General features: G+C 41.6%; 45 protein-coding genes and 1 pseudogene (1 of these 46 running past the window's edge). 30 read left to right on the top strand and 16 right to left on the bottom strand.

The genetic code is table 11. From position 1 onward, the window contains the following. Positions 1–177 precede the first annotated feature (177 nt). The 4 genes from Q8M62_RS03285 (at position 178) to Q8M62_RS03300 (ending at position 6,062) form a co-directional block, all read left to right on the top strand. Positions 178–1,563 (top strand): SIR2 family protein, encoded by a 1,386-nt coding sequence (locus Q8M62_RS03285; RefSeq protein ID WP_304899653.1) that lies wholly within the window; start codon positions 178–180, stop codon positions 1,561–1,563. Between the two features lie 234 nt (positions 1,564–1,797). After that, complete coding sequence (locus Q8M62_RS03290) at positions 1,798–3,000, top strand: DNA cytosine methyltransferase (protein WP_304899564.1); 1,203 nt, start codon at positions 1,798–1,800, stop codon at positions 2,998–3,000. Position 3,001: 1 nt separating this feature from the next. After that, positions 3,002–5,674 carry an ATP-binding protein gene (locus tag Q8M62_RS03295; protein WP_304899565.1) on the top strand — a complete coding sequence of 891 codons (2,673 nt, stop codon included), beginning with the start codon at positions 3,002–3,004 and terminating at the stop codon, positions 5,672–5,674. Position 5,675: 1 nt separating this feature from the next. Next, the gene (locus Q8M62_RS03300) at positions 5,676–6,062 is read left to right on the top strand and encodes a hypothetical protein (protein WP_304899566.1); all 387 of its coding nucleotides are present in this window, start codon (positions 5,676–5,678) and stop codon (positions 6,060–6,062) included. A gap of 205 nt (positions 6,063–6,267) precedes the next feature. Here the strand turns inward: Q8M62_RS03300 and Q8M62_RS03305 are convergent, their stop codons facing one another. Beyond that, positions 6,268–6,606 carry a helix-turn-helix transcriptional regulator gene (locus Q8M62_RS03305; RefSeq protein WP_304899567.1) on the bottom strand — a complete coding sequence of 113 codons (339 nt, stop codon included), beginning with the start codon at positions 6,604–6,606 and terminating at the stop codon, positions 6,268–6,270. Continuing rightward, positions 6,603–7,001, bottom strand: coding sequence for a helix-turn-helix domain-containing protein (locus Q8M62_RS03310; protein WP_304899568.1), 399 nt, complete (start codon positions 6,999–7,001; stop codon positions 6,603–6,605). Before Q8M62_RS03310 ends, Q8M62_RS03305 begins: the two co-directional genes overlap by 4 nt. A 176-nt stretch (positions 7,002–7,177) precedes the next feature. On the opposite strand from Q8M62_RS03310, the gene Q8M62_RS03315 reads away from it, so the two are divergent. From Q8M62_RS03315 to Q8M62_RS03330, 4 genes are all read left to right on the top strand, one after another. Further along, positions 7,178–7,363 (top strand): hypothetical protein, encoded by a 186-nt coding sequence (locus tag Q8M62_RS03315; RefSeq protein ID WP_304899569.1) that lies wholly within the window; start codon positions 7,178–7,180, stop codon positions 7,361–7,363. A 767-nt stretch (positions 7,364–8,130) separates the two neighbouring features. Continuing rightward, positions 8,131–10,164 carry a TlpA disulfide reductase family protein gene (locus Q8M62_RS03320; protein WP_304899570.1) on the top strand — a complete coding sequence of 678 codons (2,034 nt, stop codon included), beginning with the start codon at positions 8,131–8,133 and terminating at the stop codon, positions 10,162–10,164. Positions 10,165–10,166: 2 nt separating this feature from the next. Further along, positions 10,167–13,361 carry a SusC/RagA family TonB-linked outer membrane protein gene (locus Q8M62_RS03325; RefSeq protein WP_304899571.1) on the top strand — a complete coding sequence of 1,065 codons (3,195 nt, stop codon included), beginning with the start codon at positions 10,167–10,169 and terminating at the stop codon, positions 13,359–13,361. 130 nt (positions 13,362–13,491) lie between these two features. Next, positions 13,492–14,814, top strand: coding sequence for a RagB/SusD family nutrient uptake outer membrane protein (locus Q8M62_RS03330; protein WP_304899572.1), 1,323 nt, complete (start codon positions 13,492–13,494; stop codon positions 14,812–14,814). A 43-nt stretch (positions 14,815–14,857) separates the two neighbouring features. Here Q8M62_RS03330 and Q8M62_RS03335 read toward each other — a convergent pair whose 3' ends face one another. Continuing rightward, the gene (locus tag Q8M62_RS03335) at positions 14,858–15,139 is read right to left on the bottom strand and encodes a hypothetical protein (protein WP_304899573.1); all 282 of its coding nucleotides are present in this window, start codon (positions 15,137–15,139) and stop codon (positions 14,858–14,860) included. 450 nt (positions 15,140–15,589) lie between these two features. On the opposite strand from Q8M62_RS03335, the gene Q8M62_RS03340 reads away from it, so the two are divergent. After that, on the top strand, positions 15,590–16,189 hold the full coding sequence (locus tag Q8M62_RS03340; protein ID WP_304899574.1) for a hypothetical protein: 600 nt from the start codon (positions 15,590–15,592) through the stop codon (positions 16,187–16,189). 966 nt (positions 16,190–17,155) lie between these two features. After that, positions 17,156–17,821, top strand: coding sequence for a DUF6266 family protein (locus Q8M62_RS03345; protein WP_304899575.1), 666 nt, complete (start codon positions 17,156–17,158; stop codon positions 17,819–17,821). 2 nt (positions 17,822–17,823) lie between these two features. On the opposite strand, the gene Q8M62_RS03350 is transcribed toward Q8M62_RS03345, so the two are convergent. From Q8M62_RS03350 to smc, 3 genes and pseudogenes are all read right to left on the bottom strand, one after another. Continuing rightward, positions 17,824–18,465, bottom strand: coding sequence for an ORF6N domain-containing protein (locus Q8M62_RS03350; RefSeq protein ID WP_304899576.1), 642 nt, complete (start codon positions 18,463–18,465; stop codon positions 17,824–17,826). Between the two features lie 73 nt (positions 18,466–18,538). After that, positions 18,539–19,360, bottom strand: a pseudogene (locus Q8M62_RS03355) (KilA-N domain-containing protein). Between the two features lie 131 nt (positions 19,361–19,491). Further along, the gene (gene smc / locus Q8M62_RS03360; protein ID WP_304899577.1) at positions 19,492–23,031 is read right to left on the bottom strand and encodes a chromosome segregation protein SMC; all 3,540 of its coding nucleotides are present in this window, start codon (positions 23,029–23,031) and stop codon (positions 19,492–19,494) included. A 400-nt stretch (positions 23,032–23,431) separates the two neighbouring features. On the opposite strand from smc, the gene Q8M62_RS03365 reads away from it, so the two are divergent. The 5 genes from Q8M62_RS03365 to Q8M62_RS03385 all read left to right on the top strand — a co-directional run bounded on the left by Q8M62_RS03365 (position 23,432) and on the right by Q8M62_RS03385 (position 26,919). Further along, a complete protein-coding gene (locus Q8M62_RS03365) occupies positions 23,432–23,986 on the top strand; it encodes a transposase (protein WP_304899578.1) in 555 nt (184 codons plus the stop codon). A gap of 280 nt (positions 23,987–24,266) precedes the next feature. Then, positions 24,267–24,812 (top strand): hypothetical protein, encoded by a 546-nt coding sequence (locus tag Q8M62_RS03370; RefSeq protein ID WP_304899579.1) that lies wholly within the window; start codon positions 24,267–24,269, stop codon positions 24,810–24,812. Positions 24,813–24,898: 86 nt separating this feature from the next. Then, the gene (locus Q8M62_RS03375; RefSeq protein ID WP_304899580.1) at positions 24,899–25,396 is read left to right on the top strand and encodes a ubiquinol-cytochrome c reductase iron-sulfur subunit; all 498 of its coding nucleotides are present in this window, start codon (positions 24,899–24,901) and stop codon (positions 25,394–25,396) included. Between the two features lie 108 nt (positions 25,397–25,504). After that, positions 25,505–26,047 (top strand): YceI family protein, encoded by a 543-nt coding sequence (locus tag Q8M62_RS03380; RefSeq protein WP_304899581.1) that lies wholly within the window; start codon positions 25,505–25,507, stop codon positions 26,045–26,047. Further along, complete coding sequence (locus Q8M62_RS03385; RefSeq protein ID WP_304899582.1) at positions 26,044–26,919, top strand: DUF5777 family beta-barrel protein; 876 nt, start codon at positions 26,044–26,046, stop codon at positions 26,917–26,919. The genes Q8M62_RS03380 and Q8M62_RS03385 overlap by 4 nt, the downstream gene beginning before the upstream one ends. Here the strand turns inward: Q8M62_RS03385 and Q8M62_RS03390 are convergent, their stop codons facing one another. From Q8M62_RS03390 to Q8M62_RS03400, 3 genes are all read right to left on the bottom strand, one after another. After that, a complete protein-coding gene (locus Q8M62_RS03390) occupies positions 26,920–28,497 on the bottom strand; it encodes a glycosyltransferase family 39 protein (protein WP_304899583.1) in 1,578 nt (525 codons plus the stop codon). Between the two features lie 248 nt (positions 28,498–28,745). After that, positions 28,746–29,261, bottom strand: a complete 516-nt coding sequence (locus Q8M62_RS03395; RefSeq protein ID WP_304899584.1) for a DUF2911 domain-containing protein — start codon at positions 29,259–29,261, stop codon at positions 28,746–28,748. A 78-nt stretch (positions 29,262–29,339) separates the two neighbouring features. Continuing rightward, positions 29,340–30,488, bottom strand: coding sequence for a Gfo/Idh/MocA family protein (locus tag Q8M62_RS03400; protein ID WP_304899585.1), 1,149 nt, complete (start codon positions 30,486–30,488; stop codon positions 29,340–29,342). A gap of 243 nt (positions 30,489–30,731) precedes the next feature. Between Q8M62_RS03400 and Q8M62_RS03405 the strand changes: the two genes are divergently transcribed. The 4 genes from Q8M62_RS03405 (at position 30,732) to Q8M62_RS03420 (ending at position 34,801) form a co-directional block, all read left to right on the top strand. Continuing rightward, on the top strand, positions 30,732–31,610 hold the full coding sequence (locus Q8M62_RS03405; protein ID WP_304899586.1) for a DUF3667 domain-containing protein: 879 nt from the start codon (positions 30,732–30,734) through the stop codon (positions 31,608–31,610). Between the two features lies 1 nt (position 31,611). Then, positions 31,612–32,025: a DoxX family protein gene (locus Q8M62_RS03410; RefSeq protein ID WP_304899587.1), complete on the top strand. Its 414-nt coding sequence runs from the start codon at positions 31,612–31,614 to the stop codon at positions 32,023–32,025. Positions 32,026–32,174: 149 nt separating this feature from the next. After that, a complete protein-coding gene (locus tag Q8M62_RS03415; protein ID WP_304899588.1) occupies positions 32,175–32,633 on the top strand; it encodes a (2Fe-2S)-binding protein in 459 nt (152 codons plus the stop codon). 2 nt (positions 32,634–32,635) lie between these two features. Further along, positions 32,636–34,801: a xanthine dehydrogenase family protein molybdopterin-binding subunit gene (locus Q8M62_RS03420; protein WP_304899589.1), complete on the top strand. Its 2,166-nt coding sequence runs from the start codon at positions 32,636–32,638 to the stop codon at positions 34,799–34,801. A 253-nt stretch (positions 34,802–35,054) separates the two neighbouring features. Here the strand turns inward: Q8M62_RS03420 and Q8M62_RS03425 are convergent, their stop codons facing one another. Beyond that, entirely contained in the window at positions 35,055–37,082 is a 2,028-nt protein-coding gene (locus Q8M62_RS03425; RefSeq protein WP_304899590.1) for a glutamine--tRNA ligase/YqeY domain fusion protein, read from the bottom strand. A 205-nt stretch (positions 37,083–37,287) separates the two neighbouring features. After that, positions 37,288–37,635, bottom strand: a complete 348-nt coding sequence (locus Q8M62_RS03430; RefSeq protein ID WP_304899591.1) for a hypothetical protein — start codon at positions 37,633–37,635, stop codon at positions 37,288–37,290. Positions 37,636–37,710: 75 nt separating this feature from the next. Here Q8M62_RS03430 and Q8M62_RS03435 point away from each other — a divergent pair, with 75 nt between their 5' ends. Next, on the top strand, positions 37,711–38,856 hold the full coding sequence (locus Q8M62_RS03435) for a cysteine desulfurase family protein (RefSeq protein ID WP_304899592.1): 1,146 nt from the start codon (positions 37,711–37,713) through the stop codon (positions 38,854–38,856). 74 nt (positions 38,857–38,930) lie between these two features. Then, a complete protein-coding gene (locus tag Q8M62_RS03440; RefSeq protein WP_304899593.1) occupies positions 38,931–39,542 on the top strand; it encodes a Uma2 family endonuclease in 612 nt (203 codons plus the stop codon). Between the two features lie 52 nt (positions 39,543–39,594). On the opposite strand, the gene Q8M62_RS03445 is transcribed toward Q8M62_RS03440, so the two are convergent. The 5 genes from Q8M62_RS03445 to Q8M62_RS03465 form a co-directional block, all read right to left on the bottom strand. Then, entirely contained in the window at positions 39,595–40,176 is a 582-nt protein-coding gene (locus Q8M62_RS03445; RefSeq protein WP_304899594.1) for a nucleotidyltransferase family protein, read from the bottom strand. A gap of 1 nt (position 40,177) precedes the next feature. Further along, positions 40,178–41,293, bottom strand: a complete 1,116-nt coding sequence (locus Q8M62_RS03450) for an XdhC family protein (RefSeq protein ID WP_304899595.1) — start codon at positions 41,291–41,293, stop codon at positions 40,178–40,180. Beyond that, positions 41,294–42,568, bottom strand: coding sequence for a sterol desaturase family protein (locus Q8M62_RS03455; protein ID WP_304899596.1), 1,275 nt, complete (start codon positions 42,566–42,568; stop codon positions 41,294–41,296). It abuts the gene before it with no gap. A 107-nt stretch (positions 42,569–42,675) separates the two neighbouring features. Next, the gene (locus tag Q8M62_RS03460; RefSeq protein ID WP_304899597.1) at positions 42,676–43,344 is read right to left on the bottom strand and encodes a response regulator transcription factor; all 669 of its coding nucleotides are present in this window, start codon (positions 43,342–43,344) and stop codon (positions 42,676–42,678) included. 38 nt (positions 43,345–43,382) lie between these two features. After that, entirely contained in the window at positions 43,383–45,275 is a 1,893-nt protein-coding gene (locus tag Q8M62_RS03465; protein WP_304899598.1) for an ATP-binding protein, read from the bottom strand. A gap of 194 nt (positions 45,276–45,469) precedes the next feature. Between Q8M62_RS03465 and Q8M62_RS03470 the strand changes: the two genes are divergently transcribed. The 9 genes from Q8M62_RS03470 to Q8M62_RS03510 form a co-directional block, all read left to right on the top strand. Beyond that, positions 45,470–48,898, top strand: coding sequence for a hypothetical protein (locus Q8M62_RS03470; protein WP_304899599.1), 3,429 nt, complete (start codon positions 45,470–45,472; stop codon positions 48,896–48,898). Between the two features lie 102 nt (positions 48,899–49,000). Beyond that, entirely contained in the window at positions 49,001–49,474 is a 474-nt protein-coding gene (locus Q8M62_RS03475) for a hypothetical protein (protein ID WP_304899600.1), read from the top strand. Between the two features lie 10 nt (positions 49,475–49,484). Then, entirely contained in the window at positions 49,485–50,225 is a 741-nt protein-coding gene (locus Q8M62_RS03480) for a glucosamine-6-phosphate deaminase (protein ID WP_304899601.1), read from the top strand. A gap of 286 nt (positions 50,226–50,511) precedes the next feature. Next, positions 50,512–51,840, top strand: coding sequence for a sugar MFS transporter (locus Q8M62_RS03485; protein ID WP_304899602.1), 1,329 nt, complete (start codon positions 50,512–50,514; stop codon positions 51,838–51,840). Next, on the top strand, positions 51,822–52,982 hold the full coding sequence (locus tag Q8M62_RS03490) for an N-acetylglucosamine-6-phosphate deacetylase (protein WP_305668014.1): 1,161 nt from the start codon (positions 51,822–51,824) through the stop codon (positions 52,980–52,982). Before Q8M62_RS03485 ends, Q8M62_RS03490 begins: the two co-directional genes overlap by 19 nt. A 30-nt stretch (positions 52,983–53,012) precedes the next feature. Then, positions 53,013–54,350 (top strand): Gfo/Idh/MocA family protein, encoded by a 1,338-nt coding sequence (locus Q8M62_RS03495; protein WP_304899604.1) that lies wholly within the window; start codon positions 53,013–53,015, stop codon positions 54,348–54,350. 4 nt (positions 54,351–54,354) lie between these two features. Further along, positions 54,355–55,473: an acyltransferase family protein gene (locus Q8M62_RS03500; protein ID WP_304899605.1), complete on the top strand. Its 1,119-nt coding sequence runs from the start codon at positions 54,355–54,357 to the stop codon at positions 55,471–55,473. Positions 55,474–55,900: 427 nt separating this feature from the next. After that, entirely contained in the window at positions 55,901–56,917 is a 1,017-nt protein-coding gene (locus Q8M62_RS03505; protein WP_304899606.1) for a Gfo/Idh/MocA family protein, read from the top strand. A gap of 48 nt (positions 56,918–56,965) precedes the next feature. Then, positions 56,966–57,671: the beginning of a M1 family metallopeptidase gene (locus tag Q8M62_RS03510; protein WP_304899607.1), read on the top strand. 923 nt of this gene lie beyond the right edge of the window; the window shows 706 of its 1,629 coding nt (coding positions 1–706); its start codon is at positions 56,966–56,968; the stop codon falls past the right edge of the window.

Genomic DNA, 57,671 nt, shown 5'->3' on the forward strand with positions numbered 1-57,671 from the left:
GCGAAAAAAGCGAAAAATTAACCAAGCCAACCTTTAACTTCGCCTTCCAGAATTCCACTTTTCTGACCCAAAAATCCAAGTAACTCTAGGGGGTCAATTTCCAGCGGCGACAGGGGGTCAATTTAATCGGCGTATGCATTAGGAGTTCCTAATTCCCATCACGTCTTGTATGGGAAGTTGTTAAAGAAGGGAGTCCTTAATTCAATTTGTACTACCAATTTTGACCTTTTGATTGAAAAAGCCTTGGTCAGTGAAGGTTTTGAGAAGGGAGTAGATTTCGAAAAATATCATACCGAACAAGATTTCAGAAATTTTTATTGGGCGATTGAAAAGCCAAAGCTCATCAAACTGCATGGCTGCGTTACTGATAGGGAGGAAATAGGAATAACTCTGGATATCGTTGCAGGGTCTGATTCTTCCATGCATCGAAATCAATTGGTGAAGGAGTTTTTTAGCAAAAAGTTTAATGATGTGGTCATTGTAATTGGCTACAGTTGTTCTGACATATTTGATATATCGCCTCAGATTGAAGCAGTAGCCCAAGACAAGAGCGAAATTATTTTTGTTGAACATAAAAACGGAAAGCTAGATCCCATCATCAAAGAACTGAGTAAGTGCGGCGATGATTTTCCTTTTAAATTTCACCCTGGCTTCAAGGTGACTATCGATGCAAATCATTTTTGTAACCTTTTATGGAATACTGTTTTAGAGGAGGATTATCAAGTTATCCAAGGCAAAACTAACTGGGAAAAAATTGTAGAGTCCTGGATAGAAAACTCTGTTTTTGAAAATGGTCATATTGTCAAATACATATTGCCAGCAAGATTGTTCTTCGATATAAGCCAATATGAGATATCCCTTCAATATTGCGAACTTGGAAAACAAGGGGCACAAGAAACCGGAAATTTTAAAGCCTTTTACAGTGAGATGGGGAATGCAGGAATGGCTTTAAATGCATTAGGCCGATTAGATGAAGCATTGGAATATCTGAAAAACTCTATTGTAGGCTGTCGAATGGTTTCAAATCAAAAAGGAGTCATTGCTCAATCCCAAGTGCTGGGACATATCTTCAGGAACCGTTTGGAATATGATTTAGCCCTTCAAAGGTTTCAGGACGCATTATTGGCTGCTGAACAGATCAAAGATCAATTCAGTATTTGTACCTCAATTGGCAATTTATGTTCAGTGTACAACCATATAGGACACACGGCTGAGTCTGAAATGTTGATTAATAAAGGAATTAAAATTGCGAGAAGGATCGGAAACAAGCAATCGGAATGTGCGATGCTTTGTCACTTGGGAATCGCCAACTTTAAAAAGGGAAATTCCTCTGCTTCCCTGGAGTTGATAAAGGCAAGTTTGCTACTGGCTCAAACTATCGGTGATGAAAGATGTGAGGCTATGGCCCACCTTAATCTTTCGAATGTTGAAACAAACAGTGGCAATAAAATCAATGGAATAAATCATGCCCGTTTGGCGCTTGATATAGCAGTGAGGTTAAGATTATTGCAGGAGGAAAAAAAAGCAAGATTTTTATTAATGATGTACGATTTACTTGGTTAACAGTAGGATATCTGAAACTAGAAACACGAAAAGCTGGATATTAATTATCACCTAACTTTACTTTTTTTGAAAATTTTGAAAATCACTAATTTTGCTGCATTTTGTGCTTAGTTCAGGCAAGCTTTGTTGGAAAAAATCTATTACTTACGACGCTTTTTTTGAAGCCTGACACAAATTGACAGTAAAAATTCATAGTTCCGAATTCACTTCAAATGAATTTGGGTTGTTTTATATATGGAGAAAAAACCTACCTACATCGATCTTTTTGCTGGATGCGGCGGCCTTTCTTTGGGTCTGCACAAAGCCGGCTGGAAAGGTGTTTTTGCTATTGAGAAAAGTCCAGATGCTTTCGCTACGCTGGAACACAATTTAATAAAGAAGAAAAAGCACTTCGATTGGCCGGGGTGGTTAGATCCAACCAACCATGATATTAATGAAGTTCTCGAAAACAAGTCAGAGGAATTAATTGGGCTAAGAGGAAAAATTGACCTTGTGGCTGGTGGTCCTCCATGCCAGGGATTTTCTATGGCGGGTAGAAGAGTAGAAAATGATTCTAGAAATGACCTCATCAATTCCTATGTGAATTTTATAGACTATGTGAGACCAAAGCTGATATTTTTCGAGAACGTAAGGGGGTTTACTCTTGGGTTTAAAAATAATGATACGAAAGGAAGAGCATATTCTTCCTACGTGGTAGAAAAGCTTGAGAATTTGAATTATACGGTGAAGGGAAGACTTATAGACTTTTCTAATTATGGAATCCCGCAAAAAAGAACTCGATTCATCCTTGTTGGAATTCAAAACGAATTTCTTGCTGAAAACCCGACGATCAATAAGAATACGTTCTTTGAGCAAATTGATCAGAACAAAGACGAGTTTTTGAAAAGAAACAACCTGATTATCAATCCTACCCTTGAGCATGCGATCTCTGATCTTTTGCAGACTAATGGGGAAATAGCCTCAGAAACAAATAACTTCAAGCAGGGAATGTACGGAGAGGTTGAATCTGAATATCAAAAATATGCCCGAAGATACAAACATCTCAATAGCCCCGTTGACAGTCATAGATTTGCAAAGCATACTCCAGCCATTCAGGGTAGATTTGAAATAGCTTTGCAAGAGAAGCTTACTAGCGCTGAATACCGGGAGAGATTTCAATTGAAGAAGAGCAGTACAAAAATTTTGCAAGCTGCTAAACCCACTCCTACAATTACTACGCTTCCTGACGACTATGTTCATTATTGTGAGCCCAGAATAATGACCGTTCGAGAATATGCTAGAATTCAATCTTTTCCAGACAGTTATGAGTTTAAAGGGAAATATACCACAGGCGGTAAAAGAAGAACGCAGGAGGTTCCTAGGTATTCTCAGATTGGAAACGCTATTCCCCCTTTATTTGGTGAGCAAGCAGGCATTGTACTTAAAGAATTAATTTAAAATGGGGGACATAAAAGATTTAAAAGAGAATTCACGTTTGGGGGGAGATAATAAGAATAATAATGAACTGTTTTTTAAAACTAATGTACAACTCAAAAGTATTATTGGAAAAGACCTTATCAATGATGATAATATTGCCATATTAGAATTAGTTAAAAACTCTTTCGATGCAGATGCTAAACAAGTTAAAGTAAAATATTATAATCTTAAGGAAAATGATGATAAAAACACTGATTATTTCTCCATAAAAACATCAAGATTATTAATTCAGGACGATGGTGTAGGAATGGATATCAAAGATATTCGTGATAAATGGCTGAATATTGCGTATTCTGAAAAAAAGATAAATAGAACTCAACATAACCGAAGAATGGCAGGTGCCAAAGGGGTTGGGAGATTTTCATGTGATCGGCTTGGAGAATATTTAAATTTATATTCCAAAACTAAAAGTGATCCCAATTATATCAAGCTTTCTATAGATTGGAAAAAATTTGAGATTGAGGATGAAGATACAGAGATTCAATCTATACCCCTGCACCATGAAATATTAACTCCTAGAGAATTTCAAGAATTAGGTTTTATAGATTTTAAACATGGTGTTTTGCTTGAAATAATAAAATTAAGAAGTAAGTGGGCTTATACAATACTAGACAAAAAAGGGAAGCTTTTAACTTGGGATGTTTCAAAATTTGTTGAGTTAAAAAAATATTTGGAAAAGCTTATAAACCCTAATCAAGCTTTCGAAAGCAATGATTTTGGTATATGGATAGATGCTCCTGAATTTGAAAAAGAAAATGGAGAATTAGAAAAGCATGAGAAATTCATTGGAATAGTAGAAAATAGAATCTTTGAAGAACTTGATTTTAAGACAACATCCATAGAAGTACAAACCACTAAAGGTGGAAGTGAAACCCTAACAACACTTAAAGATAAGGGTGAGGTGGTTTTTTGGATAAGGGAAAAAAACAATTATTTTCCTTACGTAAAAAATGCAAAAGCAACTATTTACTATCTTAGTACATACGCTAAATCTTTCTTTACTAAACAAACTGGCATAAGGTCAGTAGATTATGGTTCCATTTTTTTATTTATAAATGGTTTTCGAATTCCTCCATATGGAGATGATGAAAATGATTGGCTAGGAATAGACCATAGAAAAGCGCAAGGACATAGCCGAAATATTGGTCTGAGAGAAATTGTTGGTCAAATAGAAATTTTGGACGAATCGAATGATTTTCAAATCATTTCAAGCAGAGAAGGAATTGTTAAAAATGATAATTTTAAGCAATTAGTTCAGTCTTCAAAAAATAATAGCTTTTTCTTCAAGGCATTTCGAAGGTTAGAAAGATATGTAGTAGAAGGTTTAAATTGGGACAGCTCAATATACGATAACAAAGATGGCGAAGAGAGCAATACTTTAAAGGAAATTGAATCAAAAATAATTTCAGGAGCAATTTCTGAAGAAGAACTAATTTTCAGGGAGGATGAAAGAACAAAAAATAATCGAATTTATACGACAATCCATTCTATAATATCTGCAAAAGCAATAGATGTAATTGAACTTTATATTAATGAAAATCTCATAACTCAAAAAATTGAAGAGGAAAGAGAAACTTCTGAAAGAGAATTTAAACAGCTTATTGAAGATTTCAGTAATAAAAAAATTGATGCTGATACACTTAATAAAATATTACAAAAAAAAGCTTCAGAGAATGAGGAGCTTGAAAGGCAATTAAAGGAGTTTTCTAAATTCACCACGAATGATGCCACCTCAAAGGCTATATTGGAACTTCAGAATTATCAAAGCACAATAGAGGAGCAGACAGAACTTATTAAAGACTTGCAATTTCAATTACAGGAATTAGTGCGGCAAAAAGAATCTGCAGAAGTAGAAAAGGAAAAAGCACAATCAGAAGTAGAGGAAGTAAGAAAAGAACTTGTAGAGACAAAATCACAAAATTTGTTTTTAAAATCTGTTAAATCTCAAGACTTTAATGATGTTGTTAATTTGATGCATCATATTGGCATATCAACAGGAACTATTCAAAATTTCATAAAAGGAGCTATTTTTAAATTGGATAATAATTTGGCATTTGAAACTGGTGAGTTGAAAAACGTATTTAGTAAATTAAATTATGAATTGAATAAAATATATTCAATATCGAAATTTGCAACAAAAGCTAATTTTAAAGTTGAGGCAAAGGATTCTGTATTGGATTTAGTGTCTTTTATAGAGCAATATTTTATTAATATTATAAAGCCTTTTTTGCCTAAAAAGATTGCATTGATAGTTTATGAACATGATGTGAGAGAATTCATAACTGTTTTTAAACCAATTGAATTGATAATTATTTTGGATAATTTGATTAATAACGCAAAAAAAAGTATTTCAGAAAGAGAGAAAACCAAATCTGAGTTTTATAATCCAAAAATAGAAATTTCGTTCTTTCAAGTCGTTGATTCGGAAATAAAGTTGTCAATTAAAGATAATGGGATAGGTATTTCTAAAAATAATGTTGACAAAATATTTGAATATGGATTTACAACTACTGAAGGATCTGGATTAGGTTTAACACATGTAAAGGAACTGATTGAGAAAATGCATGGAGATATATATGTTAATAACAATTACGCTGATGGAGCAGAATTTATTCTTACATTTTTAAAAAAATAATATGAAGCAATTTGTAATTTTAATTTATGAAGATGATGCAACTTATGTTGAATCATTAATGTACAGTTTAGACGGAAAGATCAAACTTAAAGGTAAGAAACTAGTAGTTCATCATAAAGAAAACGGTGATTCTCTTGATCAGGATCTCAATGTTTATTCTCCAAATCTTATAATGGTTGACCATGACTTGGGGGCAACTACTGGAGATGACTTAATTCAAATTATTGATTCTATGCCAGAACATAATTCTGTGTCAATATATTATTATTCAGGTGGCGAAACTTTAGATGATTTAGAGGAAAAAGCGAGAAGGCATAAATGTAATATTCGTTGTTTTACTAAAGAAGGTGATAATCTTGATATTGCAATACTTGGATTAGTTGAATGAATTTTGTAATTTCTGTTACCTACTTTTGATATCAATATTTGGTAAAAATCAGATTTTAATTTAAAAAAATAACGATGAATTAAATGGAAATATGATTAAAAAGAGAGAGTTTTAGCTAAACTTTGTCCTTTTCTCTTTTTTGGGTACTCCAGAAAAGGGTTGTAGCATTCTATTTTAAATATTGATACATAGTTTTCCAAAGTCTTTATTTTAACTTTTGTATTTCTTTCTTTAACTCATCATTTTCAATCATTAATTTTTCTATTAGTTCTTTGAATCCGTAATTGTTATTATAGGTTGTAATCGGACCACTATGAGAATTTGGTCCATGATTATAATTAGTTACAGATAATCCTTTTAAGAAGAACAATGCAGGATCAACTTTATAAAAAGATGCTAATTTTCCTGCTTGTTCAGTTGTTACCAACTGCTCGCCATTTTCCATTTTTAAATATTCCTCAACAGAGATATCCAATTCTGCAGCTAGATGTTCTGGTGCATAGTTGTGGCTAATTCTAAAAGATCCTATAACTGTTAAACTCATTTTACTTTGGTTAATTCTTGAATGATTGTAGTTAATTTTTCTATTTGATTTTCCAGATTAGAAATGGTTTGGTTCTTTTCTTGGAGCATTTTTTCATAGACTGATTTTAAGAAATCTGTTTCACTGCTGTTATTATTATAAGTTTTAAAATTTCCACCGTGACTATTTGGACCTGTATTGTAATTAATCACTGGCAACTCCTCTGATAGAAAATAATCTGGCTTTACATGGTAAAGGTCTGCCAGCTGGTTGATTCTTTCTACGGTTAGCTTTGACTTGCCTGATTCAATACTTGAGTAGGTTTTTTGGTTGATGTTTAGAACATTGGCGACGTATTCCTGAGAATATTCCTTTGATTCCCTCAAGATCCGCATGATTTTTTGTGGTTTTTCCATATAAGGCGTTTTTTGAGTGGATTACTTCTTTTTCAACTAGGATACTTCGATTTAAGGCTTTTTAGCTCTTTAAATTTTAGAATATTTGCTCGTAAGGATTCTTAGTTCAATATAGCCAAGTTTTGACTTAGTCGAATACAGAAATCCAAAATTCTGCAAGAAAATATTGACACCTAATGTCCGAAAATCTATTGTTCACAGCGCAGTTTACTACCCATGGTTTAATCGCCAATGGCTTAATAAGCTGTTTAAGAGCTGATTTTCTGGACGGCATAAGCTTTCTCAGTTCCTTGTTTTCCAAATTTATGGGAATTGTTGGATATGATCATATCTATCCGCTCAAACCCAAAAACCCGATTTAAAACTTAACACACTTTTTCTCCCAGATTGCTCCCGCACGTGCGGGACTACCACTATTGATCCGGGAGTGACGAAACGATCCCGATGTACACGGGAGTTCTCCCAGACCTATTAAGATTGCTGCCGAATGGCATGGTGGAAATGATTCATTTCTTTAATGTATCAAGGATTCGTCATTGCGAGAAGGTCATTTTATGACTAAAAGACCTAATTAAGAACAAAAACCGACGAAGCAATCTCCTATTTAAGACTGCTTTGCTTCGTACCTCCGCTCGCAGTGACGTAGCCATAGTATCAAGATGGTTTACGACCAAAATCCAATATTTCACCATCATGAAAGCACTAGTCAACATTTACATTTCCGAAGGAGTCCAGGTCTCCTTCAAGCAGATTCAAAAGAACGTGATTAAAAACCCTACCTGATTATTTCCTTTTTTTCCGATCAAGAGGATGCGCAGCCTTGAGCAGATCGGTTACCATACACTCAGGTCAGCAAGCTCTGAATAGCTGGTCGCGCTGACAATTCAATCTATTTCTTAACCTGAAGCTGACAATTCGTGATAACGAGGTCGGGTGGGAGACTTGTGCGCCGTGGCGTAGGTTTGTCTGATTAGAGGCAAGAAGCTAGAAATAGCCAATTGTTACTTGCATTGCCTCAATCTCTACCTGAATCCCGCTATGGTCCATGGTCTATTTGCTATGGATTCACAGCCGTGGACCGTCGACCGTCGACCAAAGAATCCTCCAGCTTCATTAACCACTTCAAAGCATGAACAAACTACTACTCACATGCTTCCTGGCATTGCTATGCCTTGTCGGGAGGTACCTCGTAGCACAGAGCAAAGTTGTGCGATCACCCGGGGCTGAACTTCTTCATAGGTCAGACAGCCCCAATCGGGGAGGAGCAATCCTTCCCGATACTTTCCTCAATTATTCGAGTGGGGCAGAAATCTCCAGTTCACCACTCCACAGCAGTGGACCGCGGTCGGTGAGCCTGTCGAATCCGTGGACCGTCGACGGTGGACCTGATTTTCAGACTGATTCGTCGCTCTTAGGAGCTCCTCGCAGTGACGGCCCCGGATTGCGTCATTGCGAGAAGGTTTCTTTAGGTTCAAATGACCTTCTAAGCGTCAAAAACCGCCGAAGCAATCTCTTTAAAGGGAGTGGTGTTTCTACTCTTGAGACTGCTTCGTCGCTCTTAGGAGCTCCTCGCAATGACGACAACAGAAACTTGACTGCCGTACCAGATGCGACACCACAACTTGCACTTGAGCTAAGTGGAGAAGAATCATCCGAAATCCGAAATCCCAAATCCGAAATCGAGGGATTGCTGTATCTGGAAATCACAGCTGCGGATTTGCCCGACACGCTTTGGGTTACTATCTGGGAGCACCTCCTGAGTGAAGCCTCTGCAGTGACTCCGGGAAATACCCTTCCCATGATCAGAGAAATTGGAACATACTTCGAAGGCAGTGCCGGCACAGCGGTATTTTCTGTCGAATTGCCCGATGAAATAAAAACAGGCTATATCTCCATTGCCTTAAATAAAACGACCCTTGCCGGGCAGTGGAGTTTTACTGCGGGAGATCGGGTTCGGATCAGATTTGACCTAAAAAGTGGAAAGGCGCTTTTCGGTGGCCCCAAAGCAGCATATTACAGGACGCAATACCTGCTGGACCAGGCTTTTCAGGAAGAGAAGTTTAATACAGATCCCATTCTGATTGCCAATAGGAGTGAAGGGCTCTTCGCTGATTCTGCTTCCAATACGGCATACCAAAAAGCTACAACTAAAGCAGCGGATATCCATGTCAGGATGAAGGTACTCGTTCCCAAAGAAAACGGCTGGTCTCACCTACAGGAATACCTAAGCAAACCCATTGATCTCCATCCTGCCTACATCATTCTGAAAAATGCTTCTACTGGGTTGACTGATTCGGAACGGGAAAAGCTGAATTCCCGGATCAGGGGTGAAATCCTAAGCACCGCCGCTAAAAGAGCTGAACGCATTGCCGATCAACTCGCGTCAGATAAAGAAAAAGGAAAAGCCTTTCTGGATTGGTCCAAGGAACTTCAACTAGATCAAATCAGGAGCTCCCATCCGCTCCTTGTGCAGGGAGTCAGCAGATTGGAGATTCTAAAGTCAAAGATTACCGCTGACAGTCTTTTGGTTCAGCTGACTCAATATCCCACAACTATTAGGGACGAACTCTTAGGCTACTTTCTGCTGAGTAATTACAACCGGCTAAAAGAAAATCTGGATGCCTATTTACTTGCTGGTATCGGGCTGGTAAGTACTCCCTGGATCAAGTCCAGACTGGAATACCTCCATCAGGTGCAATTGGGGCCATTTCTTTCCGAAGGCCTCTATGATATCGAAGGCCTGAAAGTTGACCTCCGCCAATACCAGGGAAAAACGCTTCTGCTCCATTTCTGGATCTCCGGCTGCAAATTCTGCAGGGATGATTACCAGTTGGCATTAAAGCCACTGCAGGAATTGTTGGAATCCAATGAAGATATCCTGCTGGTGACGGTCAATGCAGATGGAGGCGCAGAAACCTGGAAAACCAGTTTAGCCACCGGAAATTACACTTCTCCCAAAATGCTCAACCTACGGGCAGAAAAGGGGACTGGGGTTCTTGACCGCTACAAGATCCATTCCTTTCCCCAGAAAATGATCATCGATCCGGATTCTAAAATCCGGCTACAGACACTGGATAAAATGGGCCCCGTGCAGCTTCAGTTGCTCTTAAATCGGACTCAAAACAATTCAGAATTATCCTTTTCATCATCCCAACCCCAATAACTATGAGAATATATCTATTGATTTTGATTGTATTTGTCCTGCTCTCGGGACAAAGTATTGCCTTGCAAAACACTGAAGGCAAGCTCTACGGTACGGTTAAAGATACCGATGGACTGGCCCTGCCGGGAGCGCTCGTTTACCTGAATGGGACGGATTTTCGCACCATTACCAATGAAGCGGGAGGTTTTGAGCTAAATCTTCCTTTTGGAAAATACACCCTGTTGGTTTCATACATCGGGATGGAAAATTTCAGGTCCGAAGTGGAAATTCCCCTGACGGAACCATTAAACATTACAATGAAGACCAGTGAACAGGAACTCGGGATGGTAGAGGTGGTGTCAGATGGTTATCAATCCCTGCCGAAGGAAAGGGCTACGGGGTCTTTCGCCCACTTGGACAGCCAGCTTGTACAGCGAAGAGTGAGCGCCAACCTGATTGACCGACTGGAGGATGTGACTCCTGGACTGGTTTTTAACCGGGGGATCTATGCGCGAAACGAACCCATCACCATCCGTGGCAGAAGTACCATTAATTCGGATACTTCACCGCTGATTATCGTGGACAATTTCCCTTATGATGGGCCTTTGGAAAACATCAATCCCAACGACGTGGAAAGTATCACCGTCCTGCGTGATGCGGCGGCTGCATCGATCTGGGGTGCCAGGGCAGGAAATGGTGTAATCGTCATTACCACGGTAAAGGGGAGAGCCGGTCAGCCGATGAAGGTTAGTCTCAATTCCAATGTGACGGTGGCCGAGCACCGGGATTTGGGTTATCTGCCCAGAATGAACAATGCCGACTTCATCGAAATCGAGAAGGACCTTTTCGGTAGGGGGTTTTACAGATCCAATGAAAATAATGTCAATAAACCCAAGCTTTCACCTGCAGTGGAAACACTCATTGCGCTGCGTGATAAAAAAATCACCCAGGCAGAAGCGGATGCCTTGCTTACGCTGTATGGAAATTCAGATTTGAGAGAGCAAATCACCGACTATTACCTCCAACCTTCACTGCATCAGCAGTATGCATTGTCTATCACAGGAGGAAGTGGAAGTCATGCCTATCAGGTTTCCCTCGGCTATGATCAGAACCGGGCGGATGTCATCGGGAACTCATCCAATCGCTGGACACTCGGCTTGGGTGACCAGTGGCGGGGACTAAAGAATAAGCTGGAGCTCGGATTTGGGATCAATTTGGCCAACCAGAATTCCCTGACACAAACGGTAATCCCTACTGGGTACGTCTATGACCGTATTGCCGATCCAAGTGGCAATCCACTTCCAATCGCAGGAAATTACAGTACCCGGTATGTTAATTCTGTTCAAAATATGGGCTTGCAGGATTGGAATTATGTACCGCTTGAGGAGATCGGAGCACTGGACAGAAGGAATCAAGCCTATGATTTACGGATCAATCCATCCATCCAATACGCAATTACACCCGAGCTCAAGGTTGGGTTTTTTTATCAGTATTGGAGAAATATGAATACGGCTAGAAACCGGGATCCCCTCTCGGTATATTCTACCCGTGATCTGATTAACCGATTTACCCAAAGAGGAACGGACGGAAGTCTATTCACACCTGTTCCTGTCGGAGATGTATTGGATGTGTCCCAATCCGATACCTACTCACATACTTTCAGGCCACAGCTCACCTACCAAAAGGAATGGAAGGCAAAGCACCGTTTGAACGGTTTGGGTGGCCTTGAAGTGAGAGATTTACAGGGTTTGGATTGGGCAAGCCGCTACTATGGGTATGATGATGATCTTGGCCTAAGTGTCCCGGTAGATTTTGGAACTATCTATCCTTTGTTTTATAATCCCGGTCAGCGATCATCCATTCCATCGGGGATTTCTCACGGAGGAAGAGTGGATCGCTTCGTCTCCTATTATGCCAACCTGGGCTATGGACTGGAAAATAGATACTTCCTTAATGTCAGTGCCAGAAAAGATCAATCAAACATATTCGGAGTTGAGGCAAATATGCGGGGCGTACCACTCTGGTCAGTAGGAGGGGCTTGGATTATTTCGGATGAAAAGTTTGCCAAAGGCACAAAAATGCCCTTTCTGAAAGTTCGGGCAACCTATGGATATGCGGGAAATGTGAATAAGAGTTTGTCTTCATTGCTTACTGCGAGATATCAGTCGATTTTGTCTTCAAATCTGCTTCCTCAAGTGAGGGAAGCAGCGATATTAAATCCCCCCAATTCAAGGCTTCGATGGGAAAAAGTCAGAACCGTTAATTTAGGACTGGATTTTGAAACCCAAAATGGATTTTTTGGGGGAAGTGTGGAGCATTACCTTAAGGATTCGAGAGATCTTATCGGGGAATTCTCATTGCCTGCTGCATCTGGACAAACCAGTTTAACTGGGAATTTTGCCTCAAGTCAAGTGAGAGGGACAGATATTACACTTTCTGCTCACTGGTTTAGAAAAGGAATCAAATGGAGTTCCCACCTGATTTACAGTTCCGTCAGAGAAAAGGTGACAGAATTTGAACAAATCCCAACAGTTGCTAACCTCCTCAGTATTGCCAATACTTCAATGCCCTATCCAATCATAGGACGGCCACTTTATGGTATATATTCTTATGCTTGGGCTGGGTTGGATGCTGATTCCGGTGATCCCATGGGGCTTTTGGACGGAGAACCAAGTAAGGACTATTTAAGGATGTTTCAAAATGCCACCATTGACAATCTCCAATACCACGGTTCTGCCCGACCCACTTCTTTTGGGGCATTAAGAAATGAAGTGAGCTATAAAGGGTTCCGACTTTCTGTTAATGTTTCCTATCGGTTTGGATATTTTTACAGAAGGCGATCAATTAATTACAATGATCTGCTTAGAGGGCTTCCAGAGCATGGAGATTATCACAATCGCTGGATGAAACCAGGAGATGAAGCGGCGACCTTTGTTCCCTCCCTTCCCGCGACAGCCAATCAACGCAGGGAGGACTTTTACACACACTCAGTGGTTTTGGTGGAGAAAGGTGACAATATCCGCTTGAATGATGTGCGGTTTTCCTATAGGCTTTCCCAAAAAAGCTTAAAAAGCCTCCCGTTGCGGTCTGTGGAATTCTATACCTATGCCAACAATCTGGGAATTTTATGGAAAGCTACCGATGATCCTTTGGATCCTGACTTTCAGTCTTCCAGAGCACTGAGATCTATTTCTTTTGGATTAAGAATGGATTTTTAAATCAAACAAAAGGGTAAAAGGAAACCGGCAATCCTCATACGGTTTTTAGTTGATAAACCCAAGACGGTTTCCCGATCACAGATTAATGTGATCACCCTTTTTATCATATCACTAAAATAAAGACCTTAAAATGAACTGTAACATCAAAAAAAATCTGACTGGATTGGTCTTTCTGATCCTGTTTTCCTGCGATGGATTCTTAGATGAAAAACCGCAAAAATCTTTACTTGTTCCCCAATCTTTGAAGGAAGTCAGGGCGATGTTGGATTATTACAATTTTCTGACCAATACCCCACTGCTCCCTTTTATGATGTCGGACGAATGGTCAACTACCAATGTGGAATGGGAAAATTTTGTACCATGGCAACAAAATTCTTATTTATGGAGAAAAAGTATTTTCGAGCCTCAGGAGCGATCCTCCGATTATCAAACACTTCACAGGCAGATGTTTTATGCAAATACTGCATTGCATTTGTTGGAAAATATGGAATCCGGTAATTCTCCTCAAAATTCGCAGATGAGAGGGGAGGCATTGACCTTAAGAGCACGGGTCTTGTTTGACTTAGCAACATTATTCCTGCCAGGGCCGCAGAGTACATTGAAAGGACAAATTAAAATCCCTGTAAATCTCAGTCAGGATATTAATGCATCTCTTATAAGGATGGGAATAGACGAATTATTGGGGATGATTAAAGAAGATTTGGAAGAGGCATTTACAATATTGCCTGATCGGGCCGAAATTAAAACCAGACCGGACAAACGAACGGCCAAGGCCATTCTTGCCAGAATTCATCTTTACGAACAGAACTGGGATAAAGCGCTGTCAGCGGCAACTTATGTAATTGAAAATGCTGATGGACTGATGGATTTCAAAAAATTAAATTCCTCCTTAAGCTATCCTTTTTCAGTTTTTAATCAGGAAACGATCTTTTTCCAACAAATGCAAACCTCAATTATTACGATAAGGCCTACTACTGAACTTTCTAAAGCGCTTTATGAATCTTACCAGAAAAATGATCTTAGAAAAGCACTTTTTTTCAGGTTGAGTCCTACTCAAGGAGCGCTTTTCAAAGGCTCTTATACCGGCGGATTCCGGCTTTTCAGTGGGATAGGAATTTCAGAAATGTACCTAACGGCGGCAGAGGCTGCGATTCGAGCTGGAAAACTGGAAGAAGGGCTGCAGAGATTGAATGAATTGGGATCAGTGAGATATTCTGATTTTAAGCCTTGGAATTCTCTTCAACAACAGGAAGCCCTGGAATTGGCCATTGCAGAAAGAAATAGAGAATTGGTATTTAGATGCCTTCGTTGGATGGATATGAAGAGATTGAAATATTTGAATCCCTCTTTTCAGGCAAGTCGGGAAATAAACGGAACCAAATTCACCTTGATGGAAGAGGATCAGTTTATTTTGGATTTACCTCCTTATGAAGTTGAATTGGGTATGCAATAAATAAAAAGAACCCGGAATCATGAATTCCGGGTTCTAAACTCACTTACTTTTTCTGATCCTCAATGGGAACAAGACTGATGTTTACAAATTTTCTTTCGATTTCGGTATCAACAGGATTTCCGTTGACTGCATCAAAAAGACAACCAGGCTGGGTATCTTGATCGCAGAGATAGGTGACCCCTTCTTGCCCTTCAATCAGATACCAATCGGTACCATCAAATCCATACATCTGATTGGCCTCTTCCTTTGGAGAAGTGAAGGCCACAGCAGCAAATGCTGCCAAGACAAATGCTATTACGGGTAATCTTTTGGTTATTGATTCCATGATTTCTTTTGTTAGTGAGGGTTGCCCCCCGGTGGAACATACCATTTGGATTTTCCCTTAGGCAGAGACCCTTTCCATGTGCTTCGTTCTGCGTAAGAATTCTGCACCGAGTTCCCTGCCTAAGAGTTGAATCATTCGGGGATTACTTCCCGATTGAGGTGTAGATTCATCACCTTTTGCCGCTGAGTGTGGACTGGCATCTTCGCTCCCGGTCCTGAAGATGAGCGGCGGTTGAACTGCCAAGGAGGAGAAGTCCTAGATGGCATATTGAACCTACGGGATTTGATTTTTATGTGCAAATCCTTGAATTTGATCTGGTTATTAAAATTTGATTTTCATAATCAATGGTATGAAAAATCAATTTAGATTTTTAATTTTCATCAAACTTATGTTTTGTTTAATGTCGGATTCTCTTGGATTTTCCTCAAGATTCCTTAACTGTGAAGTTGGATGGTCAGTGATTTTAGAATTAAATGGAATATTATCCACTATGCCCGAAAGCACGGAATATATGTTCCAAGCCTATTTAGGGAACTGTTTGATAAAGCCGGAATTGTTTCGTTCCGAAGAGGTGAGCCGATCAAGTTTAGACCGGATGATCTGTTATGCTTTATAAATTCCGGCGCGGTATTGGGTAATTTAATAATGGAAAATGGACGGAATGAGTGCCATCTTCTAATGGAGAAACAGATTTTTTACACAGGTTTGGAAATGGAGGGAAGGATAAAGCGCAAAAAGGCGATTTGGACCTCAGTGAAGAATACAGAAATCACTTTTATTTCTCTTGCCTATTTGCTGGATGCAGAAAAGGATTTTGAAGCGTATGGGAATGATCTAATTGAACATATAATTAAACAGGATCAATATTCAAGCAGCGTATTCACAGAAATACAAAATGGGGTCACGCTAGAACATAAGATCAGTACAATGCTGAAAATCTCGCCTGAATTTTTGGAAATTAAGCAGCGGCATCTTTCCGATTACCTGATGGTCAGACCACCATCATTGAGTCGGTCCCTAAAGAATTACGAGAATAAATACTTGATATAAGCCCACCTTCCTTAAGATTAATTTCTTGAAGAATTTCCGAGGTGGTATTTTTTACAATACGGACAGCGGTAGGTATCCAATCTGGAATAGTCTTCGGTTTTAATTATATGCCTATTTCGAAAATTATAGTCCATTACATACCATGCAATTTCCGGAGAAGGAAACTTGGTTTTTCCGAGGCAAACTGCACGGATGCGAAGCAGTGAAATGGACGATATGCCAGGCGAAGGCTGCATAGAGAAACTTTGAGCTCTAATTTAATGGATTTATGAATTGAGGGAAAGTCTAGTTATCGAAACAGGTTTTAGATAACTAGGCCTACTGTGCTCTTCCGGCCCACTTTTGCAAGGTCTCCAGACTTGACCTTAATCAAATGCAGTCTTCAGACAGCCGTAGTAATTAGCCCATTCTCCCTGATGTTCGACATTGACCATTCCATTGCGCTGGCTTGAGCCATCTATTCCAGATTGATATTCTGCGCCATCGCTGAATCCTACTTCCCAATTTCAATTCCCAGCTTTAAAAAGCCGGGCAATTCAAGGGATTGCCCTCAACACTTTTTCAGATACCTCAAGTCCACATTTTCCATAAAATCTACAGGTAATTTTATCTTTGACTCATCTGATTTAAGTTTATTCGCTATTGAGCTGATATAAATCAAGGTAGAGTAGATCGGGAAATGCTGGAGAAAGCATAGTCCTAAAAATTGCTTGTTTAATATCGATTTGTTGCATTTTGCTCGATTATCCAATTATCAATAGCTAAGAGGATAATGCATGAGTAGGGAAGAAGGATAGTGTGAAAAAAGCAATTCCTAGTATTACTTCACTAATTAAAAACCATCCTTTGACCAATACATAAGCAATCCTTGAATAATTATACATTGATCAAAAAATTATTTTTAAGCCTTATGTTTTTTTAAATTGATCTATTAACTTAAACTCTAGAAAATCAATTGATTATCCTATGGGCAGAGTTAAGGGTAGTTTGCTGGAAGGTATTAGAGGTAAGGTTGGTAACCTCGTTTTTTACGAATACAATGGGGAAACGTATGTCCGAAAGGCTCCGGGGAAACAGAGCAAGTCTGTCAAGGCTAAAACTTCACTCTTAAAACGGCAGAGCCAATCTGTAATCAAGCAGACGCATACTTTTTTGAAATACTTCACTCACTTGCTTCGATTTGGGTATCAAGATCTGGAGGTCGGAGGTAGAAAGCCATACCATGCTGCAGTGTCATACACCTCTAAAAATTGCTTTCGCTTTGTGGAAAAAGGCAATCCTCAGAAGGTTTTAGATATAAGTTTGGTCAAATTCAGCCAAGGATCACTCTTAGGACCACAAAACGCTGTAGCATCACGGGAAGGAGGAGGAATTCAATTTACGTGGCGGAATAACGCTTGGGAAGTCAATGCCAAACCAACAGATCAAGCATTTGTGGTATTGATTCATGAAGATCGAGAAAAGTCAAGGTGGGAATTTCTGGGATCTTTTCGAGAAAAGGAAAGTCATTTTCTGGAAGTGCCTTTCCTATCCGAAAGTGAGAAATGGCATGCCTATCTTTCATTCAGCCAAGAAAATCCTTGGACTAAAAAGCGCGCTTTCTCCGACTCGGTTTATTTGGGAGAAGTATAATTTTAAATAAGTCGATAGATTTCCTCCTTAACAGTAAGTTGGATTGATTCATTGATGTTACTAACAATCAGGATAAAATTGGTTTTGGCAGTTCTGATAATTCTTGATGCCAATTCATAAGCGTCGAAGACTTGTCCATCGAAGAAGACACCTTGTGATGGGATGGAATCTTTGTTTTCCAGGGCTTTGAAGACTTTGTCGAATTTTTGATCGGACTCTAAAATCTTTCGTTCTATTCCTTCGATTCTTTGTAGAATGCCACTTTGAAAAATAAGTGTTTTCCGAAGAGCCACAAAGGCATTCATAATTTCTAAGCTTACCATAACTGCTGTTGCGCTTCTTAAAACAGCGGAAAGCATGGCAACTCCTTGTTCTGTGAATACAAATGGGGGTCTTCTTAATCCCATTTTATCATTATTGGAGATCACATTTTGTGATTTCCAATTTTCAAATTCCTCACCATTTAATTGAAACCTGAATGATTTAGGGAAACGGTCAATGTTTCTTTTTACAGCCTGATTTAATGCTCTGGTTTCTACCACATATAACTCCGCCAAATCCCGATCAATCATTACCTGTAAACCACGAATTGTAAAAATCCGATTTTCGATCTCTTGGCTGGAAAGAGGAAGTTCTTTGCTCATGATTTTAAAAGTCAGATTGAAAAAGTAATCAAGTAGTATTTTAAAAATAGGGATTTTTTGGAAGTTTTAATCCTTAGTTTTTCAATTGATCCAAACTCTTCCGATGCAGTACCAAGGACTTCATCTGAGAGATGGCCATTTGATTGAGTTGAATCAAGCGTTCGGATTGCGTCAAGCCTTGATGGATCAAAAGTGCATTGGTACTCTCCATATTTGATAGCACGACTAGCTGCTCGAGATTGGCAAAATCTCTGATGTTCCCTTTTTTATCCGGATTAGCATCCCGCCATTGTTTTGCAGTCTTTCCAAACAAGGCCATGTTGAGCACATCGGCTTCATTGGCATAAATGATGGCAGCTTGGTTGCGTGTAATTTCTTCGGGGATGAGGTTTTCCTTGATTGCGTCGGTATGGATGTGGTAATTAACCTTAGCCAAAGTTCTTTGGAAGTTCCATTCTAAATTATGGCGGTTATTTTCGTCCTCTTTTAGGCGCTGGTATTCTTTTACCAGTAATAATTGGAATTTTGGACTAATCCACATTCCAAAATGGAAGGCAATGTCTTTATGCGCATAAGTTCCTCCATACCTTCCCGCTTTTGCAGTAATACCTATAGCATTGGTTATTTCCAGCCAATTCTTAACAGAGAGAACAAATTTGTTACTTCCTGCAGCGTTTTTAATTGTACCGAATTCGGTATAATTAAAATCCGGATTGTAGAGGGCTTCCCATTCTCCAAGATATTCAATCGTGCTTTTTAGACTTAGCCATTTAATGATGACCACCTCTTGCAATTGACCCCGAGCCATATCAGTGAAAGAGATGTAGTCATTTTTTTCTCATGAAATAATGGAAATTTCTACTCCGTCAATATTAATTTTCTTACCTATTGCCATAAAAAATCCGGTTTAATTGTTTAAAGATTGGCTTTCATGTCCTCTATTCAATTTACAAATAATGAATATCGAATGGCGAACATCGAATGATGAAGGGGCCGAATTTTGAATCTCAAATCTCTAATTACAAATCAAGCCAACTCCCTCAAATCCACCGGAACAACCCTAGAAACTCCAGCTTCGATCATCGTAATGCCATAGATGATATCCGTGCTGGCCATCGTGCGCTTGTTGTGCGTCACGATGATAAACTGGCTCTCGGCGCTGAACTTCTGGATGATGTGGTTAAACTTATCGATGTTGGCGTCGTCAAGTGGGGCATCCACTTCGTCGAAGATACAGAAAGGAGCAGGCTTCAGCAGGTAAATGGAGAAGAGTAGGGAAGTGGCGGTCAGGGTCTTTTCCCCACCAGATAGTTGATTGATAGTCAGGGGACGCTTGCCTTTGGGTTTGGCGATAATCTCAATGGCACTTTCCAGCGGATTGCTCGGATCCACCAAGGTCAGGTCACAGTCGTCCTGCTCGGTAAAGAGCGAGCGAAATACCTTGATAAAGTTTTCTTTGATCTTGCCAAAAGCATCCAAAAATGTCTCCCGTGCCACCTGATCGATTTCCGAAATGGTAGTCAAAAGGCTTTGCTTGGCATTGAAAAGATCAGCCTTCTGCGAAGTGATAAAGTCATAGCGCACTTTGATCTCGTCGTAGGCTTCCATCGCCATGGGGTTGATCGGGCCGATTTTTTCGAGTCGCTCCTTTTGCTTGCGCACGAGTTCCCGGAGTTCCTCCTCCGCAAAATCTGCGAATTCAGGATCCAAATTCGGGTTTTCCTCCATCAGCGAATCGAGGTCTAACTCAAACTCCACACTCAGGCGCTCTTTCATTCCGCTCATCTTGAGCTTGATCTCGTTGATGCTGTTTTGGAGTTCCTGCAGGAGTACGTCAAATCCTTCCTTGGTTTTCTGCAGGCTGCGAATTCGGGTATCGGTCTCATCGATCAGGCCGCGGGCACCGTAGTAGTCTTTTTCGGCTTCGGTCACGCCTCGCTCGATGCTTTCCTTTTCAGCATACAGCTCAATCAGTTCGTCGTCCTTCACTTCATTGTTGTCGAGGAGGGATTTGATCTCTGAATCCAGTTGGGCAAGTTCGGCCTGAGACTTTTCGATTCGCTCTTTGGAGCTTTCAAAGGCATTTTGCTTAAACTCAATTTCCTGCTCCAGGCTGTTCACCCGGTTGACCTGCTGGATGTAGGTGATATTTTCTTGGTTGAAGGTCTGAGATTTCTCAGCCAGTTTCTTGTTTTCGGCTTCTACTTCTTCATTGACCAAGGTGAGTCCTTCCGACAATTCGGAAAAACTTGCTTTCTGATCGGTTAGTTGAGGAAGGATCTCCCTCAGGCTTTCCTCCAGGCTGGCGATGCGATCCAAAATATCCTCCCGCTTATGCACATTGGAGGAGAGGAGTTCGGCTAGCTGTTCCTTTTTGGTACGGACGGATACGTAAGCCGAGTTGAGTTCATTAATGCGGCTTTGGCTTTCCTCCAGGGTTTTCTTGTGGCTGACTTCTTTCAGCTTCATCAGGTCGCTGAGCTTCTGATCCAGGTTGGCACGGGTGCTGCTGACTTTTTTACTCAAATCTTTAATCTCCCGGTCCAGCTTCTCCAGATTCTTGGCCCGACCGATTCGTTTTCCTTCGAAAAGTCCCACCGAACCGCCGGAAAGGGAGAATTTACGCTTGGTGTATTTGCCGTTTTCGGAAAGAAAGACACAGTCCGAATCCACGGGAAAATCCTTGTATTCTCCCTGCACGAGATAGACATTGTCCAAAATGAAATTGATCAGACGACTGTACTTGAGGTCGAATTCGATGATTTCAGTGGCTGCTATGGCATTGGCGAAAAGCTTGCTCTGTCCTGCTTTGAACCGCTCAAAATGCTCCAGCACGAAGAAATTGGCTTTGCCACGTGCCGCATCACTGAGCAGTTGAATCGCCGCAATGGCCTGATCCTCGGTATCCACTACATAGTAATTCATGTAGGATTCGAGGTAGTTTTCGATGGTCACCCGGTACTTTTCATCCGTAGTGAGCAAGTCGGAGAGCAGGGGAATGTCTTTGCCCCAGGTCGGGTTTTTTTTGAGGAACTTAATTGCCTCCGGGAAACCCTCAAGATTTTCGACCAGAGACTTGGTGAGGTTGTATTCGTTGGTTTTGGAGTCGAGTTTGCGGGACGAGGTGGTCAGTTCCTCCCGGATCATTTCGATCACACGATTGGTTTCTTCGATCTTTTGGTCCTGATCTTCCTGTTTGGCTTTGAGTTGGGAAAAAGCCGCCGTAGCCTCATCCAATTCGGACTTCAGCTCCACCATTTTGTCCTCAAAATCTACCAAACTTGCTTCCTGTGAGGAGTCATCAGATGATGTACGCTCCAATTCCTGCTTTAATGTGCTGAGTTGAATCTGCTTGATTTCAACCTCTTTGCTAAGTTGATAGACTCGCTCTTTGAGGCTTTCGAACTTCAGGCTTTGTTCCTTTTGGCTTTGTTGCTTTTCGGAAGTGATCAGTTTCTGCGCATCGTATTGCTGACGGAGCTCGGAGACGATATGTTCTTTTTCCGCAAGGATTTTCTCGGCTGATTCTTTCTCCTGATGCAGCGATCTTATAGAGAATCCGGCTCGGTCGTTTGACTTTCGATCTGTGTCGATTTGCTCGCGCAAAGTTTGGGAGCGATCCTCGAGGAAGCGCATCCGCTCGTTTTTGATTTTCTTCTCCGACTCAAAAGCCCGGATTTTATTGACGTGCTCGTTGAGTGTTTTCTGTCGGGAGGAGAGGAGTTTTTCCTTTTGGATGAGATCTGCTTTGAGTTGTGCCAAAAGGGCTTCCTGATCAGCGATCTGAGTTTGGAGTTGAAGCTTTCGATCGGATTCCGATTGGATTTTTGAATTCGCTTCAATCAGGTTGTTAGCATATTTCTCGATGGATTTCTTGGCCATATTGATGCTGGCAACCCGATAATCCGCTTTGATCTCAAAATATCTTGCAGCCTGCTTCGCCTGTTTTTCGAGGCTTTTCAGGTTTTTGTCAATCTCAAAAAGCAAATCTTCCACCCGGGCAAGATCGGCGTCTGTGTCTTCCAGTTTGCGAAGGGTCTCGCGCTTTCGGTTTTTGAACTTGGAGATTCCGGCGGCTTCTTCGAAGAGTTCGCGTCGGGAGTTGTTTTTGTCATTCAGCAACTCATCGATCATCTTGAGTTCGATGATCGCATAGGAATTGGAGTTGATCCCCGTGTCCATGAAGAGGTTGGAGATATCCTTCAGACGGCAGGATACGCCGTTGATTTGGTATTCGCTTTCACCGGTTCGGTAATAGCGGCGGGTGATGGTGACGTGTGTGTATTCGGTAGGGAGGAGGTTTTTGGTGTTTTCAAAGGTCAGGGAAACCTCCGCCATATTGGTTGGCTTGCGGTTTTTGGTTCCGTTGAAGATGACGTTTTCCATCTTGTCGGAGCGGAGCATACGGGATTTTTGCTCGCCAAGCACCCAACGGATGGCATCGACGACATTTGACTTACCGCAACCGTTTGGACCAACGACACCGGTGATTCCTTTGTCGAAGTGGATAACCATTTTATCCCCAAAACTCTTAAAGCCCTTGATCTCCAGTTTACTGAGCAGCATTCGATTTTTATCCTCCGTGTAAAGGGGACAAAATAAGTTTAAAGCGTGGAAATGGCAAATTATTGTACCAAGTACCATGTACAAAGTACCAAGTAGGGATGAGAGTGACTAGCGCAAGTCTTCCGACCTGCCTAGCCGTCGGGCAGACTTGTGCTTTGGATAATACAGTCTTCAGACTGCCCAAGACAGTTAGGGAAAATTTGAAAGCAGTCCGAAGACTGCATCATTGTAGGTCCAAGTCTGAAGACTTGAACCAAGTAGCACGTAGTTTAGCGCAAGTCTTCAGACCTGCCTCGCCGTCAGGCAGGCTTGTGCTTAAGATATTGCAGTCTTCAGACTGTCGAAAAATCAAAAATCAGTATTTTAGATACGCTGTTTTAAATCTTGATTTTTTTCAATCATGAGTAGAAAGTATAAAATCCGAGATCAAGAGAAATTGTACTTTGTCACCTTCACGATTGTCGAATGGATTGATCTATTCACTCGTCGGGATTATCGGGATATTTTTTTGGATTCCTTGAAATTCTGTCAGAAAAACAAAGGATTGGACCTATGTGCTTTTTGTATTATGTCCAGTCATGTTCATTTGATTATTGGAAGAAATGGAGATTTAATACTTGAAGATTTGATCAGAGATATCAAGAAATTTACATCTGTAAAGTTCTTGGAAGCAATAAAAATTCTACCGGATGAAAGTAGAAGGGAATTTCTTTTGAGGCATTTTGGCAATGCCGGAAGAAGAAATTTAAACAATTCAAATTTTCAGATTTGGCAGCAACATAGCCATCCCATTGAACTGAATACAGAAGATAAAATCAGGAGATGTTTGAATTATATTCACCAAAATCCGGTGGCAGCTGGGATTGTCCTTTCGCCAGAAGATTATTTGTACAGTAGCGCTTCCAATTATGCAGAATTGCCAGACAAGCTTATTGATGTGATTTTGATAGGATGATTTGGGCAGTCTGACGACTGCATCATTGTGGGTCCAAGTTTGAAGACTTGAACCAAGTAGCACGTAGTCTAACGCAAGTCTTCCGACCTGCCTCGCCGTCAGGCAGACTTGTGCTAGGGATAATGCAGTCTTAAGACTGCCCAAGACAGTTAAGAAAAGCTTGAAAGCAGTCCGAAGACTGTATCATTGTAGGTCCAAGTTTGAAGAACCTTGAACCAAACGTCCCAGATTCCCAACCTCCCTGCTTCCCACTATCAAAATTTTAAATTAACTTGAGGGCATGGATTTGGGTAACATCGTTTATATCGTGGCCATTTTGGCCTATTTCATTTATCAGGCCACTCGGAAGAAAAAGGATTTGGATATGCCGGATTCGGATGAATCTTCACCTCAGGCTCCTCAGAAGGGGATGACTTTTGAGGATTTGATGAAAGAAATCCGTCAGGCTCAAAATCCTCCTCCTGTTGAAAAACCTGTTCAGGCAAAGCCAAAGCCTGTAATCCCCGAACCTCAAAGGGCTGAACCTTATCGTTCTTACCCGGGCCCATCCCATATTCCCCAAGTCAAAACAGCCTCCCGAAAGCCTGTCATCGTAGAAGATGATGAGGAAATCGAATATTACGAAGGTTCTTTCGGTGCTTCGAAAAAAGTACCTTTTCAGGACTTTAAGTCCACCAATTCTGCGGAATTGATTCCTTCATTCAAAATGGACTATGAAGCCATTAAGGCTAAAAAATCAAATCCTTATGCCCAGCTGCTTAAAAACCCGAAAACCTTGAAGGATGCTGTAGTCCTGAGTGAAATATTGAAGCCAAAGTATTTTTGATTATTGGAGAAATTCAAAACTTTTAGCATCCGTTTGAGATTATTTATTCGTATTTGATTCTATCTACCGAATAATCAATTTAAAAAATGGATAAAGACCTTGTTACCCGTTCAGGAAGTTTGACCGAATCCAGAAGGAGATTTTTGGAAAAATCTGGTGCTTCTCTCGTGTTAGCTACCTTTGGTGCTGCTTTTTTTACCTCATGTTCCTCGACTGACGATGCTGATCCATCAGGCCCACCGACGCCTCCGGGAAATTCAAGCTCCGGAATTACCATATCAGGATCAGTCATTGTCATTAATTTGGCCGTTCAGACAGCACTCAACAACTCTGGCAATTGGCTGTTGATTGAAAATGCAAAGGCGCTGGTAGCAAATGTCAATGGCTCATTTGTCGCGCTTACTTCCGTTTGTACCCACTCTGGCTGTGATCGAAATTGGACTTTTGCAGCCAGTCGCTTTACTTGTACTTGCCATGGTTCGGTATTTGATGCCTCGGGGCGCGTGGTACAAGGGCCTGCAAATCAACCCTTGACGCAGTTTACTACGCAGGTTTCAGGGACTACACTGACAATTACCAAATAAAAGTGAATCTGCCTGATGCAGTCAGGCATGGCGAAAATGCCAATTGGAAGGACGATGTTCTAGCCGGCGAGTTGTCCATTTGACTATTAAAAATCAACTATTAAAACGATGAAGATTTTAGGCTTTCTTTTGGCCATTTCGCTGAGTTCTGCTGCATTTGGTCAGGAGTTTCTGACCAAAACAGGGCAGGTTACATTTTTGTCAAAAGCACCGCTCAATGAGTTTGAAGGGAAGTCAAGTGTATTGAATGGTTTGGTAGACTTAGATAAAAACCTCCTTGATTTCTTTGTGGATCTAAACACACTTAAGACGGGTATTGGGCTTCGGGATAGTCACATGCGGGAAAATTACCTCGAGACTGATAAATATCCATTTGCCGAGTTTACCGGCAAAATCGATGGCAGCCCCCAACTGTCGGTCGGACAAAAAGTGCCGGTTAAAGCGGTCGGGACTTTTAAAATTCACGGTGTGGAGCGGAAGATTGAAGTTTCCGGATTTTTGACCAAGCTTCAAAACGGGAAAATCGAACTTGACACAAGTTTTACAATTTTACTTTCAGACTATAATATCCCTGTTCCAAAGCTCGTATTTTATGAATTGGCGGAGGAGCAAAAAGTCACGATCAAAGCCACTTTAACTGAGAAAAAATGAAAACATCAGGACTTCTTCTAGCGCTGTTTTTTGGTATAATCTCTTATTCAAATGCTCAGTTGGAGCGAGTGCTTGAAAACACCAATCAAGCGGTAGATCTGATTTTCCATGCCCCCAGGCATATCAATCTGATGACTGTGGAGCCGCTTGAGAAGAAGACCATGCACTTTGCCATCATGCACACTTTCGGTACTCTGGATGGAGGGATTGAGAACCTTTTTGGCTTGGACAATGGGGCAAACATCCAGTTTAGCTTTGAATTTGGTTTATCTGACAAGCTTTCGCTGGGTGCAGCTCGATCCAGTCGGGATAAGTTTTACAACCTCTACGGACGGTATCATCTTCTGGAACAAACGCAAAACGGCAATGTGCCCATTTCTGTAAGTTTGGCAGGTGGTGCAGGGGTGATCAGCAATCCATATTCATTTTTACCGGCAGCTGAGCGACCGGAATTTGTCGATCGACTTGCCTATTCCGCTCAAGTGATGATTGCACGAAAGTTTTCAAATAAATTCAGTTTGCAAGTCAGCCCAATGTTGGCCTATTTCAACAATCCCCGTCAAATCTATCTGATCGAGGGCACCCAAAATCTCTACCTCGCGCTTGGGTTTAGTGGAAAATTAAAAGTTACAGATCGTTCTTCTCTCACACTCCAATGGATACCCAATCTTAATTCAGACTTGAGAAATAATGTCGGAATTGGTTGGGATGTCGAAGCGGGGGGCCATGTTTTTCAAATGTATTTTGTGACCTCACAGGCACTCAATGAGCAATACTTATTGGCGGGAGGTAATGGCGTTCCCGGTGAAGAATTTAGACTCGGATTTAACGTCAACCGGATTTTTGCCTTGGGGCAAAAAAAGAGGAAATAACTATTCTCTGGAAAAATTACGTAACCAAAGTTTGCCGTTGACTGATTCGGAATCCAAGCGGTAATTTTCATTTAACCATATTTCCAAAGCAGACACATCTACCTGTTCCTTAGGATATCCGTGTTTGTAATAGTCATAGATTAAAACCCTCAATTTCTGAGGTGGATTAGATTTAAGTGAGTCCAATTTTTCGATCGGGAAAAGTAAATCTTTTGTGGTTTGATTCTCAGGTAAAAGCACTTCCTTGCTGAAATCAAGAAAATTATTTGTGAGTATAATAGATTGATTAGTAGTTATTAAGGTTTCTTGATCTAAAGTTTGAATAAGGTGTTTGTACTCCTTTAATTTCATTTGGTAGCTAATTGCCATTAAAGCAGGAAAAGCCAAATAAACTCCAAAAGACCAAACCTGTTGTCTTTTTTGAATTGCATAAATGATAACAATAGCGAAAGCCTGAAAAGCTGCCATTTTCCAATCTTGTTGGATTAAACTGATTCCTGCTCCAAGTAGAATTAGACCAGTCATTGATCTTTTTAACTTCAGGTTTCTACTCCAATCTTCCCAACCTGAAGCTATCAAAAAGGCTAAAATCGGCACCAAAATAATCAGATGGCGAGGGTTGAGGTAAATTGGATTGTAAAATCTTAAGGTGCTACTCATTACCCAAAACAATCCAAGTAAACTCAGGAATGCCAAGCCAAATTCAATTCCCGGACTCTGTGGATTTTTTCGAATTTTCAGCAGTCCTGGGATGGCAAATACGATCCAAATCCAATAAGATCGTTCGACAAAAGTAAGAATGGGAAGTATGGTCAGGCGCTTGAGCATTACCCAGACACTCTTGTCAGCATAGGTAAATTCTGAAATGTAATGTCCATCCTGAATTGATTCAAATCGATAAAAGGGACTTCCGAATTGAATCCAAAAGTAAGCCAAATACAGACTGCCAAAGACAATCCCAAATCCGAAAAGAGCGGAATAGAAAGGGATTTTTTTGGTTCCTTTTTTCCAATCGAAAGCCCAAAGTAAAACAGGAAGTGGTGCAAGGAATATGATGGTTTCCTTGGTCAAAAAGCCAAAGAACAAACCGAAAATCAATCCTAAGGCTGCCAGAATGGGCCTCTCATTTCTGTATACTGCTGAAAACGGAACTAATACTGTCCAAAATACCAACTGAGAATCAGGATAAACCTTGGTCAAAAAGTGGAGAAAATAGACTTGAGTGGAAAACCAGATGAGCAAGACCCAAGGATTAGATTCCCGCGGTAATACCTTCAACAGCATGGCCAGGGTACCGATGTAACTGAACAGGGAAATCAAGGAAATCCGATGTGGATCAAAACCGAAAAGAAAACCTATCAAACCCGAGGGGATGTAGGCACCCCATCGGGTGGAGAAATGGTATTCGTTGAATTCCATGGTGCCAGCCCAGAAGTTTTTGCCGGCAAGTAAGTAGTAGACATCGTCAGAAAAAGTGATTCCGTCAAAGCCGAAAAGCCAATACAGGAAAAGAAAGCCTATTCCGGCCAAAAAGGCGCTTTTCTTTGGATTTGAATAACTAAAGCTTCGGATTGGCATCCTGTAAAAATAGGGGAATTGAGATGAAATCGAGGCTGCCTATCGGATGTGACAGGCACTTACTCACTACAATATAAATGAGCATTATTTAAACTTAAACTTTTCCCGAAATTCTATCGGATACTATCTCAAAAATGAAAAAAGCCCGGTACAATCCCGGGCTTCTATTCAAATTTTGATCACTGACCACCAGTCGAAAGACTAATCCAATGGATCTAATGGCCTGTGCTGGCGATGCTTAATTTTAATTAAGAACCGATTTTAGCCGCAGCTTTACCATATTCCCATCTAACTTCAAAACCATCAGGTTTTACTTCGTAGACCAAGCGCTCCTCCATGGTAGAAGTTTGCATTGAAGGTACACTTACCCTTAACGCATCTTCTTTGGAATCATAGGTATAAGCTCCCCACTGTTTTGCTACTTTGTTAAATATCAAAGTGGACTCATACTCACCAGGGATAATGAAGAAGCTGTAAGTGCCAGCTGGAAGTTTCTTTCCTTCTACCATGATATCTTTTTCGGTGGTAAAGGTAGTGGCATCATCAGCACCAGCTCTCCATACTTGACCTAGAGGAACCAAATCACCCCAAATGGTACGACCCTTTACCGCGGGAGAAGAGTAATTGATGGTGATTTTGGAGCCTGCTGCCGTTCCTTCAGCTTTTCTTGCGGGACTTGCTTTTTCTTGTGCAGTAGCTGAAAAAGCTACAAATGCCATCAGGGCAAATGCAAATAGACTTTTTTTCAAATTCATAGTTTTCATTGATTTAGATTTTTATTGAAATAAGGATTTATGGTAATTAATTCTTGTCTTCCTACTGACAAAAGCCGCAAAAGGTTTTTAGATTTTAACCCAAGCTTGCTTTTTGTCGCTTTCGACTATTCGTTCTCCGATAATCAATTCTCTCAGACCACTTGCAAAAGTCGGATAGGAGGGGTTTTCAGGTTGCTTTCCTACAGCAATTGCCGCATAGACTTCTTTAAACATTTGCTTGGAGGTGTCCGGGAAGCCCTCGTTGTGTCCTCCAGGAAAACTGATCAGGGCAGAAGCCTCAGGGTAAGCCAGGGAAGGATCTTTCATCAGCTGCTCATTGGCTTTGTCCCGTTTCCCAATCCATAGTTCATTCGGTCTTTCTGAATTGAATTCAAAATTGGATTTGGAACCTGCGATCTCAATATTCAGTCGGTTTTTGCGACCTGCACTTACTTGAGAGACAGTGATCGAACCCTTGGATCCATTGTCAAACCGAAGCAAAACCGTAGCATGATCTTCCGTATTGATCGGAACTTCCGCATAGTCTGAGGCTTGCAACTTAGTATCAGAATAGGTCTCAATAGCTTTCAGCGGCTTCAATCGTGTTTTATGTACCGTGGAGAAATCAGCCATCACTTCAGTGATTTTCAATCCAGTGACATACTCAGTGATGTCAAGCAAGTGGGAACCGATATCCGCAATCGCTCTGGAATCTCCGGATTTGTCCGGTTCCAGTCTCCAGTTGTAGTCAGTTTGGAAGAAAAGCCAATCCTGCAGGTAAGATCCCATCACAGAATAGACCTCGCCAAGATCTCCTTTTTCGCGCATGGTTTTCATCTGCCGTACCATCGGATAGTAGCGCAGATTGAAGTGGACAGCATTGACCAAGCCGGTGGCGGAAGCAATCTTCACCAACTCTTCCGCTTCGTGAATTTTGACTGCAAGAGGTTTTTCACAAATCACATGCTTTTCTGATTCCAACACAGCTTTTGCTTGCGCAAAGTGAAGGAAATTTGGTGTACAGATGTGGACTACATCGATGTCATCCTGTTTTAGCATTTCGTCAAAAGTATAGGCTCGTGGGATTCCAAGCACTTTTGCTTTTTCATTTGCAAGTTCTTGGGTGACTTCACATAGTGCTACTACCTCGACATTAGGTAATCTTCTAAGTGCCTCAAGGTGAGCAGGACCGATAAATCCGGTACCTACGATGGCAGCTTTGATGGTTTGGGACATAGGTTTAGGGTTTTGTTAAAAAACAGAAGGATCGAAGATAAATAAATAATTTTCAAGAAACAGGCTGAAAAAACAAACAATTCACCTGAAAAATATAGAACTTATCGCTTTACCAAGCTCATGAAATGCCCATGAGAAAGGCTTCTCACACAGGGGGATGCCCCGAGCTATAGGGGCAGGGCATTCCCTGTCCGACGACAGGCGGGCATGTGATCATAAAAAATCAAATTATAAACACATGAAATGAATTTTTGGAGGAAACGAACTGAAGCATTTGATTTTCAAATTACCAGAAAATGTAAGCATTGCGAGGCGTCTTTTCATGGCAAATTCTGCAATATATGCGGAGAAAAAGTGCTGGAAAAAGAGGATCAAACACTAAAAAATTACCTTCTTAATCTGCTCAATGCCTACACTTTTATTGATGGTAAATTTTTCAACAGTCTTCGAACCCTATTATTAAAACCTGGCAAGATCACCGAGGATGTTTCCGAAGGAATCACGGTACCATACATGCAGCCGATTTCTTTTTTCTTTCTAGCCAACTTTATATACTTCTTCTTCCCTGTAATTCAGACATTTAATACGAGTCTATATAATCAACTCTATAGAATGCCATATAGTGGCTTTGTGGAGAAAGAAGTGACCGAATACATAAGTGAAAATAACTTAAGCCTTTCGGATTTCTCTCAAATTTACGATATGAATTCGACAGGCAATTCGAAGCTTTTACTTTTTCTGTTTGTCATTTATTTAATCCCTTTTATTGTATTGGCAAATTATTCAAAGCAGGTCAATTTTGTAAAATACTTCCACCTTAGTCTGGAGTTCGTTACGTTTATTCTCATTGTTCCTACGGTTGGAATTTCATTGGTGACAAGAGGGATATCTCAGTTGATTCTTGGTCTTGGTGTAAATTGGAATGGGGAAATTAGAGATGAATATTACACATTTTTTCTCTCCCTCATTATCCTTGGCTTTTTCGTTCCGGCTATTCGCAGAGTGATGGGATTTTCGTGGTGGAGAAGTATTCTTGGAGGAATTCTGTTGGTCTCAGCGCTGATTGTAGTTATTACGATCTATCGACTCACACTTTTTCTAGCGACATTTTACACGCTTTGAAATGAGAAACTTAACTGAATCACCCCGATTTGAATACCTAAACATTGCTATTCTCTTAGTTCGATTTTGGGTGGGAACAGTTATGCTCAAACATAGCGGAACCTATCTTTTCCAAGGAAAAGTCCCCGAACTTGCAGCCTTTCTAGAATCATTGAATTGGCCTTTTCCATTATTGATGGCCTATGCTTCCCAAATCGCAGAGTTTGCAGCTGGGATTCTGATTTTGCTGGGAATTCGATACGGTGCTTGGATTATGGCTTTTACCTTGGGGATTGCTGTGATTTTTGCCCATTCAGGAAAAATCTATTCAGAGGCAGAGTTACCTTTTAATTACTTTTTGATGAGTATAGTACTCAGTTTGACAGGTTGTGGAAAGCCAAGTTTGGATAAGGGTTTTTTCCGGAAATCGAAATAAAAATTAGTAATTTAACTGCATTTCAGATTTCTTGATTCATTCATCCCTTGTTATTGCAACTCATCCAAAAACCAGGCAATTGAGCTGAAGTCCAATTCGATAAGCAAAATTTATTCTTTATCTTAAGATTCTGAATAAACTCAAAACTCATGGCAAATTACAATCTGAAAATCAACGGGAAGTCCCACACCGTAGATGTCGATGACGATACTCCACTCTTGTGGGTTCTTCGGGATAACTTGGGACTGGTAGGCACTAAATTTAGCTGTGGAATCGCCCAATGCGGGGCTTGCACGGTACACATCAATGGCAATGCTACTTTTTCCTGCCTGACACCGGTTTCAAGTATCGGAAATGCAGAGGTATTGACGATTGAGGGTCTTTCCGAGGACGGGGATCACCCTGTTCAAAAAGCTTGGGCAGAAGTGGATGTTGCTCAGTGTGGCTATTGCCAGGCTGGCCAAATCATGACTGCTGTGGCTTTATTAAAAAGCAATCCAAATCCCAATATGGAGGAAATTGACAATGCGATGAATCGAAATATCTGTCGCTGTGGTACCTATCATAAGATTCGCGAAGCTGTCGCCCTAGCCGCTAAAACCAAATAATCATGACAACACTTACAAAAGCAAGCAGAAGGGACTTCCTCAAAATTGCGGGATCCTCAGTCGGTGGATTAGTCATCGGATTTAGCTGGTTTAGCTGCGATTCTCCCAAGATGGAGGTGCTCAGCACAGAGGAAATTCTTTCCCAAGCCAAATCATTCAACAGTTATTTATCCATTTCACCTTCTGGAGATGTAGTGATTTATTCGCCAAATCCAGAATTAGGACAAAATATCAAAACCTCATTTCCAATGGTTGTGGCGGAAGAATTGGATGCGGACTGGGAGAAAGTTCGTGTACTCCAAGCCAATCTGGACACCGAAAAATACGACCGTCAACTGACCGGTGGATCCGGTGCAATGCCGCATAGCTGGGAAAGACTGAGAAAAGCCGGAGCAACTGCCAAATTTGTTTTGGTTGCGGCGGCTGCTAAAGCCTGGAATGTAAATGCCTCAGAGATCACGGTGGAGAAAGGGGTTATTTCTCACAAAGGATCGGGAAAAAGTGGTCATTTCGGCGAATTCGTAGCCGAAGCTGCTACAATGACAGCCCCTGAGGAGGTGACATTAAAGGATAAAAAGGATTTCAAAATCATTGGAACCGCAGTGAAAAATGTGGATGCCAAAGAAATGTACACCGGTAAGCCAATGTATGGACTGGATTTCTACCGGGAGGGAATGCTGCATGCCATGATTCAGCGAGCTCCTTTTGGAATGAAAATCAAGGCTGTAGATGATTCGGCAGCGAGAGGTGTATCAGGAGTAAAAGACGTCGTCACTTTTGGAACAAGTGTGGCTGTAGTTGGTGAATCCACCTGGCCATTGTTGAAGGCGAAGAAATTACTTCGAATAGATTATGAGCCGGATGGAGCAGTAGAAAGTACGGCAGATCATGACAGGATTTTTGCGGAATTAATGTTGAATGGAAAACCGGACGTGAAGCGGAAAGACGGGAATTTTGATGCTGCATTTAAAGGTGCTGCGCAAGTTGTGACCGCAGAATATCAATGTCCTTTCATTGCTCATTCTCCAATGGAACCAGAAAACTTTTTTGCTCATGTGAAGGGGGACAAAGTCGAACTCATCGGCCCAACCCAAACTCCGGATCGTGCCAGACAGGCAACTGCCCAACTTTTAGGCATTCCTTTAGAAAATATCACAGTGGAAATTACACGTTTGGGCGGTGGATTCGGCAGAAGACTACGAGCAGATTATGTAGAAGAAGCTGTGGAAGTTTCCCGAGCGATGAATGCACCTGTAAAAGTGACCTGGAGTCGTGAAGATGAGTTGACTGGTGGTGCTTATCGTCCGGCAGTCAGATACCGATTTGAAGCAGGTTTGGATGCATCAGGAAATATGATAGCATACAAACTGCGAGGAGTTGGGATGAATGCCGGAAACTGTACCAGAGAGAATAACTTCCCATCCGGAGCCGTAGCAAATGTCTTAATTGAAAGTATTGAACATAAGTCAAGCATTACAACCAATGCTTGGAGAGCGCCAATCACAAATTTCTTGGCTTATGCCGAGCAAAGTTTCTTGGATGAAGTAGCGCTTGCCGCCGGAAAAGATCCTGTCCAGTTCCGATTGGATTTATTACAGCAAGCCAAAACTTCACCTGTAGGGGGAGAGTTGGGATACGATGTTGATCGGATGATTGGTGTGGTGAAAGCCGCCGCTGAGAAATCCAACTGGGGAAAAGATCCGAATGTAAAGCAAGGCTTTAGTGTTTATTATTCACATAGATCATATGTAGCTCAAGTAGCTGACATTGCGATGGAGGGAGGAACGCCTGTACTCAAAAAGGTAACTGCCGTCACCGACTGCGGAATGGTGGTGAATCCAATCGGAGCTAACCACCAAGTTCGCGGCGGAATTGTGGATGGAATGGGTCATGCGATGTACGGGAATCTGACCTTCGAAAATGGGGTTCCAAAGCAGAAAAACTTCGATTCCTATCGATTGATCCGAATGAAGGAAGTTCCTGAGATTGATACGCACTTCTTGGATACAGGCTTTGATCCGACAGGATTGGGCGAACCTGCACTTCCACCTACAGGAGGAGCAATAGCCAACGCGATCTTCTCTGCTACAGGCAGAAGACTGAGAAGTCAGCCATTTATCGAGCAAAAAGAATTCTCTGATATTAAGCTGGAAATTAGAAGAGCGTAGAAATTCTAGGTTTGAAATTAGAGATTTGAAATTATTATGAGTTATGCTGCTTCTCCGGAAGCAGCATTTCCATTTAAAATTGTCCAGCTTAAGGATTAGCGGGTGATGGGATGATGAATTTTACCACATAGCCACATAGTTTTGAGTGAAAACACCTTTATGATATTTTTTTCTTATGTGACTATGTGGTTAAAAAAAGACCTACCATATTTTGAAAATAAGGTAGGCCTGATACTTCAAAGAAAATCAAGTTTTATCCCAACTTCTCAGCTTCAACTTTCAAAATTTCATTTTCATCATTCTTACAGGATTCAATAAAATCTGAAATTGCCTGATTTTTAACCTGACCGTTTTTCAACAAAACCCCCACCGAAAGAAGGACACCGATTCGGGTTCCTGTCTTCTTTGAAGCAGTACCAAAAAGCGGCTCTAATTCATCATAGGTGACATCTTCAGCAAATTCCCGAATTGAGTTCATTGCGGTTTCCAATTTTTCACCGGAGAGATTGGTCAGTTTTTTGCCGATTTGTTGAATCTCATTCAAGGCAGATCGCTGACTCTGGGCTTGTACCGAGGTTTGGGGCTTAGGCTGATTTTGGGCTGGAGTTTCCGTATTCTGTTTAGCCCAAGTATCTTTCAAACCTACCGTTTTGTTAAATACCAGTTTTCCATCCGAGGAATCCAAATCCAAAGTAAAGTATCCCAATCGTTGGAATTGATACTTTTCATCCAAGGTTGCATTGGCCAAAAAAGGCTCGAGATATGCTTCATTGATACTATTCAGAGAGTTGGGGTTCATGAATTCCATGAAATTCTTTTCCTCATGCGAATCCGGCGCTTCTTCCAAAAACAAGCGATCGTATTCCCTAACCACAGCCTTAATCGCATGTGCAATAGAAACCCAATGAAGCGTTCCTTTTACTTTTCGCTGACTGGCCTCGGATCCGCTTCCGGATCGGGATTCAGGATCATAGGTACAGTGGATCTCAAGGATAGTTCCAGCTTCATCCTTTACTACAGACTCCGCTTTGATGAAATAGGCACTTTTCAGCCGAACTTCATTTCCTAAGGAAAGGCGGAAGAAATTTTTACCTCCATCTTCTTTAAAATCTTCCCGCTCGATGTATAATTCTCTGGAAAAAGGCACCTCATGAGTTCCTGAATCAGGTTGCTCGGGATTATTTTCCATCTCAAGGAATTCAACCTTCCCTTCAGGGTAATTGGTAATGACCAATTTTACCGGATTCAATACCGCCATCACACGGGTGGCGGTTTTATTCAAATCTTCGCGGATACAAAACTCCAGCAAGGAGACATCGGTCACATTGTCACGCTTTGCAATACCTGCCAAATCACTGAATTTACGAATTGAAGTTGGGGTGTAACCTCTTCTTCTTAAGCCGGAAATGGTAGGCATTCGGGGATCATCCCAACCCGCTACCACTTTGTTCTGCACCAGTTCGAGTAGCTTTCGCTTACTCATTACAGTATAGCTCAGATTGCGTCGGGCAAACTCCCGTTGCTTCGGTCTCAGTAGCTTCGAATCATAGATCTGATCGATGTACCAATCGTAAAGTTCCCGATGAGCTTTGAACTCCAAGGTACAAAGCGAATGAGAAACCTGCTCGATATAATCTGACTCGCCATGTGCCCAATCATACATGGGATAAATGCACCATTTATTCCCGGTGCGATGGTGGTGTGCATTGATGATTCGATACAAAATCGGATCCCGCATGTGCATGTTAGGTGATGACATGTCGATTTTGGCACGTAGAACATAACTTCCAGCCGCGAATTCCCCATTTTTCATTCGCTCAAACAAATCCAAGCTCTCTGAACTAGGGCGATTACGATAAGGACTTGCAGTTCCGACTGTAGTTGGTGTACCCTTTTGGGCAGCTATTTGCTCAGAAGTTTGCTGATCTACATAGGCCTTGTCTTCTTTGATCAATTGAACAGCCCAATCGTGAAGCTGCTGAAAATAATCTGAGGCATAGCACTCATTGGCCCAGCTGAAGCCAAGCCAAGCGATATCCCGCTTAATGGCGTCCACGTATTCCTGTTCCTCTTTGGAAGGATTGGTGTCATCAAAGCGGAGGTTGACCGGAGCATTATACTTTTCGCCTAAACCAAAATTCAGACAAATAGATGCTGCATGTCCGATGTGTAGGTAGCCGTTAGGTTCGGGAGGAAATCGAAAGCGAAGTTTTTCTTTGTGAAAACCATTCGCTAAGTCTTCCTCGATGATATGTTCAATAAAATTCAGTGATTCTGTCATAGCCTAAAATTCAAGGCCAAAATTAGTCCAATTGGTAGGAATTGCAACCAAAAAACGAACGAGACAATATTAGAAAAAAGATCCAAGACACAAGACGCATGAAACAGAATAGGACAACCGATTCTAGACAAAGTCATTGCGACTTTATTATGTTTCTAATTTTTATGACACTAAAGTCTTACATCTAAAGTCTAATGTCAGGCGTCTAAATTTCGTCCATCTCACGGCTCGGCCAATAAGCTCCGATTAATTTAATTTTTTGATTTATCTGGTCGATTTCAAAAGTCATTTCCATTTCATCCCGGGCTTTTTCATGAATCGCCAAACAAGCATTGAAATGAACCAAGTCAAAATCCAAAGTCAGTTTTCCCGCCGTCGCAGAGGAAAAGTGTGGAGAGCTCTTCAGTTTCACTTTTTCAGAAACTGCTCCATCTTTTTTGAAATAGTAGGACAAAAAAATACCCAGATCTTTTTCTTTTTCTATTAAAATGGCTTTCAGTTCATTTTCAGGAAAATCAGTGTTGGGAAAATCAAAAGTCCAGGATTCTTGCATGGGTTTTAAAGATAGAAAGATGGAAGTTACATAAATCTGTAAGTGATTCGGGAGAGAATAGCTTATTTTTAAGCCATGCAATACCCCATTTATCTTGATTACAACGCCACAACGCCCTGTCTACCCGAGGTCATTGAGGCAATGCTGCCGTACTTCGAAACACACTTTGGAAACGCTGCCAGCAAAAGTCATCCTTACGGTTGGGTAGCGGAAAATGCTGTGGAAGAAGCTAGAGAAAACGTCGCCAATTTAATCGGGGCCAAATCCAAAGAAATCATTTTCACTTCCGGAGCTACTGAGGCAATAAATTTGGGAATCAAAGGAACGTTTGATGCCTACCTTGGGGAAAAGCAGCATTACATCACTTGCAAAACGGAGCACAAGGCGGTTTTGGACACCTTTGCCGAATTGCAAAAAAGAGGCGCTGACCTCACTTACCTTGAAGTGAATTCCAAAGGAGAAATCAGTCTGGACGAACTGGAAAAAGCCATTCTTCCACACACCAAACTAATCTGCCTGATATGGGCAAATAATGAGACGGGAATTATCCATCCGGTGGAAAAAATCGCTGAACTGGCCGAGAAGAGAAATGTTATTTTTTTCACAGATGCAGTTCAGGCAGCGGGTAAAATCCCTGTTTTTACTAAAGGAATTCACCTGATGGCAATATCTGCGCATAAGCTATACGGACCAAAAGGAGTAGGGGCTCTCTTCGTAAGACATAATCACGATTTGCCCAAACCACTGGCTCAAATTCATGGAGGAGGACATGAGAAAGGAATGCGGAGCGGTACGCTCAATGTTCCGGGAATTGTTGGGTTTGGAGCCGCAGCTCAATTGAGAATGAACCAAATGGAGCAGGAGGGAAGTAGATTGGGAACTCTTCGGGATAAATTGGAAAAAGGCATTCTGGAGATCTCGGGAACTTTTCTGAACGGAAGTCAGGAAATCCGATTGCCACACGTAACGAACATTGCTTTTGGTGGTGTAGAAGGAGAGGAGTTGCTCAGAAGAGTCAATCAGAAAGTTGCTGTGAGTTCGGGTTCGGCCTGTACTTCAATTTCACCCAAACCCAGCCATGTACTTCAGGCGATGGGAATAAATTCCGATTTGGGCAGAGCATCGATTCGGTTTAGTTTGGGAAAAGGAACCACTGAAAAAGATATCGAGGATGCGATTAGTTGGGTGAAAAAAGTGGTTGAAGACTTGCGGAAAAATTGAATTTTAACCAGTTATCATTGCAAAAACATAAAACCCAATTTCTATTAAATGCTTTCCTATCAGTATATTTAACCATGAAAACTGGAAAAGAACCAAATACTGTCGAAGAACCTAAGGCTGAGTATGGCCTCTATTCCTATGCTGATTATTTGACTTGGCAGTTTGAAGAAGTAGTGGAGCTGATCAAAGGAAAAATTTTCAAGAAAGCGGCGGCGGCACCAAAGCGAATTCATCAAAAAGTATCTGTAAAGTTGGTATCTAGACTTTATGTTTTCTTGGAAGGAAAGAAATGTCAAGTCTATGATGCTCCATTTGATGTCCGTTTTCCAAAAGAATCCAAAGAAGATCACAAAATTCATAATGTCGTGCAACCGGATATCTGTGTGATTTGCGATCCCGAAAAGCTGGACGATCGGGGATGCATCGGAGCGCCCGATTTAATTGTGGAGATCCTTTCTCCGGGAAACAGCAAGACCGAACTTAAGCATAAATTTAATCTCTACGAGTCACACGGTGTCCGGGAATATTGGATCATTCATCCCGAAAATCAGAATCTGTTGATCTATACGCTTATAAATGGAAAATATGTTCCCTCAGGTTTGCTGACCTCAGGTGATGTGGTCGAATCGACTGTATTAGAAGGTTTTAAACTAGACCTGGAGGAATTTTTTGGGGATATAGAATAGTTTCATGCTTTAATTTTTCAATCCGCCACGGCGGACCAGGTCTTCAAATCTTTCAATTTTTCAATTGTAGCAAATCCTCCTCCGTGTCAATATCAATTTTCCCTTTTGGAAAGGGGATACTTACCAAATCCTCCTCGTGGGCAAGTGCAATTTTCTTTGCACCTTCGTCACCTTTGAGCTCCATCAATTCCTTAAAATAGGCTTTTCCAAAAAGAATCGGTACACCAACAGTCTTTGAATACCCACAGGCTACGATCCCTTTTCCTTCTTTCGCCTGAGTAGTGATCAACTTGTTCAGAATCTTCGCATCTACAAAAGGCTGATCACACAGCATGATGATGACCTGATCCGGTTGGTCAAATTTGAGCATATACTCCAAGCCAATTTTAAGACTGGAAGACATCCCTTTTTCGTAGTGAGGATTCGGGATATTTGGGATGCTGGAACCTGGAAATGTCTTCTTGATTTCATCCCGGTTTGCACCGAGGACCAAGATACGTTTATGAGCTTCACAGCCATTTGCAGCATCTATTGCGAGCTGAAGCAAGGTTTTATCCTTGTATTTAGCGATTTGTTTTGGGTAGCCAAGCCGGCTTGATTCTCCGGCTGCAAGTATGATTATTCCAGTTTTCATTTTAAATCTTTTCGTGGATTGGACCGGCTTTTTCCCGGAGGAAAATAGGCTGTTTTTTGTTCAATACTGCTTTGATTTCAGCCAAAATGGAAAGCGCAATTTCCTCGGATGTTTCAGCTCCGATTTCAATTCCGACAGGAGCGTATAAATTATCGGTATGAACTTGAATTCCTTTAGTTTCCAACCTTTGAATCAGCTTTTCTGTCTTGCGCTTGGGTCCTAAAATTCCGATGTAAGGAATCATGCAAGTCAGTAATTTCTCCAAGATAATCACTTCATATTCAAAATTATGAGTCATGAGGAGTGCGACTGTGTTGGGATCTGTTTCGATTTGTTCAATCACTTCTTCAGCAGGACCTTGAAGGATTTTCGTTGCAGAAGGGAATCGTGTCTGAGTTGCGAGGTTTTTTCTTCCATCAATCAATATCAACTCTAGGCCTAAAATATCAGCCATTTTGGCCAAGGGTACCGTATCATTTCCTGCACCGAAAAGTAAAACCCGAATCGGAGGCTTAATCAATTCAAAAAAAACTGAAACTTGCTGATATTTTGAATAGGACTTAATGACATTTTGCGGAGCATCGAAATCACTGATTTCTTTTTCTAGTACCTGTCTAAAATCCGCATGAACTTTGGATAAACTTCCAAAGTCATGGTTTCCTTTTTTCAAATAGATCGTTCCGATCTGCTCTGATTTGGAATTGGGGACCGAAAAAAGGGTCAGTAGAAGTGAGATTTCTCGGTCAGAAAATGCTTTTTTGATCAATTCAATGGGATTTTCCGGATTGATGAACTCAATCGGTTCAATCAGGACATGGATGATTCCATTGCATCCCAGACCCACACCGAATTTCTGATCGTCTTCATCAGTGGTGTCGTAAGTAACAAGCATGGATTTCTGCTGAAAAATCACTGCTTGGGCTTTGCGCAGCGCATCGCCTTCCAGACAACCACCACTGATTGCACCGGTAAGATTGCCTTCCTGAGTCACCAGCATTCGCGCTCCCGGTCGACGATAGGCCGAGCCATCCACTTGTACAACCGTTGCCAATGCAACCGGTTGATTTTCGGTTTTGCAGACTTCGTAGGCCTGAATGATCTGCTGAAGTTCTTTCATTTACTGCATCCGGAGTTTGTTGGTAAGCTCAAGCTTTTCTTTTCGCAAAGAAAACCAAACTGAAAAGAAAGCTGAAATAACCAGGTACCCGACAAAAATATAAACCGAACCAGGCAAAAACTTATTCAATTCAAACCAATCTCCTGAATTCACCACGAAGTACAGCGCATAAGATACCTTGAGCAATTCCCAGGCCCATGCATTCGGATTGCGATCCATCAGTTCGGTGTAGGCAAAGACAGTCAAAAAGACAAATCCGCCATAATAAAATATACCAGGCGCACCGATAGTTGCCAGATTTCCAAATAAATAACTAAGCAAAAAAAGGAGTGCAATCAATTGACCAAAACTCCAAATCAACATCCCTTTGGAAAGTTGCGGATTGTATTTTTCGAAGTGATATACATCCTCGATCTTGTTCACCGGATAGTTTTTAGCAACATCGGCAGGTCTCCAACCCAAAGGCATAAACCAGATTTTGAGTTTGTCTTTCCAGCTTTTTGCTCTCCATGCGTCTTTAATCAAAAGCCAAAGGTGCATGAAGTTAATCTTGATCGGATTCCAGGTTTGGACCGGACGTGTTACCCCATATACGGCAGGAATTTCTTCCTTTTCTTCTTGATAGGTATTGAATATTTTATCCCAAATGATGAAAATCTGTCCATAATTTTTATCTAAGTACTCGGGGTTAATCGCATGATGAACGCGATGGTGGGAGGGGGTGACGATGATTTTCTCCAAAAAACCCATCCGCTTAATATGCTGAGTATGATACCAAAACTGAGCAAAAAGATGTAGTGGAGCTACAATAGCGATAACTTGTGGGGGTACACCCAAAATTGCAGCAGGAATCAAGAAAATGCCGAAAATCTTAACTATTGAAGAAATGCTTTGTCGCAGGGCGCAGGCCAGATTAAACTCCTCGCTGCTGTGGTGGATGATGTGGTTGTTCCAAAAAATATTGTATTCATGCGATATCCGATGTGCCCAATATCCGGCAAAGTCCAAAGCGATAAATGCTATTACATAGGTGAGCCAAGTGGCTTCAAATTGAACCAATTCGAATTGATTCACCATCCACTCATAAGAGATGACAATCAGACTGAGCCCCAAGACATCCTTGGTGACATTGGTCATTCCCGAACTCAGACTGGAAATCATGTCGTTCAATGGAACAGTGTCATTTCCTTTCCAAATTCCCCAAAATTTTTCAAACAATACCAGCACAAAAAATGCAGGCATGGCAATCAGTAGAATTTGTCCGTAAGCTTCCATTGGGTTTATCGTTCGCAGGTTAAACTTAAAGATTAACCTGATTCAAATCAAAAAGATATTCCAAAACAGAAAAAATGGGCCTGTTAAAAGGAATATATTGACTTTGGTCAAAGCCAGTGACTTTTATGTGCTAGGTTAATTACTTGTGCCTGCGAATTGACATGTAGTTTTTGGTATATGTTTGCGATATGCTTACGAATTGTCAGTGTTGAAATTTCCAGTTCAACTGAAATTCTTTTTGCATCCCAGCCGTTTATTAGGTGTCGAAGGACTTCTTTTTCGCGTTCAGTGAGTAATTCTGGCAATTCAATTTTGGAAGATTTTGAGACCGTATTTGTCCTGCTAAGTAATTGGAGCGTCTTTCGGGCGATACCCGGACTCATCGGTGCCCCACCGAATTCAATGACATTCTGTACCGATTGTAAAATATTATCCGAAGGTTCATGCTTAAGCAAATAACCCGAAGCACCGGCTTGGATTGCTTCAAATATATTCTCCTCATCATCGAACACCGTTAAAACCAAGAAATGAATTTGCGGATATAGTGCTTTACCGATCCGAATAGCTTCTATGCCATTCATTATAGGCATTTTAATATCCATAAAAACCACCTGAGGTAAATTCCCATGGTGCAATGCTTCCAATTCGGAAAGGGCGGATTTTCCGTTATCAGCAATGAACATCATTTTCAAGGCATTATTCCCCTCGGTCTTCAATCGGAAACTTCTTACGTTAACAGGATTGTCTTCTACGAGTGCGATACGATAAATTTCCATGGTTCAAAATTCTGTGGAAAAAACAGGATGGGCTATAATCAATTTGCAGTAGGTTCTATCCGAACCGATGTACCTTTGTCTCCAATAATCCCTTGCCATGAAATACTCCATCCTGAAGTTTTTGCGCGTTTTTTCATGTTTTCCAGTCCATTTCCAGAAAAATTGGTTGTATCAGAGTTTATGCCTCTGCCATCATCCTTTACCTCAACTGACCAGGATTGATGACATTTGAGTGAAATCGTGATCAGCTTACAATCACTGTGCCTCAGAGCATTATTGGTCGCCTCTTGAAGAATTCGAAACAGGTTAAATGCTTCAGCCGATGGCAATGTCTTGTCTTCCATGATTTCTTCGTAAAAGTTGATCTGAATTTTCGGATAGGAAGAATTTAATCGCTGAAGGTAAAGTTTGAGTCTGTCGCTGAGGGCAGTAAGTCTAAGTGAGTCATTTTTCAATGCCCAAATAGTGTCATTCAATTCGCTGATCATTGACCGGGAATTGAGTTGAAGTTCTCGTAAGGCTGTTTTACCCAAGTCATCCAAATGATCAGATTTAATATATTCCAGGTTTGAGGTGATGGAAGCGGCAAAAGCTCCCAAATTATCATGAAGATCAGATGAGATTCGTTTTCGCTCTTGTTCTTTGGCTTCGAGAATTGACTTTTGAGCTTTGAATTTTTCGGCTTCCTGAAACTTAACCCGTTCGATTTTTTCCTTTCTTTTGGAAAAAACCAAGCCAAGTGCAGCCAAAAGGATGACAATAGCTAATGCCGCTAAAGTCCCGTAAACGACCCGCTCTCTTCGAATCAGATCCAGCTGTTGCTGTATGATCGTGTTTTCCTTCTGCTGCAACTCATATTGTGTTTGAAGTTCAGCTAGGGCCCGTTCTGAATTTATAGTATAAAAGACATCTTTTGCTTTGATGATCTGTTCGAGCGTCTCCTGATACTTTTGCAAGTTGCCGGATGCCTTGTATGCTTTAGCCAAAGCCTCAAAATAAATTAATCGTAGATTTATGGAGTTTGTGAATGTGTTGGAGTCCAAAGTATTCGGGTCAGGCATTGTTCCTTCCAAAATATTGTTGGCCAGATTTATGACCTTTTCATTTTGACCGGATTTTAAATAAAAATTGAGAAGGGCCTCCTTATCATCTGCATATAAATTTTGATCACCGGTGAGTTTCCTTGCTTCAAGAAGTTCAATCAGTGCATGTTCAGCTTCTATCAGATCACCTCTTTTCAATGCCAATTCTGATTTTCGCTGTAGGGCTGTCGAATAAATGGGCAGATTATTCACTTCTTTGCTCAATTCCACTCCCTTGTTGATGTAAAAAACGGCGGAATCCTCTTTTTCAAGTTGGATAAAAGCATTGGCCTTATTGATCAAAATAGAGGCTTTGGCAGTTTGAAAATCCAAGCCTAGACCCAAGTTGGTTTCTGCTTTTTTAATCCAAGTAAGTGCTTCCTCCGGGTAATTTCTGGCAAGTGCGATTGAGGCGATTGAATTCTGGTTTATGGATAGGTTAAGCAGATCCCCGATTGATTCTGCTTCCTTCACCAATTGGTAAAGAATATCCAAAGCTCCGAGGTAGTCCATGCGTCCCCCTTTGGAAATGGCTTTCAGTCTCATCAATTTAAAATAACCCTCGCTAGTCGCTTTGTTGTCAAACGCTAGCCTCGGAAGCACTCCGTCTATCAGAACAACCGCACTATCCAGCCAACCCCAACGGTAATAATCCTGGGCTTTTGCGAATGCTCCCAATGAGATAAGCGAGTCATTTTTTGTCTGTAGCGCAAGGCTATAAGCCTCATAGGCATATTTGTCAAGGGTATCCCGGGGAATGTTATAATGGACTTCGCACAGGGCAAGGATGGCGTTTAATCGTTCTAAATCTGTTTTTGCCTGATAGATTTTGGTTCGTAGGGAGTTCAATTCTACGGATTGACCGAAGGTCATACACGTGACAATGGTGAAAAAAAGACAGTATATCAGTCGCTTACCCATGGATTAAAAATAGCATTTTTCGCTTCTTCTACTCCAAATTGAGTATTTTTTTCGGGATTTCATGAGACCAATTTTGAATGCTTCAAAGCCTGAAGTTTTTCCAAAATTCAAACTACACAGCCATGAAAAATCTACAATCCATTTTATTGCTTTTTGGAATATTTATATTCCTTTTTTCCTGTAAAGACCCTGAAGAAATAGATCCTACGGTTCCGATTTCGGAAAATCCAATCCGTCCTCCAAAGGGAATTGTAAAAACAAATCTCATCGGAAGGGTGATCGATGAGCAAAACAATCCATTGGTAGGAGCTACTGTCCAGGCAGGCGGACGACAAACGGCGACAGACGTCAATGGGATCTACACTTTTTCGGATGTATCCATTGACGGAGACCGGGGCTACATCGAAGTCAGCAAAGCCGGATATTTTGACGGGCATCGAGTAGTGGAGCCTTATCGGGATAAGCTTTCCCAAGTTCCGACGCTCCGGTTAATTGAAAAGAAATCTATCGGCACGATAAGCGCTGCTTCCGGCGGAAAAGTCGGAATATCTGGAGGGATCCAGGTGGAGCTTCCTGCAAACGCCGTGGAGAATTATTCGGGGCAAATCAATGTGGTGGCATCCTATATCAATCCAACGTCTCACGATTTCATAGCGAGAGTGCCAGGAGACCTCATAGCTGAAAATGCTCAGGGAAAAATTGGGATTTTAGAATCCTATGGAATGGCTCACATTGAGCTATTGGACAATTCAGGAAAAGAACTCAAAATCAAAGCAGGTTCAAAGGCGATTTTAACACTTCCCATTCCTCCATCTATGGTTGCTAAAGCCCCTGCTTCGATGGAGATGTGGTTTTTTGACGAGGCGAAGGGAATATGGAAAGAAGAAGGAAAAGGAACCAAACAGGGGAGTGTTTATGTAGGGGAGGTATCCCACTTTTCACTCTGGAATTTTGACAAATGGAATCCTTTCCGCTTTATACCTACGACCATCAAGTGGCTTTTTGATTACCTGCTAGGAACGACAAGTCCGGACGGAAATCCCGATATGCTTACAGATCTGTTAAAAGAAATGGAAGGAGGGAAAAAGGGGATGTCAGTGCATGTGACACGAAAAAGTACCGGTTCCACCGTTTACCATCGGAACCTTACCTATCCATCAAAAACCTCCAAAAACCCCTTTTCCGCCGATTTTACGGAAGATATCAGACTACCTGACGGCTTGGATGGACAGGAAAAACTTGTCGTGAAGATCTATCCACTTCAGCCGGGTGGCCCTGAATATCCCGTCAATGAACGCTACACCCCCGTGCCGGGTGAAACACCAGTACCTATGCCTGAATTCGTTCAATCGGATGATTTTGAAAAAGTCGAAAAAGAATATGACGCAGATTTCACCAAAGCTCCCACATCAAAAATCGAAGTGATAATTCCTCCTGTAACTCCTGTAGATGGCAAAGGTGCTTACATCATCAATGTGAACGGAAAAACCGTCAATTGTGATAAAAATGCCCTGAGACAGGGCTATGCCTATGCGAGCCTGAGAAGTGGAAATAAAGTACTTGCCTCGGCCTATGCACCGATATTCAATGACGGCTTGTTTACGATCAATTATTTCATGAAGCAAAAAGGCCCTGATCTGGTCAATAATGTGGTATTGACGATCTATGATGTGCAATCCGGTAAAAAAAGTAAGGACATCCAAATTTTTGTAAATCCTTCATTGCCCTACCAATTCAAGGAGAATATTTCAGTCTGCAATGAGCCCAATGATCCGGGTAACCAAACTCCGACCAAAATTTTCACAGGTTCAATAACCATTTCCACTACACAGCAACTTCAGGCTTTTATCGACTCGGCTTACACTGAAGTAGGAAGCTTGAGTTTAAGTACTGCAGCTATTAAAGACCTGGGTGGAATTTCTTCTCTCAAAAAAATAGGTACACTTTTTATCGGTCAGACAAATATCGAAACGCTAGGTGGACTGGCTGAAGTTGAAGAAATCACACAAGCCATTCGGATTCAGAATAATGGTAACCTGAGAAATATTGGTTTCCCTAAACTTATTACCAAAAACATGGCAGGCGGCCTGTACATTAATACCAATCCCAGCTTACAATCTATCACTTTCCCCAATTTGGAGGAAATAGGTTCAAACGGGCAGGAATTTAGTATCTATCTAAATGCATCTCTTTCCTCGATCTCTATGCCCAAGTTCCGGTCAATTACTAATGCCAGCCAATTCACGTTATCAAACACGCTGTTGAAAAATTTGGACTTTTTGGCAAACGTCACTGGGAATCCTTCGGGCTATTTGGTACTTGATGCAAATAATGAGCTAATCAATTTGAACGGAATTCAAAAAATTATTCCACAAAGAGGGGTATGGATTAGAAACAACAAAAAACTCGAAACTCTAAATGGGACTGGTTTGAATGTTCAAGATTTGTATTATACCGTTATTCAAGACAATCCCGAGTTAAAAGATATTTCAGCAATCACTTCAAAAATTAAATCAGGGTTTCAGATTTTGATCAACCGGAATCCAAAGATCGAATCCATCACCTTCACAAACTTAGAAAGGCTTGTCGATTTTTCGGGAATCAATATATCAGTATCACCCGGCTTGAAAATCTTGGATTTACCTAAATTGAAGGAAATTCAGGGTTTTTTTATTATCGATGATGCCAAAGCACTGACTTCTGTCAATGCTCCAATATTGGAAAAAATCTCCCATCGACTTTATTTTGCAACACTTTATTCTTTGGAAGCCTTGGATTTCCCTGAACTCAAGGATGCACTTAGCTTGGAGTTTTACCATACCCAAGGTTTGAAATCGCTGAATGGCTTTAACAAACTCGAAAAATTGAGCGGAACTTTTTCTGTCAATCTTGCTGCAACTCCGGTTCCCAACCTCGCTTCGATCAATGGATTAAACAGTCTAAAAACTGCCCAAGCCATCTTGATTAATGATGATCAAAATGGTTCGAAGCTTTTGGAAATTAAAGGGTTTAAAGCACTAACGGACATTCAGTCGGTCTTCTCTCTAACTCGCTTGGGAAAATTAAGCGATGTAAGTGGATTTGCCAATCTGACCACCGTAGGTCAGGATTTTACAATTCTTCTCACTTCTTTGCCAAAAATGCATGCTTTCGCTAAGCTCAACAGGGTAGGTACCGGCGCAAGCGGAACCTTAACTCTTCATAACAACAGCGAATTAACAGACTTGGATGGATTTAATGCCCTAAAAACATGCAGTCAACTTTCGATTAACTCCAATCCCAAACTGACTCAAATTAATGGTCTTTCAGGACTAGAAAAAATTGCTTTGGGGATTAGTATCACCTCCAATAAATCACTCAATACGCTTAATGGTCTGGCTAATTGGACTGGAGCAACTGTGAATGTTTCCGTATCAAGCAATGAGAGCCTTTCGGATCTTTGCGGACTGACAAAAATTGCCAAAGAAGGCACAATCACTAATTACTCTGTTAGTTCTAATTCCTACAATCCAACCCTTGCCCAGCTAAAGGATGGAAACTGTAAAAAATAGTTGGCTTGAGTTTGAAAGTAAAAACCGTCTCCATGAGATGGTTTTTCTTTTTTATACTATTTGGGCTTGAACTGATATCTTTGAATACCCAAGTCAAAATGTATGGAAATACCCAGTCTCGCCAATCTTAAAAAGGACCTCAGCTACCTTCCCGAAAAAGAATTGATTATGCTGATCACCGATTTGGCCAAATTCAGTCGTGAAAACAAGGCCTTTCTCTATTTTAAACTCAACGAGCGTGACCAGCCCAATTTGTTTGTGGATGCGGTCAAAGAAGAGTTGGACGAGGCATTTCTGCTGGCTAACACCCGTCATTATCATGTGGCAAAAAAAGCTGCTCAGACCATTCGTCGCAAGCTCAATAAATCCCTCAAATTGAGTAAAAACAAAGCTGATCAAGCAGAATTGATTCTTTACTTCTGCGAGCAGATGAAAAAATATGACTATCAAAGGCATGGCCATCCTGTGATCAATAATTTATATCATGTTCAGATCGGAAAAGCCAAAAAGCTCATTTCCACTTTGCATGAAGATTTACAAAGTGATTATGAATACCGAATTGAAGAACTTGAATAAGCCCTAGCCTATGACTCTTAGCATTTCTCCAAACCCTATCGAATTAGGCCAAAAGGCCGGAAGCATTGGCGCCGAACTGATCCGAAAAGCCATACGAAAGCAAGGTTTTGCAAATATCATCCTTGCCACAGGAACCAGTCAGTTTGAGACTTTGAGTCAGCTTTTGACAGAAAAAGACATCGATTGGAGCAAGGTGACTGTGTTCCACTTGGACGAATACATCGGAATTCCAATTTCACATCCTGCCAGTTTCAGAAAATATCTGATGGAGCGATTTTTCACTCATGTCCCACAATTGAAAGCCTATCACCTGATTAGTGGAGAGAAAAATCCCGATGAGGAATGCGATCGGCTTTCGACTTTAATTCAAAACCATCCGATTGATGTGGCTTTTGTGGGAATCGGAGAAAACGGGCATTTGGCCTTCAATGATCCACCGGCTGATTTTGAGACTGAAAAACCTTATTTAGTCGTCGAATTGGATCAGGCTTGCCGCATGCAGCAATTGGGGGAAGGATGGTTTCCAAGTTTGGAGGAGGTTCCTACTCAAGCCATCAGCATGTCGATCAAGCAAATTATGAAATCAAGGTCTATTATTTGTTCTGTTCCGGATCGAAGAAAAGCCCAGGCAGTGAAGGACTGTCTTGAAGGCAAAGTATCCAATCTTAATCCTGCATCCATTCTTCAAAGCCATCTGGATTGTCAGATTTTCTTGGACGAACCCGCTTCATCCTTGCTTTCAAATAGTTAAATAACGTAGTTTCCTGTGAGTGGAGACACTCACAGGGGCGAAAAGATTGTCTGCCGAAGTGAGTGTCCACACTCACTTCATTAAAAGTTTTCTTTCTACTCATTTTCATCCTTACTTTTCAACCATTGATCGGAAAAATTTTGGATGGATGACATAAAATTTGGTATTTAAGGCAAAAGGAGAAATGATCTAAAATCCGTGAGTGAAGACCTGCCTGAGGCAGACAGGCACTCACAGCTTCCAGGAAATCACCATTTTTCTTAAGCTTAAACCCCAAAACCAGCCTATGTCAACCAAAACTGCTGCGGTGCGCGCCGATCAGCTTAGCCAACGGGATACTTGGATCTCTATTGGCATCATCGGGATGCTGTTTTTCATTTTCGGCTTTGTCTCTTGGGTCAATGCCATCCTGATTCCTTACTTCAAAATCGCCTTTACGCTTAGTAATTTCGATTCCTACCTCGTCGCTTTTGCCTTTTATATTTCCTATCTGGTCATGTCTGTCCCTTCTTCCTATTTGCTCAAAGCGGTCGGATTCAAGAAAGGCATGATGTTCGGATTCTTCGCAATGGCAGTTGGAGCCTTCATTTTTGTGCCTGCAGCGATGAGCCGAACCTATGAAATTTTCCTTTTGGGATTGTTCACTTTGGGAACTGGTTTAGCTGTGCTTCAGACCGCAGCCAATCCTTATGTCACCATTCTAGGTCCTAAAGAGCGGGCAGCCCAACGAATCAGTGTGATGGGCATTTTCAACAAAGGAGCGGGTATTTTGGCACCGATTCTTTTTGCCGCAGTGATCCTGAGGGTAGGAGACAATGAAATGTTCCAGCAATTGGATATTATGAGCCCAGCCGCAAAAGATGCCGCCTTGGATGAGCTGATCCGAAGGGTGATTTTGCCTTATACCGTAGTCGGTATCGTGCTCTTGGCTTTGGGGATTTTTGTGCGGTTTTCGCCCTTGCCGGAGATAGACACCGAGCATGAAACAGCCGAAGTGGCAGAAGCCAATTCCGGTAAAACCTCCATTCTTCAGTTTCCACATTTGATGTTGGGAGCTTTAGGGATTTTCCTGCATGTCGGGACTCAAGTGATTGCGATCGATACAGTGATCGCTTATGCGGATTCCTTTGGGATAGGCTTGATGGAAGCCAAAGTATTTCCATCCTATACGCTGGCTTTTACGATTTTGGGCTATCTGATCGGGATTTCACTGATCCCCAAGTTCATTTCCCAGGTGAATATTTTGCGTATCTGTACACTTTTGGGGACACTTTTTACCCTGATGATTATTTTCACTTCAGGTCAGGTGACTCTCATGGGCATCACTTCTGATGTTTCCATTTGGTTTGTTGTCCTTTTGGGTTTAGCCAATTCCCTGGTTTGGGCGGGAATTTGGCCTTTGGCATTGGATGGCTTGGGCAGATTCACCAAGCTGGGCGCTTCGATTATGATCATGGGGCTTTGCGGCAATGCCATCATGCCCTTGATTTATGGCTATCTGGCCGATCTGTACAATGTCCGATTGGCCTATTGGGTGCTTTTCCCCTGTTATCTCTACTTGGTCTATTATGCTGTTTATGGGCATAAAGTTAGAAAATGGGCCTTCTCCTCATGAAAATCCAAGGCAACTCATACCGTAACAGCTCCGGGATCGAGATTTCTTTTTCCGAAGGAATCATCGACAGCATCTCCGAAACCCAATCTTCAATTGACAAAGACCTATTCCTCGGACCGGGTTTTACAGACATTCAGGTCAATGGCTATGGAGGAATCGATTACAATGAGATTCAATCAGATCCGATGAATTTAGCCGGGATTTCCAGGCTCTTGTATCAAGAAGGCGTTACCACACATTTCCCGACGATCATTACCAACGATGCCGAGCAAATCAGCAAATTAATCCATCAGATTGTTTCTCTTCGGAAAGGGGATGAGCTGTCCCGGATGAGCATCGAAGGATTGCATATTGAGGGGCCTTTTATATCGCCAATTGATGGACCAAGAGGCGCGCATCCTAAAGAATTTGTGCGTCCACCGGACTGGAGTTTGGTGCAGAAGTGGCAAAATGAGTCCAAGGGTTTGATCAAAATGATCACCCTTTCACCGGAATGGGAAAATTCCAATTCATTCATCGAGCGATGCGTGGATTACGGTATTCTGGTTTCCATCGGCCATACGAATGCAACTCACCAACAAATCTTGGATGCTGTCAGTGCCGGGGCAAGGTTGTCTACCCATCTTGGCAATGGGATGCATCCGATACTTGCACGTCATCCCAATTACCTTTGGTCTCAGCTTTCGCAGGACCTTTTGGGAGCTTCTATAATTGCAGATGGATTTCATCTTCCGGCAGAAGTGATTCAGGTTTTTCAGAAGGTAAAAAACGAAAAGCTCCTATTGGTCAGCGACTCAGTTTCTCTGGCAGGAATGCCCGCGGGGGATTATAAGCTTCACATAGGAGGAGAAGTGACCTTGACTCGGGAAGGGAAGCTACACCTCACATCCAATCCGTCGATCCTTGCCGGATCGGCTTCCAATATCCGCAGCGGAGTTTCATTTCTGGTAAAAAACAAGCTCACCTTACTTCCCGAAGCTTGGGAAATGGCCTCAGTTCGTCCGGAAAAGCTTTTGAATCCAGGTCATAAAATTTTCGAAGAAGGAGCGATTGCCGATTTGATCCTTTGCAGAATGAGTGAAAATGGTGAGCTTCAAGTTATTAAAACCATCAAACACGGGAGGGAAGTCTATTCCGCCTGAATTTACCAGAACCCTAAAACTACTTATCTAATGAAGAAGGACGTCAATCGAAGGAATTTCATCAAAACCGTGGCAACCGGTACACTTGGTTTGGGAGTGATGAGTTCCGCCCATTCTTTCAATATTTTGTCAAAATATCCGGTTGAGAACAAGGTTCGTGTTGCTATCATGGGTGTGAATGGTCGGGGTTCCCAGCATGTTCAGGCTTTTGCAAAAGTACCGAATGCAGAAATTTCGCACATCTGTGATGTAGATTCCAGAGCTGTAAGCAATGGTTTAGCCGTCGCTGAAAAATCCGGAGTCACCAACAAACCACAGGGTATTGCTGATTTCCGAAGGGCTTTGGACGATAAAAGCGTAGATGCGATTTCCATTGCTTTGCCAGACCATTGGCATACTCCAATGGCTTTGATGGCACTGAAAGCCGGAAAACACGTTTATGTTGAGAAGCCTGGAAGCCACAATCCTGCAGAAGGGGAATTGCTTTCCAAGGCAACATCCGCCTATGGAAAAATAGTCCAAATGGGCAATCAGCGTCGTAGTTGGCCCAGAGTGCAGGAAGCGATCGCCGAACTTCACAGCGGCGTAATCGGCAAAGCTTATTATGCCCGTGCTTGGTACACCAACAACCGCCAATCAATAGGTTACGGAAAAACAGCCGCCGTTCCCGAGTGGCTGGATTTCGAACTCTGGCAGGGACCGGCCCCAAGAGCAGCATTCAAAGACAATCTGATTCATTACAATTGGCATTGGTTCTGGAACTGGGGAACCGGTGAAATCGTCAATAACGGCGTCCATTTCCTTGATTTGGCGCGCTGGGGATTGAATGTAGATTATGCAAAAAAAGCCTATTCGAGCGGTGGACGCTATCATTTCAAAGACGATTGGCAAACACCTGATACACAGACTGCCTCTTTTGATTTCGCAGAGGGAAAAAGTATTCTCTGGGAAGGCAGAAGCTGTAACCGAAGAGGAATCAACGAAATGGGTTCGGGGGTTTCTTTCCATGGGGAAAATGGAACACTTGAATTGCTCGACAATTCCTACAAAGTCTATGATAACGCAAACAAGCTTTTGAAAAGCGCCGAGCCAACAAGCAATACCGTGGTAGATGAGCGAGGCGCTGGATTTGACATGGATATTGCTCATTTTACCAATTTCACCAATGCCATTACCAAAGGGGAGAAGCTGATTTCTCCTTATCAAGAAATCGTAAAAAGTGTGATGCTGTGCCATTTGGGCAATATTTCTTACCGGACAGGCAGAGCCTTGGAACTGGACCAATCCAATGGCAGAATTCTTAATGACAAGGCAGCAATGAAGCTTTGGAGCAGGGAATATGAAAAGGGCTGGGAACCAAAAATCTGAGGAAATGGAAATCCTGCTTAAAGAACCTTCCAAACGGTTGATATCCATCGATGCACTTCGGGGTTTCGACATGCTGATGATTTGCGGGGCGGATGCATTTTTCCGAAGTTTCGAAGGCAAAACTTCTTGGGCTTGGCTGGATGGACTGGCTCTTCAGTTTGAGCATCCGGAGTGGATCGGATTTACTTTTTACGATTTCATTTTTCCGCTTTTCCTGTTTGTCGCGGGTATTTCAATTCCTTTTTCTTTGGGAAAATTGATGGATGCCAATGCCCCAAAAGGTCAGATTTATAGAAAAGCATTTTGGAGAATGATGATCCTGATTGGTCTCGGCATGCTTGACAAAAATGCGCCTTTTCCATTCTTCGATTGGGAACAAATTCGGCTTGGAAGCGTGCTCGGACGAATTGGAATTGCGGGTTTTGTGACTGTGGTGTTATTTATGAATTTCAATACTGCTAAACGTTTGATCATAGTAGGAGGAATTCTATTGCTCTATTACGCTGCTGTGTTTCTAATCCCCGTTCCGGGTTTTGGGGTAGCAGACTTGAGTTTTGAGGGAAATTTGGTAGGTTGGTTTGACCGGACTTTTCTTCCCGGAAGATTGCTTCAGGGCCAATTTGATGAACTCGGAATTTTAACCACATTTCCAGCCATCTGCCTCACCATTTTAGGATGTTTTGCAGGGGAAATTTTGAGAAAATCCGATTTAAATGATGTTCAAAAACTCAAGCAACTTTTGGGAACGGGCTTGATTTGCATAGCAATCGCGCTGGTGTGGAACCTTCATTTTCCGATATTCAAGCGGATGTGGACGAGTTCCTTTATTATGCTTACTTCAGGAATGGCTTTTCTTTCGATGGCTTTGTTTTACTGGATGATCGATATCCTGAAATTCCAAAAGTGGGCTTTCTTCTTTGTGGTGGTTGGGATGAACAGTTTGACGATTTACATGATCTACCGCTTTGTGAATTTCAGGCATACGTCAAGGCTTTTGTTTGAAGGCTTATATCGACCCTTAGGCGAAAATTGGTTTCCGGTGATGGAAAGTTTGGGAGCATTGTTGTTGGTGTGGTTGTTCTTGTATTTTCTTTATCGGAAGAAGATTTTCTTTAAGGTTTAAAGTGCTGAAAGCACGTTCTGTAAAAGCCCTGCCTACCGTCAGGCAGGCCAGAATTCAATTCTGGGATTAAAAGACGAATAGTTTTCCAAGGTGCTGAAGGCATGATCTATAATGTTCAATTTATTTATAAATGAATTTTAGATCGCACCTTCAGTGCTCAAAATTGAATCTTCAAAACATAACCCCAAATTGCATTTGGGGCTATTACACGCTGCTCCTTCAGAGCAATTAGATAGGTTAAGTTTATATCCAGTGCTGAAGGCACGTACTATAACAGCCCAGAATGAAATTCTGGGATTAAAAGACGAATAGTTTTCCAGAGTGCTGAAGGCACGATCTGTATTTTCTGGATTGTTTGGTTAATGTCCTACATATAAAAATTAAAACATTAAATAAATTGATTTAAACAGATACAATTCAATCATTTATGAAATCATCCCGCCGATCATTTATAAAGAAAACAACCGCTATTGGAGCAGTAGCTAGTTTAAGTTCTTTGCCTTTTTCTCTTTTGGCAAATGAGCAAGCCAATCCCATCAAAATCGGAATCATCGGTCTGGACACTTCCCATGCACCCGCTTTTACCAAGCTCTTTAATGCTGAAAATCCCAAGCCCGAATTGGCAGGTTTTCGGGTGGTTGCGGCTTACCCTTATGGCAGCAGGGATATCAAATCCAGCATGGACCGCATTCCGGGATATATCGATCAGGTCAAAGAATTGGGAGTAGAAATTGTGGATTCCATCGAAAACCTACTTCAAAAGGTAGATGTGGTCCTTTTGGAAACCAATGATGGAAAACCTCATTTAGAGCAGGCTAGGGCGGTTTTCAAAGCCAAAAAGCCGGTATTTATTGATAAGCCTGTGGCAGGGTCATTGGCTGATGCTGTGAAAATCTATCAAGAGGCTGAAGCTGCCGGAGTGCCCCTATTTTCCTGTTCTTCACTTCGCTACCAAAAGAATGTCCATGCCGTTCGTCACGAAAACAAAATCGGTAAAGTTTTGGCCTGCGATGCCTTCAGCCCGGCAACTTTGGAACCCAGTCATCCTGACTTGTTCTGGTATGGGATTCATGGAGTAGAAATTCTCTTCACGGCAATGGGGACGGGCTGCGAATCTGTCACCCGCTTTTCAACTCCCGATTCCGAAGTTGTAGTTGGAACCTGGAAAGATGGAAGAATCGGGACATTTCGAGGAATGCGAAGCGGAAAACACGACTATGGAGGAACCGCTTTTGGCACGGAGGGGAACCTGTTTTTTGGTCCATTTGAAGGGTATGAACCTTTAGCTATTCAGATCGCGGACTTTTTCCGAACTAAAAAATCACCAATCGATCCCCAAGAGACCCTTGAAATCTATGCTTTTATGGAAGCTGCTGATGAAAGTAAAAGGAGAGGAGGGGAACGAGTGAAATTTGCTGAAATCTTTCAAAAGAATAATCTTTAATTTTCAACTTTCACCTTGAACCAATTTTGATTTAAAATCTCCTATTCAATGAAGTTTCTTCAGACTATATATCTTCTATTATTTCTTTCAGTCACCATCGCGAAAGCCCAGCAAAAATTCACCCGTGCCGACACTTTGCGTGGAAGTATCACTCCTGAACGCGCATGGTGGGACCTGAATCATTATCATTTGGCAGTAGAGATTTTCCCAGAATCAAAATCCATAAAAGGCTCAAATACAATTCGATACCGAGTCCTATCCGAACAGCAAGTTTTACAGATTGACCTTCAAGAGCCACTTAAGATTGCCTCCATTCTTCAAGAAGGAGAGAAGCTGGATTTCAAGCGAGAAGGTGCAGTGCACTGGGTAAGGTTGAAGAAAAAGCAGGTTCCCGGAAGCTTTGAAGAGCTGATCGTCAACTACGAGGGACAGCCCAAAGAAGCTATTCGACCGCCTTGGGATGGAGGGATCACTTGGCAAAAAGACAGCAATGGGAAGCATTTTATTGCTTCATCCAATCAAGGCATCGGTTCAAGCATTTGGTGGCCACTCAAAGATCATCCGGCCGATGAAGTGGACAGCCTGATGATCAGCGTGACGGTACCGGAAGGATTGATGGACGTCTCGAATGGCAGATTGGTAGGTATCGATCTAGGTAAGGGAAAAAACACCTACCATTGGTCAGTCGTGAATCCAATCAATGACTACGGGGTAAATATCAACATTGGGGATTACGTGCATTTTGGAGAGAAGT

The sequence above is a fragment of the Algoriphagus sp. genome (assembly GCF_030694375.1).
GTDB lineage: Bacteria > Bacteroidota > Bacteroidia > Cytophagales > Cyclobacteriaceae > Algoriphagus.

Excerpts from the sequence above, each read along its gene's own strand:
- Q8M62_RS03475 (WP_304899600.1), top strand. The coding sequence starts at position 49,001 with ATGGAAATACCCAGTCTCGCCAATCTTAAAAAGGACCTCAGCTACCTT.
- Q8M62_RS03345 (WP_304899575.1), top strand. The coding sequence starts at position 17,156 with ATGGGCAGAGTTAAGGGTAGTTTGCTGGAAGGTATTAGAGGTAAGGTT.
- Q8M62_RS03385 (WP_304899582.1), top strand. The coding sequence starts at position 26,044 with ATGAAAACATCAGGACTTCTTCTAGCGCTGTTTTTTGGTATAATCTCT.
- Q8M62_RS03460 (WP_304899597.1), bottom strand. The coding sequence starts at position 43,344 with ATGGAAATTTATCGTATCGCACTCGTAGAAGACAATCCTGTTAACGTA.
- Q8M62_RS03405 (WP_304899586.1), top strand. The coding sequence starts at position 30,732 with ATGAATTTTTGGAGGAAACGAACTGAAGCATTTGATTTTCAAATTACC.
- Q8M62_RS03495 (WP_304899604.1), top strand. The coding sequence starts at position 53,013 with ATGAAGAAGGACGTCAATCGAAGGAATTTCATCAAAACCGTGGCAACC.
- Q8M62_RS03375 (WP_304899580.1), top strand. The coding sequence starts at position 24,899 with ATGGATAAAGACCTTGTTACCCGTTCAGGAAGTTTGACCGAATCCAGA.
- Q8M62_RS03490 (WP_305668014.1), top strand. The coding sequence starts at position 51,822 with ATGGGCCTTCTCCTCATGAAAATCCAAGGCAACTCATACCGTAACAGC.
- Q8M62_RS03350 (WP_304899576.1), bottom strand. The coding sequence starts at position 18,465 with ATGAGCAAAGAACTTCCTCTTTCCAGCCAAGAGATCGAAAATCGGATT.
- Q8M62_RS03435 (WP_304899592.1), top strand. The coding sequence starts at position 37,711 with ATGCAATACCCCATTTATCTTGATTACAACGCCACAACGCCCTGTCTA.
- Q8M62_RS03295 (WP_304899565.1), top strand. The coding sequence starts at position 3,002 with ATGGGGGACATAAAAGATTTAAAAGAGAATTCACGTTTGGGGGGAGAT.
- Q8M62_RS03440 (WP_304899593.1), top strand. The coding sequence starts at position 38,931 with ATGAAAACTGGAAAAGAACCAAATACTGTCGAAGAACCTAAGGCTGAG.
- Q8M62_RS03390 (WP_304899583.1), bottom strand. The coding sequence starts at position 28,497 with ATGCCAATCCGAAGCTTTAGTTATTCAAATCCAAAGAAAAGCGCCTTT.
- smc (WP_304899577.1), bottom strand. The coding sequence starts at position 23,031 with ATGCTGCTCAGTAAACTGGAGATCAAGGGCTTTAAGAGTTTTGGGGAT.
- Q8M62_RS03450 (WP_304899595.1), bottom strand. The coding sequence starts at position 41,293 with ATGAAAGAACTTCAGCAGATCATTCAGGCCTACGAAGTCTGCAAAACC.
- Q8M62_RS03470 (WP_304899599.1), top strand. The coding sequence starts at position 45,470 with ATGAAAAATCTACAATCCATTTTATTGCTTTTTGGAATATTTATATTC.
- Q8M62_RS03395 (WP_304899584.1), bottom strand. The coding sequence starts at position 29,261 with ATGAAAACTATGAATTTGAAAAAAAGTCTATTTGCATTTGCCCTGATG.
- Q8M62_RS03420 (WP_304899589.1), top strand. The coding sequence starts at position 32,636 with ATGACAACACTTACAAAAGCAAGCAGAAGGGACTTCCTCAAAATTGCG.
- Q8M62_RS03310 (WP_304899568.1), bottom strand. The coding sequence starts at position 7,001 with ATGGAAAAACCACAAAAAATCATGCGGATCTTGAGGGAATCAAAGGAA.
- Q8M62_RS03455 (WP_304899596.1), bottom strand. The coding sequence starts at position 42,568 with ATGGAAGCTTACGGACAAATTCTACTGATTGCCATGCCTGCATTTTTT.
- Q8M62_RS03325 (WP_304899571.1), top strand. The coding sequence starts at position 10,167 with ATGAGAATATATCTATTGATTTTGATTGTATTTGTCCTGCTCTCGGGA.
- Q8M62_RS03340 (WP_304899574.1), top strand. The coding sequence starts at position 15,590 with ATGGTCAGTGATTTTAGAATTAAATGGAATATTATCCACTATGCCCGA.
- Q8M62_RS03505 (WP_304899606.1), top strand. The coding sequence starts at position 55,901 with ATGAAATCATCCCGCCGATCATTTATAAAGAAAACAACCGCTATTGGA.
- Q8M62_RS03370 (WP_304899579.1), top strand. The coding sequence starts at position 24,267 with ATGGATTTGGGTAACATCGTTTATATCGTGGCCATTTTGGCCTATTTC.
- Q8M62_RS03320 (WP_304899570.1), top strand. The coding sequence starts at position 8,131 with ATGAACAAACTACTACTCACATGCTTCCTGGCATTGCTATGCCTTGTC.
- Q8M62_RS03365 (WP_304899578.1), top strand. The coding sequence starts at position 23,432 with ATGAGTAGAAAGTATAAAATCCGAGATCAAGAGAAATTGTACTTTGTC.
- Q8M62_RS03485 (WP_304899602.1), top strand. The coding sequence starts at position 50,512 with ATGTCAACCAAAACTGCTGCGGTGCGCGCCGATCAGCTTAGCCAACGG.
- Q8M62_RS03305 (WP_304899567.1), bottom strand. The coding sequence starts at position 6,606 with ATGAGTTTAACAGTTATAGGATCTTTTAGAATTAGCCACAACTATGCA.
- Q8M62_RS03430 (WP_304899591.1), bottom strand. The coding sequence starts at position 37,635 with ATGCAAGAATCCTGGACTTTTGATTTTCCCAACACTGATTTTCCTGAA.
- Q8M62_RS03480 (WP_304899601.1), top strand. The coding sequence starts at position 49,485 with ATGACTCTTAGCATTTCTCCAAACCCTATCGAATTAGGCCAAAAGGCC.
- Q8M62_RS03335 (WP_304899573.1), bottom strand. The coding sequence starts at position 15,139 with ATGGAATCAATAACCAAAAGATTACCCGTAATAGCATTTGTCTTGGCA.
- Q8M62_RS03400 (WP_304899585.1), bottom strand. The coding sequence starts at position 30,488 with ATGTCCCAAACCATCAAAGCTGCCATCGTAGGTACCGGATTTATCGGT.
- Q8M62_RS03500 (WP_304899605.1), top strand. The coding sequence starts at position 54,355 with ATGGAAATCCTGCTTAAAGAACCTTCCAAACGGTTGATATCCATCGAT.
- Q8M62_RS03415 (WP_304899588.1), top strand. The coding sequence starts at position 32,175 with ATGGCAAATTACAATCTGAAAATCAACGGGAAGTCCCACACCGTAGAT.
- Q8M62_RS03425 (WP_304899590.1), bottom strand. The coding sequence starts at position 37,082 with ATGACAGAATCACTGAATTTTATTGAACATATCATCGAGGAAGACTTA.
- Q8M62_RS03410 (WP_304899587.1), top strand. The coding sequence starts at position 31,612 with ATGAGAAACTTAACTGAATCACCCCGATTTGAATACCTAAACATTGCT.
- Q8M62_RS03380 (WP_304899581.1), top strand. The coding sequence starts at position 25,505 with ATGAAGATTTTAGGCTTTCTTTTGGCCATTTCGCTGAGTTCTGCTGCA.
- Q8M62_RS03315 (WP_304899569.1), top strand. The coding sequence starts at position 7,178 with ATGTCCGAAAATCTATTGTTCACAGCGCAGTTTACTACCCATGGTTTA.
- Q8M62_RS03300 (WP_304899566.1), top strand. The coding sequence starts at position 5,676 with ATGAAGCAATTTGTAATTTTAATTTATGAAGATGATGCAACTTATGTT.
- Q8M62_RS03290 (WP_304899564.1), top strand. The coding sequence starts at position 1,798 with ATGGAGAAAAAACCTACCTACATCGATCTTTTTGCTGGATGCGGCGGC.
- Q8M62_RS03330 (WP_304899572.1), top strand. The coding sequence starts at position 13,492 with ATGAACTGTAACATCAAAAAAAATCTGACTGGATTGGTCTTTCTGATC.
- Q8M62_RS03445 (WP_304899594.1), bottom strand. The coding sequence starts at position 40,176 with ATGAAAACTGGAATAATCATACTTGCAGCCGGAGAATCAAGCCGGCTT.